The 57,671-nt window shown below is 38.8% G+C and carries 51 protein-coding genes, 1 tRNA gene and 1 pseudogene (1 of these 53 running past the window's edge); 15 read left to right on the plus strand and 38 right to left on the minus strand.

The genetic code is table 11. The features are described from left to right. Positions 1–32: 32 nt before the first annotated feature. Complete coding sequence (locus tag FD16_RS03665) at positions 33–392, minus strand: hypothetical protein (protein WP_010621045.1); 360 nt, start codon at positions 390–392, stop codon at positions 33–35. A gap of 284 nt (positions 393–676) precedes the next feature. Here FD16_RS03665 and FD16_RS03670 point away from each other — a divergent pair, with 284 nt between their 5' ends. Next, on the plus strand, positions 677–1,270 hold the full coding sequence (locus FD16_RS03670; RefSeq protein WP_010621044.1) for a hypothetical protein: 594 nt from the start codon (positions 677–679) through the stop codon (positions 1,268–1,270). A 154-nt stretch (positions 1,271–1,424) separates the two neighbouring features. Here FD16_RS03670 and FD16_RS03675 read toward each other — a convergent pair. After that, positions 1,425–2,501: pseudogene (locus FD16_RS03675) on the minus strand (GntR family transcriptional regulator). Between the two features lie 163 nt (positions 2,502–2,664). Between FD16_RS03675 and FD16_RS03680 the strand changes: the two are divergent. After that, positions 2,665–3,834 carry a DUF2075 domain-containing protein gene (locus FD16_RS03680; RefSeq protein ID WP_010621043.1) on the plus strand — a complete coding sequence of 390 codons (1,170 nt, stop codon included), beginning with the start codon at positions 2,665–2,667 and terminating at the stop codon, positions 3,832–3,834. A gap of 52 nt (positions 3,835–3,886) precedes the next feature. Here the strand turns inward: FD16_RS03680 and FD16_RS03685 are convergent, their stop codons facing one another. Then, positions 3,887–4,330, minus strand: coding sequence for a MerR family transcriptional regulator (locus tag FD16_RS03685; RefSeq protein WP_056938526.1), 444 nt, complete (start codon positions 4,328–4,330; stop codon positions 3,887–3,889). Positions 4,331–4,508: 178 nt separating this feature from the next. On the opposite strand from FD16_RS03685, the gene FD16_RS03690 reads away from it, so the two are divergent. Continuing rightward, positions 4,509–5,972 carry an MDR family MFS transporter gene (locus FD16_RS03690; RefSeq protein ID WP_010621041.1) on the plus strand — a complete coding sequence of 488 codons (1,464 nt, stop codon included), beginning with the start codon at positions 4,509–4,511 and terminating at the stop codon, positions 5,970–5,972. Positions 5,973–6,011: 39 nt separating this feature from the next. Here FD16_RS03690 and FD16_RS03695 read toward each other — a convergent pair whose 3' ends face one another. The 7 genes from FD16_RS03695 to FD16_RS03725 all read right to left on the minus strand — a co-directional run bounded on the left by FD16_RS03695 (position 6,012) and on the right by FD16_RS03725 (position 13,972). After that, complete coding sequence (locus FD16_RS03695) at positions 6,012–6,866, minus strand: CPBP family intramembrane glutamic endopeptidase (protein ID WP_010621040.1); 855 nt, start codon at positions 6,864–6,866, stop codon at positions 6,012–6,014. Positions 6,867–7,069: 203 nt separating this feature from the next. After that, positions 7,070–7,753 carry a ribose-5-phosphate isomerase RpiA gene (gene rpiA / locus FD16_RS03700; RefSeq protein ID WP_010621039.1) on the minus strand — a complete coding sequence of 228 codons (684 nt, stop codon included), beginning with the start codon at positions 7,751–7,753 and terminating at the stop codon, positions 7,070–7,072. Between the two features lie 181 nt (positions 7,754–7,934). Beyond that, complete coding sequence (ptsP, locus tag FD16_RS03705) at positions 7,935–9,662, minus strand: phosphoenolpyruvate--protein phosphotransferase (RefSeq protein WP_010621038.1); 1,728 nt, start codon at positions 9,660–9,662, stop codon at positions 7,935–7,937. A 31-nt stretch (positions 9,663–9,693) separates the two neighbouring features. Continuing rightward, positions 9,694–11,700: a transketolase gene (tkt, locus tag FD16_RS03710; protein ID WP_010621037.1), complete on the minus strand. Its 2,007-nt coding sequence runs from the start codon at positions 11,698–11,700 to the stop codon at positions 9,694–9,696. Between the two features lie 116 nt (positions 11,701–11,816). After that, complete coding sequence (locus FD16_RS03715; RefSeq protein WP_010621036.1) at positions 11,817–13,181, minus strand: PTS ascorbate transporter subunit IIC; 1,365 nt, start codon at positions 13,179–13,181, stop codon at positions 11,817–11,819. 34 nt (positions 13,182–13,215) lie between these two features. Continuing rightward, complete coding sequence (locus FD16_RS03720; RefSeq protein WP_010621035.1) at positions 13,216–13,512, minus strand: PTS sugar transporter subunit IIB; 297 nt, start codon at positions 13,510–13,512, stop codon at positions 13,216–13,218. Positions 13,513–13,528: 16 nt separating this feature from the next. After that, on the minus strand, positions 13,529–13,972 hold the full coding sequence (locus tag FD16_RS03725; RefSeq protein WP_010621034.1) for a PTS sugar transporter subunit IIA: 444 nt from the start codon (positions 13,970–13,972) through the stop codon (positions 13,529–13,531). Between the two features lie 120 nt (positions 13,973–14,092). Here FD16_RS03725 and FD16_RS03730 point away from each other — a divergent pair, with 120 nt between their 5' ends. Beyond that, positions 14,093–16,144, plus strand: a complete 2,052-nt coding sequence (locus FD16_RS03730) for a BglG family transcription antiterminator (RefSeq protein ID WP_010621033.1) — start codon at positions 14,093–14,095, stop codon at positions 16,142–16,144. A gap of 124 nt (positions 16,145–16,268) precedes the next feature. Here FD16_RS03730 and FD16_RS03735 read toward each other — a convergent pair whose 3' ends face one another. The 3 genes from FD16_RS03735 to uidA form a co-directional block, all read right to left on the minus strand. Further along, positions 16,269–16,796, minus strand: a complete 528-nt coding sequence (locus FD16_RS03735; protein WP_010621032.1) for a hypothetical protein — start codon at positions 16,794–16,796, stop codon at positions 16,269–16,271. 193 nt (positions 16,797–16,989) lie between these two features. Further along, positions 16,990–18,411 carry an MFS transporter gene (locus FD16_RS03740; RefSeq protein ID WP_010621031.1) on the minus strand — a complete coding sequence of 474 codons (1,422 nt, stop codon included), beginning with the start codon at positions 18,409–18,411 and terminating at the stop codon, positions 16,990–16,992. Positions 18,412–18,427: 16 nt separating this feature from the next. After that, a complete protein-coding gene (uidA, locus tag FD16_RS03745) occupies positions 18,428–20,242 on the minus strand; it encodes a beta-glucuronidase (RefSeq protein ID WP_010621030.1) in 1,815 nt (604 codons plus the stop codon). Positions 20,243–20,430: 188 nt separating this feature from the next. Here uidA and FD16_RS03750 point away from each other — a divergent pair, with 188 nt between their 5' ends. Continuing rightward, positions 20,431–21,498 carry a helix-turn-helix transcriptional regulator gene (locus tag FD16_RS03750; protein WP_010621029.1) on the plus strand — a complete coding sequence of 356 codons (1,068 nt, stop codon included), beginning with the start codon at positions 20,431–20,433 and terminating at the stop codon, positions 21,496–21,498. 221 nt (positions 21,499–21,719) lie between these two features. Then, the gene (locus FD16_RS03755; RefSeq protein WP_010621028.1) at positions 21,720–21,905 is read left to right on the plus strand and encodes a DUF6440 family protein; all 186 of its coding nucleotides are present in this window, start codon (positions 21,720–21,722) and stop codon (positions 21,903–21,905) included. Positions 21,906–21,966: 61 nt separating this feature from the next. Here FD16_RS03755 and FD16_RS03760 read toward each other — a convergent pair whose 3' ends face one another. After that, positions 21,967–22,287, minus strand: coding sequence for a thiamine-binding protein (locus tag FD16_RS03760; protein ID WP_010621027.1), 321 nt, complete (start codon positions 22,285–22,287; stop codon positions 21,967–21,969). 125 nt (positions 22,288–22,412) lie between these two features. Beyond that, the gene (locus FD16_RS03765) at positions 22,413–22,787 is read right to left on the minus strand and encodes a hypothetical protein (RefSeq protein ID WP_010621026.1); all 375 of its coding nucleotides are present in this window, start codon (positions 22,785–22,787) and stop codon (positions 22,413–22,415) included. 250 nt (positions 22,788–23,037) lie between these two features. Here FD16_RS03765 and FD16_RS03770 point away from each other — a divergent pair, with 250 nt between their 5' ends. After that, positions 23,038–23,478: an OsmC family protein gene (locus FD16_RS03770; protein ID WP_010621025.1), complete on the plus strand. Its 441-nt coding sequence runs from the start codon at positions 23,038–23,040 to the stop codon at positions 23,476–23,478. Between the two features lie 133 nt (positions 23,479–23,611). Here FD16_RS03770 and FD16_RS03775 read toward each other — a convergent pair whose 3' ends face one another. The 4 genes from FD16_RS03775 to FD16_RS03790 all read right to left on the minus strand — a co-directional run bounded on the left by FD16_RS03775 (position 23,612) and on the right by FD16_RS03790 (position 29,417). Then, positions 23,612–24,097, minus strand: coding sequence for a hypothetical protein (locus tag FD16_RS03775; protein WP_010621024.1), 486 nt, complete (start codon positions 24,095–24,097; stop codon positions 23,612–23,614). Positions 24,098–24,424: 327 nt separating this feature from the next. Further along, positions 24,425–25,699: a gluconate:H+ symporter gene (locus FD16_RS03780; RefSeq protein WP_010621023.1), complete on the minus strand. Its 1,275-nt coding sequence runs from the start codon at positions 25,697–25,699 to the stop codon at positions 24,425–24,427. A 401-nt stretch (positions 25,700–26,100) separates the two neighbouring features. Continuing rightward, positions 26,101–28,155 carry a glycoside hydrolase family 31 protein gene (locus FD16_RS03785; protein ID WP_010621022.1) on the minus strand — a complete coding sequence of 685 codons (2,055 nt, stop codon included), beginning with the start codon at positions 28,153–28,155 and terminating at the stop codon, positions 26,101–26,103. Positions 28,156–28,196: 41 nt separating this feature from the next. Further along, the gene (locus FD16_RS03790) at positions 28,197–29,417 is read right to left on the minus strand and encodes an MFS transporter (RefSeq protein ID WP_010621021.1); all 1,221 of its coding nucleotides are present in this window, start codon (positions 29,415–29,417) and stop codon (positions 28,197–28,199) included. A 189-nt stretch (positions 29,418–29,606) separates the two neighbouring features. Between FD16_RS03790 and FD16_RS03795 the strand changes: the two genes are divergently transcribed. After that, entirely contained in the window at positions 29,607–30,524 is a 918-nt protein-coding gene (locus FD16_RS03795) for a helix-turn-helix domain-containing protein (RefSeq protein WP_010621020.1), read from the plus strand. 106 nt (positions 30,525–30,630) lie between these two features. Here the strand turns inward: FD16_RS03795 and rlmH are convergent, their stop codons facing one another. The 7 genes from rlmH to yycF all read right to left on the minus strand — a co-directional run bounded on the left by rlmH (position 30,631) and on the right by yycF (position 39,014). Next, positions 30,631–31,110 carry a 23S rRNA (pseudouridine(1915)-N(3))-methyltransferase RlmH gene (rlmH, locus tag FD16_RS03800; RefSeq protein WP_010621019.1) on the minus strand — a complete coding sequence of 160 codons (480 nt, stop codon included), beginning with the start codon at positions 31,108–31,110 and terminating at the stop codon, positions 30,631–30,633. 967 nt (positions 31,111–32,077) lie between these two features. Continuing rightward, positions 32,078–33,370, minus strand: a complete 1,293-nt coding sequence (locus tag FD16_RS03805) for a S1C family serine protease (protein WP_010621018.1) — start codon at positions 33,368–33,370, stop codon at positions 32,078–32,080. Between the two features lie 82 nt (positions 33,371–33,452). After that, a complete protein-coding gene (locus tag FD16_RS03810) occupies positions 33,453–34,262 on the minus strand; it encodes an MBL fold metallo-hydrolase (RefSeq protein ID WP_010621017.1) in 810 nt (269 codons plus the stop codon). 28 nt (positions 34,263–34,290) lie between these two features. Next, positions 34,291–35,121 carry a two-component system regulatory protein YycI gene (locus tag FD16_RS03815; protein WP_010621016.1) on the minus strand — a complete coding sequence of 277 codons (831 nt, stop codon included), beginning with the start codon at positions 35,119–35,121 and terminating at the stop codon, positions 34,291–34,293. A gap of 20 nt (positions 35,122–35,141) precedes the next feature. Next, entirely contained in the window at positions 35,142–36,449 is a 1,308-nt protein-coding gene (locus FD16_RS03820; RefSeq protein WP_010621015.1) for a YycH family regulatory protein, read from the minus strand. After that, positions 36,427–38,298, minus strand: coding sequence for a cell wall metabolism sensor histidine kinase WalK (gene walK / locus FD16_RS03825; RefSeq protein ID WP_010621014.1), 1,872 nt, complete (start codon positions 38,296–38,298; stop codon positions 36,427–36,429). Before walK ends, FD16_RS03820 begins: the two co-directional genes overlap by 23 nt. Positions 38,299–38,312: 14 nt before the next feature. Then, complete coding sequence (yycF, locus tag FD16_RS03830; RefSeq protein ID WP_010621013.1) at positions 38,313–39,014, minus strand: response regulator YycF; 702 nt, start codon at positions 39,012–39,014, stop codon at positions 38,313–38,315. Between the two features lie 228 nt (positions 39,015–39,242). Here yycF and FD16_RS03835 point away from each other — a divergent pair. The 3 genes from FD16_RS03835 to FD16_RS03850 all read left to right on the plus strand — a co-directional run bounded on the left by FD16_RS03835 (position 39,243) and on the right by FD16_RS03850 (position 43,340). Further along, positions 39,243–39,315 (plus strand) — tRNA-Lys (locus FD16_RS03835). Positions 39,316–40,260: 945 nt separating this feature from the next. Beyond that, on the plus strand, positions 40,261–41,277 hold the full coding sequence (locus FD16_RS03845) for a virulence RhuM family protein (protein ID WP_010621011.1): 1,017 nt from the start codon (positions 40,261–40,263) through the stop codon (positions 41,275–41,277). Positions 41,278–41,528: 251 nt separating this feature from the next. Beyond that, entirely contained in the window at positions 41,529–43,340 is a 1,812-nt protein-coding gene (locus FD16_RS03850) for an LPXTG cell wall anchor domain-containing protein (RefSeq protein WP_010621010.1), read from the plus strand. A 370-nt stretch (positions 43,341–43,710) separates the two neighbouring features. Here the strand turns inward: FD16_RS03850 and FD16_RS03855 are convergent, their stop codons facing one another. Both FD16_RS03855 and FD16_RS12725 read right to left on the minus strand, forming a co-directional pair. Then, on the minus strand, positions 43,711–45,450 hold the full coding sequence (locus FD16_RS03855) for an ABC transporter ATP-binding protein (protein WP_010621009.1): 1,740 nt from the start codon (positions 45,448–45,450) through the stop codon (positions 43,711–43,713). 83 nt (positions 45,451–45,533) lie between these two features. Further along, on the minus strand, positions 45,534–45,710 hold the full coding sequence (locus tag FD16_RS12725) for a hypothetical protein (RefSeq protein ID WP_155804305.1): 177 nt from the start codon (positions 45,708–45,710) through the stop codon (positions 45,534–45,536). Between the two features lie 45 nt (positions 45,711–45,755). Between FD16_RS12725 and FD16_RS12730 the strand changes: the two genes are divergently transcribed. Beyond that, positions 45,756–45,917, plus strand: a complete 162-nt coding sequence (locus FD16_RS12730; protein ID WP_155804304.1) for a hypothetical protein — start codon at positions 45,756–45,758, stop codon at positions 45,915–45,917. A 177-nt stretch (positions 45,918–46,094) separates the two neighbouring features. Here the strand turns inward: FD16_RS12730 and FD16_RS03860 are convergent, their stop codons facing one another. From FD16_RS03860 to FD16_RS03875, 4 genes are all read right to left on the minus strand, one after another. Beyond that, a complete protein-coding gene (locus FD16_RS03860) occupies positions 46,095–46,919 on the minus strand; it encodes an SDR family NAD(P)-dependent oxidoreductase (protein WP_029508277.1) in 825 nt (274 codons plus the stop codon). A gap of 131 nt (positions 46,920–47,050) precedes the next feature. Continuing rightward, positions 47,051–47,587 carry a TetR/AcrR family transcriptional regulator gene (locus tag FD16_RS03865; RefSeq protein ID WP_010621005.1) on the minus strand — a complete coding sequence of 179 codons (537 nt, stop codon included), beginning with the start codon at positions 47,585–47,587 and terminating at the stop codon, positions 47,051–47,053. A gap of 234 nt (positions 47,588–47,821) precedes the next feature. Next, on the minus strand, positions 47,822–48,565 hold the full coding sequence (locus tag FD16_RS03870) for a glucose 1-dehydrogenase (RefSeq protein WP_010621004.1): 744 nt from the start codon (positions 48,563–48,565) through the stop codon (positions 47,822–47,824). A gap of 350 nt (positions 48,566–48,915) precedes the next feature. Next, positions 48,916–49,224 (minus strand): hypothetical protein, encoded by a 309-nt coding sequence (locus tag FD16_RS03875; RefSeq protein ID WP_010621003.1) that lies wholly within the window; start codon positions 49,222–49,224, stop codon positions 48,916–48,918. Positions 49,225–49,516: 292 nt separating this feature from the next. Between FD16_RS03875 and FD16_RS03880 the strand changes: the two genes are divergently transcribed. From FD16_RS03880 to FD16_RS03890, 3 genes are all read left to right on the plus strand, one after another. Then, positions 49,517–49,708, plus strand: coding sequence for a hypothetical protein (locus tag FD16_RS03880; RefSeq protein ID WP_010621002.1), 192 nt, complete (start codon positions 49,517–49,519; stop codon positions 49,706–49,708). Between the two features lie 266 nt (positions 49,709–49,974). Next, positions 49,975–50,400 carry a hypothetical protein gene (locus tag FD16_RS03885; RefSeq protein ID WP_010621001.1) on the plus strand — a complete coding sequence of 142 codons (426 nt, stop codon included), beginning with the start codon at positions 49,975–49,977 and terminating at the stop codon, positions 50,398–50,400. 133 nt (positions 50,401–50,533) lie between these two features. Then, on the plus strand, positions 50,534–51,586 hold the full coding sequence (locus tag FD16_RS03890) for a DUF6287 domain-containing protein (protein ID WP_010621000.1): 1,053 nt from the start codon (positions 50,534–50,536) through the stop codon (positions 51,584–51,586). Between the two features lie 88 nt (positions 51,587–51,674). Here FD16_RS03890 and FD16_RS03895 read toward each other — a convergent pair whose 3' ends face one another. From FD16_RS03895 to ssb, 6 genes are all read right to left on the minus strand, one after another. Beyond that, positions 51,675–52,853 carry an MDR family MFS transporter gene (locus FD16_RS03895; protein ID WP_010620999.1) on the minus strand — a complete coding sequence of 393 codons (1,179 nt, stop codon included), beginning with the start codon at positions 52,851–52,853 and terminating at the stop codon, positions 51,675–51,677. A gap of 500 nt (positions 52,854–53,353) precedes the next feature. After that, a complete protein-coding gene (dnaB, locus tag FD16_RS03900; protein WP_010620998.1) occupies positions 53,354–54,739 on the minus strand; it encodes a replicative DNA helicase in 1,386 nt (461 codons plus the stop codon). 27 nt (positions 54,740–54,766) lie between these two features. Then, positions 54,767–55,219 carry a 50S ribosomal protein L9 gene (gene rplI / locus FD16_RS03905; RefSeq protein ID WP_010620997.1) on the minus strand — a complete coding sequence of 151 codons (453 nt, stop codon included), beginning with the start codon at positions 55,217–55,219 and terminating at the stop codon, positions 54,767–54,769. Positions 55,220–55,224: 5 nt separating this feature from the next. Beyond that, entirely contained in the window at positions 55,225–57,243 is a 2,019-nt protein-coding gene (locus FD16_RS03910) for a DHH family phosphoesterase (protein ID WP_010620996.1), read from the minus strand. Between the two features lie 115 nt (positions 57,244–57,358). Continuing rightward, positions 57,359–57,595 carry a 30S ribosomal protein S18 gene (rpsR, locus tag FD16_RS03915; RefSeq protein ID WP_010620995.1) on the minus strand — a complete coding sequence of 79 codons (237 nt, stop codon included), beginning with the start codon at positions 57,593–57,595 and terminating at the stop codon, positions 57,359–57,361. A gap of 24 nt (positions 57,596–57,619) precedes the next feature. Next, positions 57,620–57,671, minus strand: the 3' end of a protein-coding gene (gene ssb / locus FD16_RS03920) for a single-stranded DNA-binding protein (protein WP_010620994.1). Its footprint extends 503 nt past the window's final position; only the last 52 of its 555 coding nucleotides appear in the window; its start codon lies beyond the right edge, outside the window; the stop codon is at positions 57,620–57,622.

A 57,671-nucleotide genomic window follows, 5' to 3' on the forward strand; every position in this document is an offset into this window, starting at 1 on the left:
CTATCAGTACCAAATATTGTAGAACCCATCTTTTACAACTCATTCATTAATGCTTTGATTTGTTCAACTTGAGTTGCATAAGTTGAATCTTGATGATCCTCTGGTAAATGTTTGATTAAATCAATTATTTTTCTGCCAGCCATGATTAAATCTTCATTTTCTGAGCTCGAGGTGTTTAAAAATGAAATCATTAAAACTAAATCCAAAGTTTTCGATGATATTCTATCGCCTTCAATCGCTTGTTCGCCCATTCGTTTGATAGTAATCCGTAAATTTCTTAACTTACGTTTCTGCTCACGGCGTTCATTGTAGTAAGGTAAAAACAAAGCCACACAAACTGCTAAAAATTCTGAGATTGCTGCTACCCATTCGGATATTGGTCCCCATTCCATAATTCATACCACCCTTATTTTTAAATTCAATTTTTACCTGATTTATACGGTTAAGACCGGTAAACAAATTCACCAGCATTTTACCGTCTTACAACCGCTATCATAAAATTTCTTATACCACCTATTTTATCGCTGAACTATCCACAACACCAACCCATCGTGTTTACACAGTTTTACGTATGCCTTTACAATTTCTTTAGAAAAAATTTTAGCGTTGTTATTATCGAAATACGTACTACAGGCTATAATGAATTACAGTTAAAGAAATTAAAAGGATAATGAACATGAAAACAATTAAATTTTTGAATTCGGCATTGGACACATATTATCCAGTCGATCAGTTCGATCAATGGCCAAAAAAACTGAAATATCAACTTGAGCTTGGCATGTCATACGGTGAAGTCCGCGTCTACCGTTCGTTCATGAAGATTATTACAGGAGCCGATTACCTAACCAAAACGCAAATTCAACAGGCTAGAAATATTGCTCACGAATATGTCGATAAGGACATTCAATACTATAATGAGTTATTTTATGACCAATTTATTAGTGACATGAAAGAAGTTATCGACTTCGACCAAGATAACGCACTGAACCATTCGGACGATCAATTATCCGATGACGGCCATGCACCAATGGGCTACGAACCAGTTCTCGAAGCATTCAGTACGGGTTATCAATTCGGCCTTGTGCAAATGACCAAGCATGTTGTGAATGAGTACATGGACCTGAACAATACCCAGTTTTCAAATGAAACCATTCAACATATTGAAGCTAATGCGTTTGATTTTGCGGACGAGGAATGGCAAAAAATCTGGCACAATGGATTTAATCGGTTGCAGGCTCTTGAAGAAATCCTTGGAGTAGATAAAGATTAATCCAGGTTGAAACTATCCATCAAACACTAATCTAGTACTTCAATTTACCTAACCTAAACATGAAATCACCGGTCACATAAGGCTCCTAAGGTCAAAATCAAAATTGATTTTGACCTTAGGAGCCTTATGTTATGGAAACAAAGTTTTTTTCGCACTATCTCTTTGTGTTGCAAATGGCGGAATCTCGAACTTTTAGTTTCAGTGGATAAATAATTGATTTCACCGGCTCATGATTAATCATTTTCATTAATAAAGTACTAGCGTCAATGCCCATCTGGCCTTTAGGGTGCACAATGGTTGTCAGGCTCGGCTGAATATCCTTACTAAACTGGTAATCATCAAAACCGACAATTGAAACATCTTCGGGCACCCGTAAATCCAGTGATTTGATCACATCAATAATTTGAATCGCTAATTGATCGTTATAACACGTAACTGCTGTCGGCCGATCGTTGCGCCGAAATATTTCTGAAACTCGATCAAAAATATTAGCCATTTTATCACTAGATTGATACATCAGCATTTCGCTTAAATACGAAATTTTAGGATGCTTACGGTAAGCCTGAATGAATCCGTCCATTCGGTGTACCCCTTGTAAATCATCAATTTGAAAAATTCCTAACACCTTTTCGTGTCCTAGGGAAAAAAGATACTCCGTCAACTATTGTTCTGCATCCAAATCTTCAGTTTCCACGTATGGAAAATCAAAATCATTGTAATGTGCATCAATGAAAACGACTGGAATGCCAGACGCCTTGATCTTTTCGTAAATATCAACGTTAGGATTAGGTAATGCACTCTGAGTTGGTTCGACAATTAGTGCAGCCACGTTGTTTTCCAGCATATTAATCAAACTCTGTCGCTCTTTTTCATGTTCATTATGCGTGTTACTCAAAATCATTGAGTAGCCATTATCAGAAATAACATGATCAATTCCACTGATAATACTGGGGAAAATATAATCCGCAATGTGGGTGATAATTACGCCAATCATCTTGTTCTTAGTCTTGCGGACACTACCAGTTTGCCAATCATTAATATACATTCCACCACCTTGAATGCGGTAGATGTAGCGCTCATTTTCTAGTTCGCCAACTGCTCGACGAATCGTGTACCGGCTGACTTGATACTGTGCCATTAGTTCTGATTCTGTTGGCAACTTATCCCCTGTATTACCAGCAATAATTGTGGTTTTTAAGCCCTGTTTGACCGTTTCGTATTTACTTGCCAATGTATTTCACCTCACGAGTTAACCTAACTAGACTATATAACAGATCTGTTATTTTAGCACCAGGTAATTGTAAGCGTAATCATAACGCACAACATGGCATAGTTAGTATCAACTATGCTAAAATAACTATCGCGAAACGGACTAACATATTAGGAGCTATCAAATGAACGAAATTTTAAAGGAACAATTTTTTGTTGACGATCTTTCCGATGATCAAAAGGCCGTCATTACTGACATTAATGCTTATATTAAGCAAGGATTGAGCAGCGATCAGCACTCTGTGGCCATCATTCAAGGGGCTGCCGGAACCGGTAAATCAGTTGTTTTGATGGAGCTGGTGCGCCAATACATGACTGACAAACATTACAGAACCTCATTAGTAGTTAACCATCCCGAATTGTATAAGGCTTACCAAGATTTGGCTGAGTCAATTCCAAACATGCACGTCAATGCGATTCGCCGCCCCACTTCTTTGATTAACTACGCGCAAAAAAACAATAAGAAGTACGATGTTATCTTCGTTGATGAAGCACACCTGCTATATTCAAAGTCGGAACCATATGCGCACTACCGTGGTCAAAATCAACTAACTGACCTAATGAACCTAGCTAAAGTTGTCGTGGTTGTGTACGATTTTGATCAAGTTTTCCAATCCAAGATGTATTGGGACAAGGACTTACTCTTCAAAACGATCGGCAACCGTCCATACAAGACCTTTGATATGAATTTTCAGTATCGAATGGTAGCCAGTGATGAACAAGTCGCCTGGATGGATGATTTGACGGCGGAAAAACCAATGAAGGCTTTCCCTGACAACAGTGATTTTAAATTTCAGGTATTTGATACCGCTGGCGAATTATTTGAAAACATCAAAAAACGGAATAAGGAAGTCGGCATGAGCCGTGTGGTCGCCACTTCCGGTTTCCCACGAATTGATGGCCGGCATAATGTCGAAATGGATACCTTCAGCCTGCCTTGGGACGAATGGGATCCTCAACGAACTCACTGGGCCAAACGTGAAGGTTCAATTACCCAAGTTGGCACCATATATACGTTGCAAGGATTTGATTTAAATTATGTAGGAATGATCATTGGCCCCTCATTTGGCTACGACAAGAAGACCGACACCATGACCATCATCCCCGAAAAATATTCTCATAAGGAAGTCTTCAAGAAACGCAAGGACATCAAATTTACTCGTGATGAATATAAACAATTTATCGCCAACGTTTTGAATGTACTGATGAAACGTGGCAAGTATGGTTTGTATTTGACAGCATTTGACGATGATTTACGTGCTCGACTGGTTGAGCTTTATGAGACTGGTAAATAATACTGTAAAAAAATGAGTGATACCTAGAATTAACTGGGTATCACTCATTTTTTTATCTAATCTCAAAAAAGCTATCTTTATCCGTTGGCACATTCAAAAACAACTTTTTTCCCTCATCCAAACCAGCTACTGAACCTAAATCAAATTCCAATCCAGTATCATTTACAGATGCTTGATTGAACTTTTCAGAGTCGACTCGATGCAATGCCGTAGTAATCTGGTCAGCCTCTTGAGCCTTTTCAGACGCTTTAGCCACTGTAAAACCTTCATCAATAAAGTTCTTGATCATTCCAATTTTAACCATCGCTGTGATGTTATATTTCCGATTTTCACTTTGGTCGTGCACAGACTCAATATAGCCTTTCTGCTCCCAATAACGCAGTTGACGAGCCGATACACCAGTAATCTTGGAAATATCAGTCATACTTACTAAAATCGCATTACGATTCAATAAAATTTCTTTCACTTTTTGTAATTCTTCAGTTAAATTATCCATTTTAATATCCTCTTTTCAATCATGGTATCACGTTTAAAATGTAAAGTCTATTATACATAATTGTCGTGTTTACTCTACATCATTGTCATGTTTAGTTGACAATTGATTTTTTTAAGCGTATTATTCAGTCTCGAATCATCATGATGTTCTAAAAACTTTTTTTGAAGAGGGTATCAACATGGAAAAAACAAACGTCGCATTGGTGACTTCTACGACTTTTATCGCCACCTTTATGACCGCCATAGAAGGCACTATTGTTACGACGGCCATGCCAACTATTATTGGTTCACTTCATGGAATTAACTTAATGGAATGGGTTTTTGCGATCTACCTACTGGCTACAGCCATGTTTACACCAGTCTACGGCAAACTAGCAGATTCGATCGGCCGTAAACCACTATTTATGTTTGGCGCTGCTTTGTTTATTATTGGATCAACTTTATGCGGTTTTGCCAACAGCATGATTATGTTAATTATTTGTCGCTTTATTCAAGGTATCGGCGCTGGCGCCCTACAACCAATTTCATATACCTTAATTGCTGATCTATACGCGCCAGAAAAAAGAGCCACCATCATGGGATTAAACACCACTGCCTGGGGAATTGCCAGCGTCTTTGGCCCATTAATCGGTGGTGTCATTGTAGATACCATTGGCTGGCACTGGATTTTCTTTCTTAACGTGCCGTTCGGACTTGCCATTATTTTAATCATTTGGACCTCACTTCACGAAGAAGGGTATGATCATCCCAGTATTAAAGTGGATTATTTGGGCACTGTATTATTAATGCTGACGTTGATGATGTTGTTAATCGCATTGCAACTATTTGGCGATCAAGGGCTGACTATAAATGTTGTCATCACACTGGTTGTCACAATTATTGCAGGAATTGCGTTTGTTCTTACGGAAAACAGAGTTAATGATCCTATTATTTCGATGAACCTATTCAAAAACAGAATGTTTGTCGGTGCTAACATCATCACTCTATTGCTAAGTGGCTTTTTCATTGGAGTTAACGTTTACGTCCCAATGTGGTTGCAAGGTGTCTATGGACTAAGTGCAACAATTGGTGGTCTAAGTCTTGCACCCGCATCAATCTTTTGGTTTGTAGGGTCTCTCATCCTTGGACGATTAATGAAGCATTTGAATATAAAAATTATTTTTCTAATTTTTTTGGCGATCACAATCGTTGGCGGCGCATCATTACTGGTTATTTACCCTTCAACCAGTTGGGTATTCATCTTCATTCTCTCTGGTGTAATCGGCGTTGGCCTTGGTGGTGCGGTTGTACTAGGTACAATTGCAACTCAACGGTCGGTGCCAGAAAACCAGCTTGGCGTTGCAACATCATTTAACCAGTTAGTTAAAACACTGGGTTCTTCAATTATGGTGTCAATCTTCGGATTAATTTTGAACACGCAAAACAGATCTGGATTAACTCAAGCACACCTACTCAGTAAATCCTCCTTAATGAATGATTTAGTAGATGCTTCCAAAGCCAAAACGATTCCATCGGCACTAGTAGATACTATGCGTAATATTTTATTCAACAGCATTCATACAATTTTTATCGCAGGATTGGTACTTTTAGTCCTTTCGGTCATATTCTTGCCATTGATTAAAAAGCAGGAAAAAGCAGAATAAATCAAAAAAGAGGCTTTTCAGCCTCATTACTCTTTAATATTAATGATTTATCTGCCAAATTTTTGTTAAAGTATCACCATTACGTTTCACAATCACCAACACCGCAACAATAACAACAACGTAGGCAATAATATTAACCAAACTACAATCAACCCCATACTCACCACCCGTAATGAGTTGATTGTGAGTATTCAAAATGTACTGAATTGGCCAATCGTTCGTAGTGGAAATCCCAACTGCGATAATACTGCTAATACCATTGTATAACGCATGGACTGTGTAATCGGCCCACACTGAATTTTCTTTAACATACACCACTGAAAGCACCACACCCATTAGTGTGCCTGATACCACAAGTTGAATCGCACTAGACAAATTTAGCTCGCCATTAAGTAGGTGAATTGCACCAAACAACAGTGAAGAAATAACTATTCCAGTCGTGATCCCGTACCTTTTTGCAACTTGCGTCAAAATTACGACCCGAAAAACAGTTTCCTCAATCAGTGGTGCAATTAGAATTGCGCCAACGTCCGTAGCAATATTTTGTGCAAACAAATAATTGTCCATCTTAGGATAGACAAGATCACCGCCAATAATTAATATGCCAACACCACATAGTGCCATCAAACCAAGTGCATAGCCAAAGTATCTGAGACGAAATTTAGGTGGAAAAAATACTGAAGTAAACTGGTCATGAAATACACGTTTTTTGAGGAATCTAAACCCCCAGAAAAATAAAATCAACTCAATAAATGGCGCAATCAGGTAATGTAGCGGTAATGCAATTTGATTGACGTTCCACGACTTAATCCAAACGCTACTAAACATCATGCACAACACCATGAACACCAAAATAGTCAAGATATCTGCAGTTGTGCGTATCAACCGTTTCATAGGTCAACATCCCCTAAGTTCAAAGTAGTAACCTCACCTAAATTATACTGCAGCTGATTTTGTCACTAAAGGCTAACGAGAATAGGTAAGATAAAATATCTTTTCAATGGCAACAGAAGAATTAACAATATACAAAAAATACGGAATTAACAGTGGCATCAATTCCATATTTTTTCATATTCTTTGTCTGATCTTCAAAGATTCTATTTTTTATTAACAATCCTAACACCATCATTAGTACCAACAATCACTTCGTCAACAATATGAATGAATAGTCCATGTTCAACTACGCCGGTCAACCCCTTTAAGTCCTCTGCTAGTTTAATTGGATCAGTAATATTACCAATATTGAGATCAATAATATAATTACCAGAGTCTGTTTTGACTAATGCACTGGCAACATTAGTCCTAAATCGTGGATTCAAACTCATTTTCTGTAATTCTCGAAACAAATGTTTTGAGCCAAACGGAATAACCTCCACCGGCAATGGAAATTTACCAAGATGATTAACCATTTTATTCTCATCAACTATCCAAATATTGCGATTGGAATTTTTAGCAACAATTTTCTCCCACAGTAACGCTGCTCCCCCACCTTTAATACCATTAAAATCGTGATCAACTTCATCAGCACCATCAATAGTTAAATTAATTTCATCAACCTGGTCTAATTCTTTAACGGTTAATCCAAGGTTAGTAGCTTGCTTAGCGGTTTTTTTAGAAGTTGTAACACACATTAAATTCAAGTGTTCTTTTTTATTTTTCTCACCCAAAGTGTCAACCATATACTTCACAGTTGTGCCGCTCCCCAAACCAATTGTCATGCCATCTTCAACATATTTAACCGCTTCACGCCCTACTAATTGTTTTAACTTATTTTGATCCATATTATTATCCTCTTTTTTTCGTTCAGTTGTTTTTTAAAAATAAAAAGTGTAACAAATGTCACACTTTTAGCTGGCCAAATAGTATTAGTGGTGATTACTCAAGTGTACAATTTTTAAACTTACTCACATGAAGGAAGATTCTTACGGTAATCTTGCAATAAATCACTAGTTGGCCATTTTTTTATTTATTTTGTTTTTGAAAATCATTAACCAAATGAATCACTTCTTCATTCGATTCAGCTTCCAGCGCACTAGATGCCAACTTCTTGCATTCTTCTGAACTCAAATCATGCATTAAAGCCCTAGTCTGCAACATAGAAGTTGCACTCATTGAAAATTCATCTAACCCCAAGCCAATAAGAATTGGTACTGCAGTTTGATCACCTGCCATTTCACCACACATTCCAGTCCACTTTCCCTCTTTGTGAGAGGCATCAATTGTATTTTTAATCAATTTTAATAGCGATGGATTATACGGCTGATATAAATAAGAAACTCTCTCATTGCCGCGATCAGCTGCAAATGTATACTGAATTAAATCGTTAGTACCAATGCTAAAGAAATCAACGTACTTAGCTAACTTATCAGCGATCAGCGCCGCTGCTGGAATTTCCATCATCATACCAACTTCAATATTTGTACTAACTGGAACACCTTGTTCGATTAGTTTAGATTTTTCCTCTTCAAAAATTCCTTTGGCTTGTTTAAATTCATTAACCGTTGCAATCATTGGAAACATAATGGCTAATTTACCAAATTCAGAAGCACGAATTAAGGCTCTTAATTGAGTTCTGAAAATATCCTGTTTGTCCAAGCTTATTCGAATAGCTCTATATCCAAGAAATGGATTCATTTCCTCCGGGAGTGGTAAGTAATCAAGGTGCTTATCACCACCGATATCCATGGTTCGAATAACGACCTGTTTACCATTCATATTCGTAACAACTTCTTTGTATGCTTGAAATTGTTCTTCCTCTGTTGGTAGATCAGATGAATCCATGTAAAGAAATTCAGACCGCATTAACCCAACTGCCTCTCCGCCGTTATCTTGAACTGCACGAACGTCATCGGGGGTTCCAATATTCGCACCAATTGTAAAATGTTTACCATCAGCACTAATACTTGGTTCAGATTTCAACTTTTTCCAAAGTGATCGTTGTTTTTCAAAATCTATTTGTTTCTGCTTATAGTTTTCGATCTCCGTTTGACTAGGATTCACAATTGCTTCGCCATTTATTCCGTCGATTATCACCATATCACCGGTTTTAATCGTACTTGTTGCTGTTTCGCTACCAACTACAGCTGGAATTTCAAGTGTCCGAGACATGATAGCAGAATGCGATGTGCGACCTCCCACATCTGTAATGAATCCTTTAACGTACTTGCGATTCAATTGTGCCGTGTCACTGGGAGTTAAATCTCTAGCAATTACAATACTTGTCGATTCAATTAATGCCGCGTTTGGTAAATCAACTCCAAGTAAATGCCCCATAACTCTTTTTTGAATATCTGCAACGTCGGCGGCACGTTGTTTCATATAATCATTATCATCCATCGATTCAAAAACAGAAATAAAATGGTTGGTTTGGTTAGTAAGTGCCTCTTCAGCATTTACTTTGTCAGAATTTATTTCATTTTCAATAGCACCAATTAATTCAGGGTCACTCAACATAGTTATGTGGGCTTCAAATACTTCGGCCTCTTCGCTCCCCATAGTTTCCTCAACTTTATTTTTTATTGTGGTTAACTCATTCTTAGATTGTTGTAAAGCAACGTTTAATCTAGAGATTTCTTGTACTGAATTAGATACGTTCTTTTTTTCAAAGGATAGATCCGGTTCAGTCAGAGTATATGCTTGGGCAATTGCAATTCCATTGCTTGCGGCAATTCCTTTTAATTTAGTTGACATCTAGAATCACCTTCCTACAAATAATTTAATTCTATTTTTTCCAAAGATTTTCGAATATTGTCACAATTTTGTCAGGTGTAAATCCGTATTCAGATTGAACTTTAGCACCATTACCACTAGCACCAAATTTATCAACTCCGAGTGACACACCCTTTAATCCAACAAATTCACCCCAACCAAATGTACTTTCCATTTCAATAGAAATACGCCTTGTAACGTTTGAAGGTAGCACAGATTCTTTATATTCATCAGACTGTTGTTTAAATAAATCCATACTTGGCATCGAAACTACAGAGATATCATACGATTTGTCTGCCAATATTTTCTTCGCAGCTAAAGCAAGTTGAAGTTCTGAACCAGTTGCTATAAGTATTCCATCGGCCAAACCTGTTTTGGCAGGAGAGGCAACATAGGCACCTTTTTTAACCAATTCAGGTTTTGTTTGAATTAACACTGGTAACTTCTGACGTGATAAAACCATTACGCTTGGCTTACTTGTTTCCTCAGAGATATTCTGCCAGGCACCTAAAACTTCATTAGCATCAGCAGGTCTAATAACATTTACATTTGGCATTGATCTCAATGCAGCTAATTGTTCAATCGGTTCATGAGTTGGGCCGTCTTCACCCACCGCAATAGAATCGTGAGTAAACACATACGTGACGGGCACACCTTGCAACGCTGATGATCTAATTGCAGATTTCATGTAGTCTGAAAATGTAAAAAAAGTACTTCCAAACACTCTGGTACCACCGTGTAAAGCAATTCCATTTAACGCGGCTGCCATTCCAAATTCACGAACACCAAACCAAATATTTCTATTTTGTGGATTAGCTATTGAGAAGCGACCACTTCCTGATAATTGCGTTTTATTACTCGATGAAAGATCAGCAGCTCCTCCCCAAAAGTTTAAATTGTTTTCGGTAATCTGCTGCATAATCTCAGAATTAGCAACACGCGTTGCAATACTGTCACCAATTTTTTCTTTAACAACTACGTCTGTTAAATCTAATTTTGGATTGTGATCAGTAGCGAAGTATTTGGCTTGTTTGTCATCGGCTTTGAATTCATTAAATTCATTCAACCAGCTATCATACGTAGATTTACCACGAGATTGTAAATTATTTTTAAACATGTCATACACGTTCTGGTCAATTTCGAACGGTGCTAATGTATAATTTAAAGCTTTCCTAGTTTTTTCAACATTGACATCGCCAAGTGCTGCACCATGAACCTTGTTAGTACCGGCGTCTGGAGAACCGTAGCCAATGACAGTTTTAATCTCGATCAATGAAGGTTTATCGGTAGTTTTTGCTGTCTCGATTGCATCATAAATGGATGTTAGGTCCTCACCATCCTTAACAATCTGATGATCCCAGCCTGCAGCTTCAAAACGCAACTGGGCATTCTCAATTGACTCATTACTCAGTGGGCCATCTAAAGTAACATTATTGGAATCATAGAGAACAATTAATTTATTGAGCTTTTCTTTACCTGCAATATTGATTGCCTCTTGACTGATTCCTTCCATCAAATCTCCATCACCAACAATGGCATAGGTATAATGATTGATTATTTTATGATCGTGATTATAAACTGCCCCCAAATGTCTCTCCGCAATTGCCATTCCAACAGCCATCCCAATTCCTTGTCCTAGTGGACCCGTGGTAGCATCAACTCCAATGGTATGGCCATATTCTGGATGACCTGGTGTTTTCGATCCAAACTGTCTAAATTGTTTTAGTTCGCTTATTGGTAAATCATATCCACTTAGATGAATTAGGCTATATAGCAATGCTGATCCATGCCCCGCCGATAAAACAAACCGATCTCGATTAATCCAGTCCGGTCGTTCAGGGTTAATATTCATCACATAATTCCACAACACATACGCCATAGGCGCAGCATCCAGGCAAATACCAGGATGACCTGAATTAGCCTTTTCAATCATATCAACACTCAGCATTCTGAGTGCGTTAACCGCATTCTCATCTTTTTGATCAAATTTTTTTGAAGTTTTAATTGGTGTACTAATCATAAATTCTCAATCCTCCGTTAATATCAGGTGAAGCCCTAAAACTTAAAAAATTACATCAATCTTGGATTTGATTTTTATATTCCCTCCAAAATATAATGTAATTTTTCTCTAGATTACTAAGCTTTTTTACTATTGCGATCGCGTATATTTAGGAAAATGCTTAGTAAAATTACAACACCTAGAAATGCCAAAATTCCAACCACGATTGCTACTGTACCAAGGCTACCCAAGTTGCCAAGTAAAATACCTGGAATCAAGTAATCGGTATCCGCAAATGTAGATGCTGCCATTTGGAGATTACCGAGAACTGGTAAGATCAGTAATGGCAACCAACTAATCAAAATTCCATTAAATGCTGAACCAAGAACAGCTCCCCGACGACCACCATATGCATTCCCATAAATAGCTGCAGCAGCGCCACAGAAGAAGTGCCCAACTACACCAGGAATAATAACGGTTGTCTTCAATCCAATCATAATAAACATACTAATTGTACCAACGATAAAACTAACAAAGAATCCGATTAACACAGCATTAGGCGCATATGGAAAGATGATTGGAACATCCAAAGCAGGTTTCGAATTTGGCACAAGTTTTTGAGCAATGCCTTGGAATGCTGGAACAATTTCAGCTAAGATCATCCGTACACCTTGTAAAACAACAACGAATCCGGCGGCAAACGTACCGGCTTCAACCAATGAGTAGATAATATAATTTGTGCCACTACTCAATTTAGTTTCAATGAAATGAGGACCGGTAACAATAGCAAGTGCGATATAAACAATTGCCATCAATAATGTAATTGAAACTGTTGAATCCCGTAAGAAACTCAAACTCTTTGGTACTTCAATATCTTCAGTTGTTTTCTTGGGATTACCAAATAATTTACCAATTAAACCAGCTGTCGCATAACCAATATTACCGGTATGACCCATGGCAACTGAATCGCCATTAGTTATTTTACGCATAAATGGTTGACATAGTGCTGGCGTAACTGTTAACAACGTTCCTTCGAAAATACCGCCTAAAATAATAGTCTCCCATCCATCCCCTAAATGAGCTGACACAAGAATGACGGCTGTCAAACATGAAACATACAACATTGCTTGACCAGTTAAGAAAATGTACTTAAATCTAGTAAACCTAGCAAGTAAGATGTTAACAATCATTCCAACGAACATAATTAAAGCGGTTAAGGATCCGTACTTAACAAGTGCAATAGCAACAACCGCTTCATTACTTGGAACAACACCTTGTACATGTAAAGCAAATTTAAACATCTTTGCCATCGGTGCCAAAGCACCTTGTAAAATTGTTGATCCACCAATTAAAACAAGAAACCCGGTAAAGGTTTTAATTGATCCCTGAATAACTTCAGTTGCCTTCTTTTTCTGAAGAACTAGACCGAGTAGAGCGATCAAAGCAACTAAAATTGACGGCTGCGTCACAATGGAAACGAAAAAACTTAAGACATCTTTCATTTCTTTCTCCTCCAGTTTTATTAAATGAATAAAATTACTGACGTGAAATATTTTCTTTATCTAAAATATCGTTTACATCTTGTTTAATTTCGTCTTTATCAATCAAACTCTTAAGTAAAATCAACTTATCCTGTGGCAAGTTACTTAGAGTTGCAGCAAGTGTTGACTCAACAAAAAAGTAATCAGCAGAATCTGCAGTTGTACTACCAACATCAGAGTGGTCAACTTGAATATCTTCCTCCACGCCTTCGTCTTTCAAAATCTGTTGAATATTCATCTGAACCATGAAACTGCTACCTAAACCACTTTGACAAACTGCTAAAAATTTCATAATAAATTCCTCCATTTTAATTAGTTTTAATAATATTCTGTAACTCTTGAACGTTTTTTGCTTCACACATTTTGGTAACTTTAGTTTCGTCCATCAATAGTTCCATTAATTCCTGAATTACTTTTAAGTGGCTCTGACTGTCCGTTGCAGCTAACACAAACCAAAGCTGAATAGGATGGTCTTTGCTCACTAAATTCACTTCCTTATCTGTTTTTAACAGTGCAAGTGAAATTTTGTTGGCTCCTGCTTCTGGTCGAGCATGAGAAAGAGCAATATGTGGCCCAATGTTAAAATAAGGTCCTTTTTCATTAACTACTTTTTTCATTGATTCAACGTAACTAGGCTCAATAGAACCGTTGTCAATCAATGGTTGAGCTGATATTTCAATTGCTTGCTTCCAAGTAAGATTATCTAGGCTACTCACTTGTATAGTGCTACTGGTCAACAAATCACTTAACATTTTGCTACCTCCTCTCCTTTCGCTTATTTATAATACCCTTGTTGAAAACGCTAACAAGTGCAATAATGTTAACTACTAAAGTGCAATAACTTCACTGCATGTGTGAAAGGCTGATCAATTATGGAATTAGAACAAATTAAGCACGGCCAAAAAATCATCAATGAGCTTCTAAATTCTAGCCACTATCTAACAGTGGAAGAGTTACAAGAAAAATTACATATATCCAGAAGAAGTGTTTTTTACGCATTTAAAAAGATCAATATTTTCTTGGATGAACAGAATGTAGAACCTATCAATAATGTAAAGAACCTCGGATATTTTTTAACAGATAATTCAAAATCAGAATTATTAATCAATCAGGATTCGAATAAAACTCAAAAATCATATTCAAAAAATGAACGTCAAACAATTCTTATTTGGAATCTGATTAACAAAGATAAGGTTTCAATATCAAAAGCAATGAAGAAATTTAATATTTCCAACCACACTGCCATCAATGATTTTGCAATAGTAGATGATGTTTTAAAAAAAAGAGAACTGTATGTTGAACAGTCCTCAAAAGGAAAGATACTATCTGGATCTAAAATATCAGCAAGAACCTGGGTATTAGAGCAGTTGAACGACCCGCATTCAATTATCCATAATTTGATCGGCACAGACCAAGCTGAACTTAATTTCATCCAAAAAAAATTACACGATTTAGAAAAATTATCAGGCAATTATTTTAGTGATAATGCAATTTTAATTCTCAGTGAATTTATCTACTGGTTAGTAAACTTTATAAGTAATAAAAAATACGTTCTTAAATCAATTCCAGATAATTACAAAGACTTGCAATCTGTTTCAACAAATTGGTCATCTAATTTTCTGAAGCACTACCAAATTTGCAATAATTATGAAACTCAATTTTTAGCACAAATTCTATATACAAGCCAATTTTCTAGTATCAATACTTCAGATACACTAAATAAGGAAATGCATGTAGTTACACAACAAGTTATAGAAAAATTTAACATTGCATCCGGTTCTAATTTGTCCTCCTACTCTTTGGAAGTCTCTCTATCCACTCATCTATTGAGCACACTTTATAGATCATCCCTTGGAATTAAGTATAAGCACCCTGATTTGGAATCATTCATTGATAAATATCATGATTTATTTATTTTTTCAAAATATGCCGTTAAACCTTTTGAAGATTATATCGGTAAAACACTAAATGATGATGAAATATCATTAATAGCCGTCTACTTCGGTGGTCAACTACGAGATATTCACCGACGAAAGGACTGGAACACAGATGTATTACTGGTTTGTCCCAGTGGAATAGGTACTTCAGTACTTCTTAAAAATCAGCTGACAACTAGGTATCCAGACATAACGTTTTCTGAACCACTAAGCGTATTTCAATTTAACAATTGTCCATTAGATGACATTAAACTAATCATTTCGACAATTGAATTGAATGTTAAGGAAAATATACCAACCCTGCGTGTATCTCCATTGTTGACTAAAGAAGATTTAAGAAAAGTAGATTCTGTCCTTTCTGAAAACAGAGACAACGAAATCATACCTAAAGTAAATACAAATACTTTACTAGATATCATCGGAGACTATGCAAGAATTGAAGATGTTGATGGCCTTACTAACGCAATTAACAATTATTTGGATGCATATAATAGCAAATACATGCATTCGAACAACCTTTCAAATAATAAAACTGAACTAGGTAGAGTTATAAGCCTGAATAACATTACATGTCTAAATAAAGTTGTTCCATGGGAAAATGCAATTGCAGAGTCCTTTACTCAGCTAAAAAGATCTGGTTCAGTGACTCAAAAATACATTGATCGAATTATTGAGTTAACAATGACTAAAGGACCATACATGCTACTAGGCAATGGCGTATTTCTAGCCCATGCAGCCCCTCAAGACGGAGTTAGACGTCTAGGAATTTCAGTACTGGTATCTCATAAACCAATTAAAGTATCACCTCAAAATTTTGAACCGTGTGAGATAAAGTTGATCATCGCTCTTGCACCGGTCGATCAAAAAAAACATCTAAAAGTACTATCTGAACTTTTTCAAAAAATCCAAGATAAAAAATGGCTAAAAAACATTGAAGCCGCATCTGATGAAGAAGATATCTTTAACATGTTAGTTTCACCCATTTAATTTTCTTTTAAACTAAAAATACGAGACACGCAGACTATTACTCTACGCATCTCGTATTTTTTATAGTATTAAGGAATCAGATAACGTAATTTGGTTAACGTTCCAAGACTAATCCAGACACTGCTTATCTAATCGTCTCATCCACACTATCCCGCTGCGACAGAATTCCCCTAAAATCGTTGCTTTCCTTCAACAATTTAATCTTATTCTTCGCAATCTGCCCTTCATACATGTGTACTAAACCGTATGCCGTTTTTTTATTAACTTTGATCGGATGAACAGAATTATTGTACACGGCAAGGCCGTTTTGCAGATGACTTTGTAAAAAGCCCTTCACCTCACCAACATTTCTTGCGCGAATAATATAATCCTTGCCTTCAATGTTATGACACACGTAAAAATATATATGATTCGACCTTTCGTCATCTATTGATTCAGAATCATCGGACCTAACGATAGTTCGATCTAACTGATTCATCTCAACGTTCAATTCGACATACTGTTTACACAAGCTACAATCGTTTACACGACTGCCGATTACATGGTCGCCAAAGGCATCCCCATGTTGCACAAGTATATCCGCAACTGTCGCCATCAAAATTCCACGATACTTCTTCAATTTGTACTTTGTGACACTGTTTTGATTATTCATCAGATCATCCCCATCTTCTTTGCCAATGCAATCTATTATTTAGAAACACAAATGGGCATCAAAGCGGCTTGATGTCCATTTGCGGTGCTTGTTATATTGTATTTATTCATTAGGAAGTATGGTGCCCAACAGTGATTGGTATTGCACCAATTCATCACCACCACCTTTAGAGTGAAACCTTAACTGGCAACGATTATTCTGCTTGTTCATTAGCAACTTTCTTCAAGTATGCAGCGTTGTCCAACACTTTCTTCTTGTTCAATGGATAGAAGAAGAACAGGCAAGCTAGAGCAAGACCGTAACTGACAGCGGGAACACCTACGGCAACCTGATAGATATGATTAATCACTGTTTCAGACTGAACGGCTCCACCAGTTGTGGAAGCTTGATAGCCAATAAACGTTAGTATAAATCCTGCCATTCCGCCGGCAATTGCTTGTGATACTTTCCGAACAAACGAGTTCACACCGTACACAACCCCATCTTCACGAATACCGGTTTGAACTTGTTCATTATCGATAACATCGGTGATAAATGCCCAAACCATCATGTTAAACATTCCCAAACCTAAGTTAGCCAAGAATGTCACGATTAAGAACAGAACAACGTTACGGGTGTGCAAAAAGAATAGGATTGCAAACATCACAAACCCAAACGATAGGAACGCCACCGTTACTTCTTTTCTGCCAAAACGTTCATACAATTTCTTTGAAAATGGTGCCAGGATCAAGATGACAATCGTGCCACAAATCAGTGCAATTGACATCGCCGTTTTGTTTTGGAAGTAATCGTTAAACAGGTATGGGATAAAGGCGTTGTTAGAGAACAGACCAATACACATCAACAAATCAACCAACGCCAGTGCGATTAACGCTTTATCCTGACCTAACTTTTTGACAACTGTTGATAGTGGCACCTTTTCAGCTTTGTTAGTCCGAACTCGTTCAACCGACAGCCGATACAGGATAATATATGCAACAAACCCGGCAGTCGCACAGATTGCAACAATGATAAACATTCTCATGGCCGAAATCTGGTGTGAACCCTTACTGTACATGAACATTGGTACTAACAGACTAACGGTAGCGCCACCTAATCCGGCACCGATACTACGAAATGTCGAGAGACTCGTTTTTTCCGATGGACTCGATGAAATGGCCGAGGCCATTGAACCATAGGGGATGTTGACAGTTGAATATAAGATGCCCCAGACAATGTAGGTGAGAAAAATGTAGACCGTTTTAACACCCATTGGTAAGTCTTTAATCCATGGTAGGAACAATAAAATCGAAAGGAGCAGAAGTGGATATTTCATTCTTCTGATCCACGGGCGGAAACGTCCTTCTTCTAGCAATGGTCCGTTATCGACTAGTCGACCAACAGTTAGATCGGCAAACGCATCAATAATTCGTGCCACCAGAAACAATATCCCGACAATGGCGGCTGAAATGCCCAAAACGTTAGTGTAAAAAATCATTAAGAAAGATGTGACAGTGGCAAAGGTAAAGTTGTTACCAATGTCTCCAAACATGTAACCGACTTTATCTTTGGTGGTAAACGGTATGTTACTTATGGTAGTTTGTCCGTTAGCTTGTGCTTTGCTATTCGTATCCATTTTCTATCCTCCGATATTACTTCTTGTAGTTGAAGTTAGGAATACTGTTCCAGCGTTGGCTGAGCCAGATAGCTGCTGCCTTAGGTTCACGTGAACGAGTGAAGATTCCCTTCTTGTTTCCTTGAACACGTTGAATTCCAAATTTAGTTTGGAAATCGGCAAAGTTCCATAGTTGTTCACCGACAAAGTTATCGATCTTATCAAACACTTCAGCATTCATCTTGTAGTAGTTGACCTGATATTCTTCAGAGAATGGCTCGTTATAGGCGCTATGCATCCCGGCAACAGTATCTGCGCCAAATTCGGTAAACATGATTGGCTTATCCGGATACAGTTCTTGCCAAGCTCGTAATTCTGCTTCCTGGTCCTTTGCGGCGGTCTTGAGGTCACCAGTATTAATGTACCAGCCGTAATAGCGATTAAGTGCCAGAATGTCGACAAGGTCAGTACATCTGTCCTTACCCGCCGTCGATAACATGATGTTCACAAATGTGCAAGGGCGTTTTTGTGGATCAAGTTTTCTAGCTAATTCAAACATTGGAGCAAAATATTCATATGATCCATCAAGGAATGTTGCTGGTTCGTTAGCAATTGACCAAATGACAACACAAGCGTGGTTCTTATCCCGAGAAATCATTTCTTCAATCACTTGTTTATGTGCTTCTTGAGTGTCGATATCGTGCCAGAACGGGTTCTTCTTATCAGCGCTTGCCATGGCTCCAGAAATATCAAAGTTGAACGCTGGCATCAGCCCTACTGCTGGTGTTTCATCAATCACCACAATTCCTTCGCGATCACAAAGGCGCATCATTTCTTCAGAGTACGGGTAATGTGATGTTCGGAACGAGTTAGCACCCATTTGCTTAAGCAGGTTCAAATCCAAAACATTGTAAGCTTCGTTGATTCCTTTACCGTTAACGTAGGTATCCTCGTGCTTACCAAACCCCTTAAAATAAAATGGCTTACCATTGATCAAGAATTGTCCATCTTTAGCCTCAACGGTTCTGATTCCGAATGGTTCTGTGTAAGTATCAACCGTATTGCCATCCTTGATAATCGTAATTTCAGCATCGTACAGGTAAGCACCCAGTGGTTGCCACAAGTGTACATTGCTCAATGAAATGACACTGTCAGCGTCTGATGCTTCACCAACCGTTTGGCCATCTTCATCTTTAATCTTGATTTTGATCTCGTCATAGTCATCACTGACAGAAACTGCAATGTTCACGTCTGCAATTTCTTCGTCCAAATTAACATCAGGATTAATGATAATGTCGTTGATGTATGTCCAGGGAGTTGCCACTAATTCAACATTACGGTGCAAGCCAGCATAGTTGAAGAAGTCGAAGTTTTCGTCAACGTGATGCACAATATTGCCATTTTCATCTTTAGTTTCGCTGTAATTACCAACTGGCAACGTTGTTTGGTCTAAAAGATTACTTAATTTAACTGAAACACGGTTAGTACCGGCTTCAACGACATCATTAATTGGCAAATCAAACGGAGTAAAGCCACCCTTGTGATGTCCGATTAGATCACCGTTGACATAAACCCAGGCTTCATGGGTTGCAGAACCAAAATGTAGGGTTAGGCGTTGATCTGTCAAAATTGCGGGAATTTCGAATTCACGCTCATACCATACATAACCACTATGCTCACGGATATCTTCATCAACTGTTTGATCGTTGAACGAAGCCGGTACCGCCATCACCTTATCTGTACTGAGCTTTGTTTGCGGATTATTCTCACGACCAGGTTGCTGCAGGTCAAAATTCCAAATACCATTTAGACTTGTAACCGTACGTGTTGCAGTTGAAGTTGGAAATAACATCATAAATCACTCCTATAAGTTTTTTAGCCTTTATCTTGTAAACGCTTACTTGTATGTTAGTATATTTATTTGGAGCGATATTTAACTATTTTTCTGTAATTTATACTATTTTGCTTTCTTTTGCTTTTTTCGTCATTTTAATTGTCAATCGTGATGTAATACGATTTCACGGACTGGAGCGACCGTTTATGATTTCAATTTTGGACTATAAATCACTAGCCATTTCTCTTAACACAATCAGTGGTGTACCAGTTAGGCTGTGCTCTCTCCACCTCGAACCGTTGTATGAGAGTCCAGACGCCAAACAAACCGTCCCTGGCTTTCACACATTACCGTTGGATCCAGGAGATTGTTGTCGAGCACAAGACGGCTCAGGAATATACTTAGCCGTGGGTATTTGGCACGAAGATTTATTGGGTTATCTAATCGCCGGACCCTATCAGCAACTGAGCGATGCGCTTCCCCGAATCATGATTAATTTGGGTAAAACTGGTCCCGTTGAGATTCATCTTCACGACCAACAGGCATATATTCCTCAAATTGATACAAGTGATGAGATGACCGAAGAAGAAGCCGGTGAAGCCAGCCAAGTGCTTAGTATTTATGTGGCTCAAAATCAACTCATGGATGCCATTGCTAACGGTGATCAAAGCCAGTTAACCCAGATAGTTAATTCAACGATTCAAAATATGCATCCATTTCTTAATCGAATCCCTAGTCGGGAACTACGAGCTGCTAAGAATATCATTTTTGTGTACAATACCCTTTGCAGACTTGCGGCAGAACGAGGATCGGCTAGTAAATTGCTGATTGATAAGTTGTCATCAAAATATGCACTTCAAATTGAAAAGCTGGCATCAATTGATGAAGCAATTAAACTAATTAACGAAATGCCGTTTCGCTACTGTGACCTGGTCATTGCGAAAAGAAATAAACAATACAATATGCGTGTCGCTGCTGCCATTGAATATATTATGTTGAATTTTCAAGAAGAATTGCAGCTAACAGATATTGCTCAAGCAGTACACACCAGTCCCACTTACCTCTCGCACCGCTTCAAAAAAGACACCGGTGAAACATTATTTTCATTCATCAACCACTACCGCATTAAGGTGGCCCAAGCTAAGTTGCGCGATGGTGATTTTACAATTTCAGAAATCGCAATTTCATCGGGGTTCAATAACGTCACTTACTTTAATCGGATTTTTAAAAAATATACCGGCACATCGCCACGGAAATATGCGCGTTTAAACTAAAAAGTGCAACAAATTACGATTTGCTTCCAGAATATAAGGTATTCAAGGTTAAAATCACGAATTTGGATTTTGACCTTGAATACCTTATATGGCCGGGAGCAGTCACTTGTTGCACGCTTAGACTAGATAAATCTAATTATTGTTCCATCCTCTATTTACTTTTCAAGTTGACAACGACACAGTCTTCCAGTAACATTTCTCAAAAATAGCTGGAGGTTATTATGGCTAAAAAGGATAAACGTTTTGCAGTGATTGTTTCAGAAGGAACGTTGTCTAGCACTAAAATACTTGTTGATAAACAGACTGGAGTTCACTATTTATGGCACGAAGAGAGCTACAGTGGTGGGCTAACTCCTCTGTTGGATGAGGATGGTAAACCGGTTGTAGATTTAACTGATTTCGATTAATAAAATTTCAAAATTAAAAGCCTTCCAAATTATTGGGAGGCTTTTTAATAGTGCTTATTCACTATCCTTGTTGTTCTTCATTATGTGCTCGATACTTAGCTAGTTTTTCATCAGTCGTCAAAATATGTTTCTCAGGCGCATATGACAACTTAATGTAGTTACTAATTCTGGGTGCACCGCTTTTTGTGACTGAAATTTGAATCTTGTTGAGTAACTTGATGAGATCATCTAGGTCGCCTTCAACAGTTGTTTCAAATGCCCCAACTTCGTACGAAAGGTTGCTTGCATCGATCTCTGCAATTGCAACATCTACTAGTCTTAACATCTCTTTAGTTGAATCTGCTTCGGGTAAAACTTGAATTGCCATCACTGCGTTTGCCATATTAGTATCTCCTCTTGAGTCAACTTATAGTAAAATAATTAGCTTAATTGTACGTTGCTTTAGTTATTTAAACAATGAATTTTTGAAAGTTTCACGTGAAACTTTTTTGACGACAAAGGAGCCTCTCAAATTTGAGAAGCTCCCTTTTGATGAGCGCAGTAATTCTTATACAACTTATTTAAATAATCTTCATTGCCATCAGCCATTGCGTGCTTCGCGTCTTCAATACTAGTATAGTAATTGCTTGAAAATTCTGCTTCACTTGCTGATTTAATGTCTATTTTTAAATTACTGTCGAACTGATACCGATCAAATTTTTCAACTGCGTTATTGATATCTTCACCTTTGAAAAGGTCCGGCGAACTGGTATCAAATAGTTGTGGTAAGAGATCACGATTAAAGGCATGAACAGTGATATGTAAAACAAACACAATTTCTTCTCTAGAATATTCTTTATTTTCTTCAAAAACATCTTTTTCAATGTACAGTGGTTTAGCCATTTAGAATTCACTCCCAATTTCATCCTATGAACTAAATTTCGTAGTTAATAATACAGTTGTTCGTTACTTTTTATTTAGTTACTTAACTTTATCACTTAGATTTACTTTGTCTAGTTACCGTTTGAAATCAATCTTAATTTCATTCTTAACAACCACTGTTCCGACACTTTCTAAAACCGAGTGTCCATTCCAGACTTTTCAGACTAACTCTGCTACACTGTGCGTAACTAAAGGAGTAGGAGGCTTCATCATGACTGAAAAATCGCTGTATCATACGTATGTTCAGAACCATAACGGCTTAACTGGCACTAGTTTTGTTGAAGGTAACGAAGGATTAGCACTCGGGGTATCAAGCTCATTGATTGATGATCCAGGAACTAACCCAGAACAGTTCATCGCTTTTGCACTATCAACCTGTTTTAACGCCACTATTCGCATCGTTGAAAATAGAGAACACACTGCTGCAGATTCACAGCTACGGACTAGAGTAGATATTGAAAAAGATGACATCGGCTACAAGTTCGTTGTTGAGGCACAAATTCGCATGCCTGAGCATACAGAAACTGAAGCACAGGCAATCATTGACCAAGCATTGAACGAATGCCCAGTGGCTAAGTTATTGAAAGAAAACGAAAATGTATCCTTCAAGCTTGTGGACGATTTTACTGACGAACCAACTTATGGTGAATAGGATCACAACAAAAACGCATCTGATTCAGGTATCGTTATTGCAACGATGTTTGAATCAGGTGCGTTTTTTTTGATATTCAATAACTAAGATCAAGTATCTAGACGAAACTAACGCTTTACCACTAACAAAAAATCTATTTCCAATAGTACCAAACGGACCAATTTCTGAGCTGCTTATTTTTCCAATCAGCAAAACTCAGTTCCCCTTCAAGTAAATCAACCTCATGTTTTGGATAATAAACCTTGCGACATTCCATTAAATTTTTCCAAACTACATCATTTGGTGAATTCAATTCATCAATCCAACTAAGGTCTTCCTTTACCATGAGTTCCCAACGATAATTGGCTTCAACCGTGAACTTGGTTTGACCGTCATATCGTTTAATTTCCCGACGCTTTTCTTCGATCTCGCGTAATACACAAGATCTAGAACAGTAAAACGTCCAATCAGAAACATCATACTGATCGAGACCGCTCAAAAACCGATATTGATTGGGACGCAATTTAAAATTGTCAAACTTTCCCTGATTCATAAAATGGCGAAATCTACGGTTGGCAACTTTACGCATTTGACCATTATGGTCCTTTAAAAACGGGTGTTTTTGGTAACTTCGACTCATTGCTGTGTCTAGACTGAACCTGCTTAAATACGATGATTGGTTGTGTAATGTGATATTAAATCATCTAACAAATTCAGTATCCTCCTGTCACAACTTAAGTGAGTCCGCACCTAACAGGATAACGATAATCCATATAATCATTCCTTTGTCATAATTTTGACCTCAGTATAACATTTTCAGAATTAGCTCTTAAACAATATGCATTGTAGTTCACTATGATTAATTAAATAAATTTAATGTCCTTAGCCTATAATTCGTTTTTAAATCAATGTACAAATAAACTAAGGAGTAGCACCATTAATAACCCAACAAATGAGTTAACGAATTCTAGTACTCCCCAAGTCTTAAGGTGTCTTTCAAAGAAATACCAAATGATTGTTGATACAAAATAAATCCACCATCATACATAAGAGTAGTTGTGTTACTACCACAGGCACACGCAAGCATCATCAATGCTGGATTAACATGAAATGCTACAACCATTGGTGCAACGATACCAGCAGCAGTGATGGCTGAAACGGCCCCTTGACCAGTCATTAAACGAATTAAAACTGTGATAACCCATGCAAGGATAAATGGAGAAATACTTGAATGACCAACTAAGTCAACAATCTTATCACCAATACCACTATCAATAATAACTTGCTTCATAACACCACCAGCAGCAATAACCATGATGACGTTAGAAATACCTTCAATAGCACTAGTCATATGATTAGTGATTTCAGTACCATTCATACCACGACGATAACCGAATAGAATCATAGCCACAATAACAGTAACTAACATACTGATTTCAGCGCCGCCTAAAAATGTAGCAAATTTGAATAACCAAGTATTCTTTGGTGCCAAGGATTTAACAATTGCTGAACACACAATTAAAATAGCAGGCAATAATGGCACAATAATACTTGCACCAAAACTTGGCAATTCAGATTTATCCCTTTTTTGAGCTGGTTTTAGAACATCGCCTAATGGCATCTTGTCCAAACCAGGAATAAAACGTTGAATTAAAACACCTGAGCAAATAATGGTAGGAATTATTACGATAAAACCAAGAACATAGACCTGTGCCATATCTGCGTGAAATGCGGTGACTAATGCCATTGGGCCAGGTTGGGGTGGAAAAATACTGTGTCCCATAGTTGCACCAGCAATTGTAGGAATAACCAATTTCATGTACGAAATTTTTGCTTCTTTAGCAATACTTATTACTAACGGCATCAATATCAAAAAAGCAACCTCATAGAACATTGCCATCCCGAAAATCATACCAATGAGTAGCAACGCAAACGGCAAAAGTTTTCGACCCATCGCATTGACAATTGTATCGGCAATTTGTTGTGAAGCTCCAGACTCAGTCATTAACTTACCAACAATAGCACCAAATATCACAATTAAAACCAGTGATGACATAACACTGCCAACACCAGACTCAATCGTAGTACCAATTTTTGTTAACGGCATACCTTCAGCAAACGCAATGAATAATCCAGAAATTAACAGCGCAATAATGTTATGAACTTTAGTTTTAACAATTAAGAAAACTAAAAGTAAGATACCAATAAAGACCCACAAAAGGGCCAATAAATCTGCTCCCAAAAAAAGACCTCCAAAAACAATATTAGCTTGCAGAAAACTAGTATATCTGTTTGCTATTTAAAGCCTAATGTAAACGCTTTAAATAGTCAATGACAAGTCAGATAAAAATAACATTATTATGTATTTATGTTTTTTTATCAGATAAATATGTATATATAAAGAGATATTATCTTAAAAGATGTACGGACAAATTTTTTAAATTAATTGTTTAAATTGGTAATTCTAGCATATCAGTTTTAAAAATAGATATATTAATTAAAAAATCTCTCCATACATATGTACAGAGAGATTACTGCCAATAAACTGTATCGATTTAATCACATTCTAGGAAATTGAACTTACTAAATCGATTATATTACTCAGATTAGCACGGGTTCATTGGCATAACACTATTTCAAAAATTACCTAATAGCATCAAATGCATTATTTAATTGATCATATCTATCCGATCTAACAAAAATAGGAATTTGATCAAGTGGCGCACTAACACTAATATTCTGGCCTCCATTTATTACTTCACCAGTATATGCATTAGTCCATCTTGTTCCTTCTGGTAAATACACATTACGTAAATTTTCATCTTCGTATAGAATAGGTGAAATAAGAACACTGTCACCAAACATATATTCATCTTCAATATTCCAAGAATTATTATCATTACTAAAATCATAAAATAATGGTCTAATTACAGGAGTTCCCTTATCATGAGCATTTGCCATCTGTATTTTAATATAATCACGTAAATTTTCTCGAAGATGCATATATTTTGTAATTATGGCATATGCTTTTTCACCATATGCCCACGGTTCAGTTGGTGCACCAGTACCCATTTTTCCGCCCCCGTGGTCACTTAAAGGATCAGAAAACGGATCTCTGGATCCATGCATCCTCATAACTGGACAAAAAGTCGCAAATTGAGTCCATCTAACAACCAATTGCTTAAATACTGGATCATTAATGTTTCCACCAGTAAATCCACCAATATCTGTTGTCCACCAAGGAATTCCCGCAATCCCCATATTTAGCCCAATTGCTAATTGTCTCCGCATAGATTCAAAACTGGAATCAATATCGCCAGACCAGACCAGTGCACCATATTTTTGGCTACCAGCCCAGGCACTTCTGACCAGACTAATTATATTTGTTTTACCTTCAGTCTTTAAACCGTCAAATATGGTTTTAGCATACCCAACTGGATACAAATTTCCAACTTCAAGTACACTACCATTTTGATACCTATAATTATCAAAATCGTAAGCAGAATATTCAGGTTCGGCTTCATCCAGCCAAAAAAGATCGACACCCTTATCGTAATAATTTTTCTTCAATAATTTCCATACATAGTTTTGTGCATCTGGATTAGTAAAATCAACAAATCCATTATTACCCAAGAAATTCATTGTGATTTCGACTCCACGATCAGTTTTAACTAAATAACCATTATCGGCCATTTCTTTGTAATGACTGCTTGTTTCATCAACTGTAGGCCAAACTGAAACCATCAATTTAATACCCATCTTGTGCAACTCATCGGCCATTTTATTTGGATCAGGCCAATACTTTTCATCAAATTTAAACTCACCTGATTTTGGCCAATGGAAAAAATCGATCACAATAACACTTATTGGTAGATTACGTTTTTTAAACTCATGTGCCGCTTCCAATAATTCGTCTTGTGTTTGATAACGAAGCTTGCATTGCCAATAACCCATTGCATAATCTGGCATCATCGGCACAGTTCCTGCAACTTTAGCATATTGTTCTTCTATAGACGCCGGGCTGTCCCCACTGGTAATCCAAAAATCCATTTCTTTAGTTGCGTAGGATGTCCACTCAGTTATATTTTTAGCAAAACTAACTGCCCCAACCGCAGGATTATTCCACAAAAAACCATAACCTTTATTTGAAATATAAAATGGAACAGATGCCTGAGAATTTCGCAATGCCAGTTCAAGTTTAGATCCCTTTAAGTCAATGTAATCTTCCTGATATTGACCCATACCAAATATTTTTTCGTCCTTATTAGCTTCAAATCTTACGTTCAGTTTAAAATCTCCACCTGGATTTCCCTGAAGGCTACACCAATCAAGGTCCAAGGAACTTTTAAATCTTTTAGGAGCGATATCATCACTTGCAGGATCAGGATAATCCGTACGAGTCCTTTGCCAACCTTTCAGTAATGTCTCTCCATTTTCATTATAGAAAGAAAGATCACCATAATAGTTTATCTCTGCAGTTATATTGCCGTTTGTAATCTTACCAGAACGCTTGCTAGAACTTATTTCAATACTAGCATTATAGTTTTCAGCCACTGGCATTGTTAAAGCATTATTTAAATCAGTGAATTCAGAATACTTTGTATTTCTCACTCGAAAACTATTTTCTCCCCATGGTTGAATAATCATGGTTGAACCATTCTCTTTGATATAAAGAGATCCATCTTTTTTATATAACAAGTTTACGCCTCCAACTACAAGTCAATTTTCTATTGCTTAGTTTATTTGTTTTCTACTTCTTGAGAATCATCCTTGATCTGCTGTTTACGTGGTGCAAATTTCATAACAGCAAGAACCAATATCAATAACACAATACCAATTACACCAGCAGCCACCAAGGCAGCACTTGGAGATGCATTACCAGAAATCTTTGCAATACCGCTATAAATGTAAGGTGTTAAAAACACACTAACGTTAACGAAAATAAGCATGACTGAATTACAGAAATTTACTAATGACTTAGGAGCAACTTCTGCGATCTGATAGTAGAGAAATGCTGGAGCAAATGTAAATGCAGCTGTAACGATAATTAATAATATGGCAGATACCATCAAACTATTGGTAAATGACATACCAATCAGTGCAGCACTCATTGCAGCAATTGCAATTGGTAATAAGGAATTTTTAAGCACTTTAAACACAGGAGCAAAAATTATTCCGACGATCATACCTGTTATTGACATAAAGCTCATGACAAAGCTAGCACTCGTGGCACTACCAAAGCCCTTTCCAGTTATTAAAAGACCATATTTAACAATCATGCCCTCCAACATAAGTTGTAAAACTGCATAGTACGCGAAGAACAAATATACTCTCTTGCTGAGCTTACCTAATCGAGTCCAAATAGATTCATTAGAAGTATTAGAACTAATATCCATTTCAGGTAAAATAATCATAACCAGGAAGAAAATAATCAAGATGATGGAATAGCTCAAAAAGCTAGCACGCCAGCTAATTTTTAAAAGTACACCTGCTAGCATAGTCAGAAGAGTACTTGATAAACTTGAAACAGTACCAATTAGTCCAAGCATCTGTGCACGCTCATTACCAACATAGAAATAAGAAACAATACTAAATGCCATTGGGTTCAGTAACCCAATACCAGCTCCAAAAAAGAATCGACAAACTAACACCATGTAAATATTAGTGGCAAAAAACGGCATTACACCTGCAATAAATGAAATAGCCAGCCCAATTAAGGCCACTTTCTTATATCCCAATTTTCCAGTTAATAACGGACTAAGTGCAATAAAAATAAGAATAGCTAAACTTGGTAAAGTACTGATTGATTCTACCAATGATGATGGAACATTCGAAAAATCAGCTTCCACTGCTGGAATTGCACCAGAAATGATACCAGCAGCACTTGTATCAATTGAAATACATAAAATTGAGGCCTTAAACAAGAAACTAGATATGTTTCTACCAGAATTAGCAGCCATTTTGTTCTTCCTCCTAAGATACATCTATAAAATTGCCTATATTCCATAAGTACAAAAAGACAAAAATTAGTTACAAAATCACTTGTAAACGTTTACAAATACATTGTAACTAGTTCCAATCATTGACATAATGGCTATAATTATAAGAAAAGTAGCGAAAATAAACTTATGCAGAGGAGAACAAACATTTTGGAAAATAAACTATATTTGTTTAATTTATCAAAGTTACCAATGTTCTATGTCTCAGGATACCTGGATATTTCTTCAAATTGGCAACATAAACATATGTATCAACAAGGAAATTGGGAAATTATTTTTGTATTAGACGGTGTAATTTATTTAAATATTGAAGGACAAGAATACGAAATACACAAAAATAGTTATTTCCTAGTACCGCCATATAAAAACATGGAAGGATATAAAGAATCACCAGTTGGGACTAGAATGCTGTGGATTCATTTTTTCCCAAGAGAAGATGTGAAAGAAGTAGAAAATATAGATAATTCTGACTATTATTCATCATTGATACCTCAACACGGAATAATGTATGATTCAGATCCGCTGCTAGTCATTGCATATGAAATTCTAGACTCGGCTCAAAAGAAAAAGGGGTTATCAATCGATCTTCAAGTTACACAACTACTTATGCAGCTAGGAGAAGATTTTAGACAAGCTAGTATTCATAGCAGAAGCTTAGATAAATCTATTGAGAATATAGATGTTTGGATTGACGCACATTTGGATGAAATAGACACCGTTGCCGACATTGGATTAGCATTCAACTTCAATTCTGTCTATTTAAATAGACTTTTCAAAGATAAACACCATACGTCTTTGTATCAATATGTAATAACTCAAAAAATAAAGAGAGCAGAAAATCTCTTAATATCCTCAGGTATTCCAATATCAGAAGTATCAAAAAATTCATTTTTCAAAGATAAAAGAAACTTTTCACGCACTTTCAAAAAAAGGGTTGGTATTACACCAGAAAAATATCGACAGCTTTTCAAAAGTAAATTTATAAATTCACCATCATATGATCCTGAAATACCAGTACCTGAAAGAATTAAAGTAGAGCTTAAAAAAAACAATAGTAAAAGTACATAATTATTTATTTACAATGACGTCCTTTTACTTTATGGATAAAAACTTCAATAGAGTAACAAACATCTCAAATGCAACCGTAACTTAATTATCTGCGGTAAAAACCGCATCACTTATGATATGGACTACCCTCATTAATCATAAAAGCCCGATAAACTTGCTCAGTCAGCACCAATCTCATCAGCTGATGTGGCAACGTAAAACGACCAAATGAGATTTGTGTATCAGCACGTTTCAAAACTGTGGGTGTTAATCCCAATGAACCACCAATCACGAACGTGATATCAGAATGACCATAGGTAGTTAACTGTTGAAGTTCAGCCGCAAATTCTTCGGATGACCGTTCTTTACCCTTAATGGCAAGGGCATAGACATATTCACGATCTTTAATCTTGGCCAAAATTCGTTCTCCTTCTTTAGCCATCACTTCATCCATTTCGGCTTGACTCAGAGATTCCGGAGCTTTTTCATCTGGCACCTCCACAATTTCAAATTTACAAAACCGACTCAAGCGTTTTGCATATTCACTAATTCCTGCTTTAAAATACTTCTCCTTGAGTTTTCCTACGCCAATGATTTTGATGTTCATAACTACCGACCTTTCAACAAGTTATCCACAGAGTTTTCCACAGGCTGTGGGTAATTACGAACATATTTTCGCCCATTTTTTCTCCACAGCTAATTTTTGAGAAATTTATTAAATTTTTTTATCCACAGTTTTACACAGAAACATTCGTTCGATACGGCATATGTATAACGTTGATATATCAACGTTTATGCACTGTAATATTACAATCTCATAAGTTATCCACAAATTACCATCTTGCCTGTGGATAACTTTTCAACGCCAACAAACGCCCGTTTAACGGTTTTTCATCTTTACAAATTAGTATAACAAATATTATCCACCAAGTTTTCCACAATTAAAATTTTCTCACGTTACCCTTGCTTTTTCCCACATGAACTTAATCTTTTCTTAAATAGCTATTTGTTCGTAAATTATCCTACTATTACCTTTTAAATCGAATTAAACCCGAACGTTGAAAACGAAGGTTCGTTTTTTCAATAAACTAACATCATTTTATGCATCCAGAATAAATTAACGTTTATACATAGACCGTCTATCTCACTCATAGATTCCCCATATTTAAAAAAATGACCAAACAAAAAAGCCCAGAACCATCATTAGCATTCTGAACTATCTCTTTTGTCAGCTGTTTCAACCATCCACCAACATCATCTCACCATTTTGGTTTAACTATCGCCGGTACCCACACTATTGATTTATGTTGATTGGATGAATTGAAATTGCTTTTGTATGGTAATTATTATAGGAGCTGTTAGGTGGTTTGACATCGGTTATTTTGTACAAATATTGGTTGGGTTTTTGGTGATTTTTTTGCGGATGATCTTTGTATTTTTATAGCCGAAACGTGCAAAATGGGGCTGACCCCGGTCAGATAAGTCAAAAAAGCGGAATTCCTTCAAAGTTCACGAAGGATTTCCGCTTTTTCGTCTTATCTGCTGGGGTCATAACGCCCCATTTTTCACTCTATTTATTCCGAACTACTATCACTATCCAACGCCGAGGTCGATTCACTCAGCTTGATCGATCCAGTCTTCAACTGACCGTCACGATAGTACTTAACCGAAACCGTATCGCCGACCTTGTGCTTGTATAGCACGTCTTTCAGCGTTGCTTCTGACGTAATCTTCGTGCCATCCATTTCTGTGATCACATCATACTTCTTTAAACCAGCATTACCAGCGGATGATGGAGAGAGGATCTTCATGATCACAACACCCTTCGTCACACTAGTTGGTAATTTAAGAACTGATTTTTGTTGTGAAGCTGAGATATTGTCCAGACCCACTAATTCAATTCCCAATGCGGGGCGAGTGATTTTACCATTTTTAACTAGCTGGTTAATTACGCTAACCACTTCATTACTTGGAATCGAGAAGCCCATACCTTCAACGTCGGTTCCTTCATCATCACTGGATAGCTTCATTGAGTTAATTCCAACGACCTGACCAGCCATGTTGACTAATGGTCCACCCGAGTTACCAGGGTTGATAGCTGCATCCGTTTGAATAACCGTGGCATTACCAGTGGTATTGCCGCTATTGTCCTGAACTTGAACGGTCCGCTTCTTAGCCGAAATAATCCCCTTAGTCACTGAAGTAGCGTACTCAGATCCCAATGGTGAGCCAATTGCCAAAACGTCTTGCCCTGCCTCAATTTCATTTGAGTTACCAAAGCTGGCAACCGTTGTGACTTGTGATGAATTAATCTTGATTACCGCTAAATCGGTCGTTGCATCAGTACCAACGATTGAAGCATCTAGCTTCTTACCGTTGCTCAAGATAACTTCCAGTGCAGAAGAACCGGACACCACGTGATTGTTGGTCACGATATAGGCAGTGTTGCCGTCCTTCTTATAAATCACACCAGAACCTTCACTTTGAGCCTGAAGTGAGCTATTAGATGACGACGAGCTGGAGCTGTTGGTATTCGCACCATAGATACCTAATCCATCTGTACTGCTTGACTGATTAGTTAAGTTGACCACCGAGACAACTGAGGCCTTAACCGTGTTGAACGCCTTCGTTGACTGACTTGTCCCCGTCACCTTACTTTGGTTAACCTTGGTCCCGCCAGCCTTGCTGGATCCCTTTGGTACTGATGTCGAACTGGTACTACCTGCGTAACCGTTATTAATTAAATAACCGGCTCCGTATGCCAAGCCACCACCAATTAACCCAGCGATTAACGCAACAACCGCAACTTTCCACCATAAAGTAAAACGCCCATTTTTCTTGGGTTGATTCTGCTGATTATTATCCATCACACAACGCTCCCCTTGATTATTCATATATGTTAATCATACATAATTTTTGTGAAAAATTTATGAACTTACTCAATATTGATTATAGCGTATATAACTTGGTTGGTGCATCAGGTTCGGTGTCATGCAAATGAAAATCGTGATCTACCCCGAAGTCATGCTGTTCCATCATGGTTGTGACGGTTAAATGAGCCAGTGAGCGCATATTATTTTCCTGACTGCGGTGGCCGAGAAAGATTTGCTTCGTTTGATTGCCAATGACGCTCATCATGGTATTAGCGCCATCTTCATTAGATAAATGACCCTCATCACCCAAAATACGTTGTTTGAGGGGCCATGCATACGGCCCCATTCGTAGCATTTCCATGTCGTGATTGCATTCGATTAAGTAAGCATCGGCATCCTTAATAGTCTGTTCAACACGATCAGAAACATAGCCAGTATCCGTCAGATCGCAGAATGTTTTGCCATCATGGTGAACCTGGTAAAATTGTGGTTCGGCTGCATCATGTGACACCGCAAAACTTTCTACATCCATATCACCCATGCTCAGCGTTTTACCAGGCTCGAGAATGTGTTGTTGTTCAACTGGCACCTTGCCGATTTTGCTACTCATAGCGTCCCATGTGCCATGGTTAGCATACACATTCATGCCATATTTGCGCGCCAAAACACCGACACCCTTGATATGGTCGGTATGTTCATGCGTCACAAAGAGTGCATCGACATCGGTCAACGAACGCCCAATCTTTTCCATTAATCCCTGGATCTTTTTGCCACTTAATCCGGCATCAATCAAAATTTTGTGTTCAGGCGTCTCTAAATAAGTCACGTTGCCCGTACTACCACTGGCTAAAATACTGTAATGTAATTGATCATCTATCGTTTGCAAAATAATTTCCTCTCGCCTGTTGTTTCTCTTAATTAGAAGAAGATTCATTCAATAAATTAGAATTGGCCTTGATCAACGTTCCAGTAAACGCGTTAATCTGTCGAATTTGAGTACTATCTGTATTCTTCGTCTGAATGCCGATTACCCAAGTTGGAATATACACGTTATTGCCCTTAGATGAAAGTAGTTTGACGTACCCGAGCTTCGCCCACTTAATCTTTGAGTTGTTTGGAATCTCATTGTGTTGGTATAACCAGAAGACCGCCTTCTTTTGACTAATGGTCGTCTCCTCTTCACGAAGGATTTGAATATTACTCATGTATGTCTGAGTGTAGCCCGTAACGGTATCCTTATTGCGTACTTTAAAACGCAATTGGCCGTCATCTGACAGCACATGTAAATCTGGTCCCTTTTGAACGTAGACAATCATACCATCTTTTTCAGCGCTCAAGCGAGCATCGTAAACATAGTGGGTACCAAACAGAACCTTGCTTTGATCTTTAATCACCTTATTCAAAACCTTTTGTGGGTGAGCTGGATCAATCTTGATCGTTGACTCGAAAGTACTGTTCAATTCATTATCGCTATAACTGGCAACTTGGTTTTTCAGCTTTGAAACGTTATTTTGCAACGCATTATCATTTTCATCGCTGGAAATGTAATACCCTGACGAAAGCTTATTTGATAGCTTGCCAATTGTGATTGAATCATTCTTCATTTCCTTGATGATCGCAGATTCTTGACTAGTTGATTTGCTGGTCACCGTAAATGGTTTATCAGACGTCAACGACAAGCCAAGAAAAATATCAATCGCGATAAATGCAATCAAGAAGATCCATTGAATTCGGCGAAAGTTCATGGTTTGGCCCCCTTTCTTTGTTATTTGTTGTTAATTAGTGTCTCGTAGTTAGACCACTTACCTTGATACTTAACGTAGTACGCTGGTTTTAGGTTAATTACTGAATTAGACTTACGACTATTGCCCCACTCATACTCGATACGCATATCTTGGATATCGGCCGTTTTAATCCCAGCATTATTCAAAGACGAAAGCACGTCCTCAGTTGATGGAATGCTTTGCTTTGAGTTGTTAGGAATTGGAACTTCCAAGCTGTACAAAGAGAAGTGATACGTTTGTTTACCACTCTTCGAATACTTAAAGTTAACAGTTCCATAGCCGCGATCATTATAAATAGGGAAATCCTCAACATAAGTCCGGTAGGTAACTTCCCGATTTTTCGTACTCATTTCGTCATATCGAATATTTTCTAGCGAAATACCAATTTTAGATAGCTGCTTAAAGCTCTTGGTTAAGAATTGGTTTTCGGCAACTTGGTCAGTTCTACTGAGGAAATTCTCATATGTTGCCTTGCCATTTTTGCTATTGATAGTCATGCGTTTATCGCTACCGTCAGTATATGTCGTCACGCTGCCCTTTTTATGAACGGAAACGCTACTAGAACTACTTGTATCAAGAAGAGCATTGGTAAAACTGCTGTCACTCGTCTTAGTCATCATATAACTGTAGACCGGTACTGAGGTCTTCTTTGGAAAGGCAATGATGACACGCTTGTTGAGTAATTGTTCATCCACCTTAATTCTCTCAGTGCTCTTTTTAGCAACTTGTTTGATCTTATCGTAATCCGGTTTGCCCTTAATCCTAACTCGATAAACAGTCAGACTACCATCCTTAAGCAAATAAACTTCATGACTGCCGTTAGTTGGAATGACAATTTGATCGATTTCACTAATCTTTTTCTGATTAACGGATTGTTTAAACGTCTCGTTAAAAATCGACGTTGTAATGCTGCTAGGATAGTTCAATACCAGAGCATCTTTCTGATTTAAAACTGCCAAAAATCGCTGGTCATCACCGTTCGAAATTTTAGTGATATGACCAAATGCCATTTTTTCAACCTGTGCTTGAACTGTACTAGATAAATTACTCTTTTTTGCGTACAGCAAAGATTGGCCACCAGTTTTGCCGTTACGCACCACTTGATTTGGCAAAAAAGTGTCAGCAATCGTCTTGCTGGTCAGCTGGCTAGTACTACTAGAACTGCTACTATCGTGTTCCTTGCCAAAACGGGATGGATTGGTCCAAATCAAAAATGATAGTCCTAAACTGACCAAGATAGCAATCGTTAAAACGATCGGTAGCCAATTACTTCGAATTTTGCGAATCATCGTCCCATTCATCTCCCTCATACGGTACATATGGCAATGAAATGTAGAAGGTCGAGCCACGGCCTTCAACACTATCGACCCAGATTTGACCGCCCAGCATATTAATAACTTCCTTAGAGATGGCGAGTCCTAGTCCAGTCCCACCCTGCTTTCTTGAGCGGGCCTTGTCAACACGGAAGAAGCGATCAAAGACATGCGGAATATCGGCGCGTGGAATTCCCAAACCTTGATCAGAAATACTTAAAATCACATGGTTGTGGGTTTCCAGCAGACGGGCAGTAATTACCCCACCATCCGGCGAATACTTAACAGCGTTATTCATCAAGTTATCAACGACTTGGGTGAACTTGTCAGTATCAACCTCTACCCAAAGGTCCTTCTTGGTGAAGACACGATCAATCGAGTATTTTTTACTTGATTCGTCTTCATTTTCATTTTTCAAAATCATATCAAAGCGATTCAAAATATAATTGAATAGCTCATTCAAGTTGACGTACTCCAAATCAAGCTTTGAAGTACCGGAATCCATTCGAGACAGGCTGAGCAGATCATTAATCATACGAATCATGCGATCTGTTTCATCCTGGACAACTTTCAGGAAGCCTGGTGCAACGTCTGGATCTTCCCAAGCACCGTCGGTTAATGCTTCAACATAACTACGCACACTGGTTAATGGTGTCCGCAATTCGTGTGACACGTTAGAAACAAATTGTTTCCGATCTCGATCAACTTTTTGCTGCTCGGTAATATCATGTAGCACACAGACTAAGCCACTAATGAACCCGGATTCTCGCTGAATTAGTGAGAAGTAGGCGTGTAAGATCAATTCACGATTACCACTGGACAAATCAATGATAACTTCGTCCTGATTATCTAGTAGTTCACGAATTGTGTAGTCTTTACGGATATCAAGAACGTCTAGAATGGATTTACTACGGACTTCATCAGGTGTCGTTGACAATAGATCAGCCGCTGTTTCGTTAATAATTGTCACGTTTCCACGACGATCAGTAGCGAGAACTCCATCAGACATGTGCGTTAGCACTCCGTCCAATCTCCGTCGTTCGGCTTCAGTAGAGTCTTGAGCCTCTTCAACACGCACTGACAAGTTATTAACTGCACCTGCCAGTTGACCCAATTCGTCATTTCCATAAACGTGCACTTGACCAGAAAAGTCCCCACGAGCGATTCGGATAGTCTGTTTCTTCATTTCATCGATCGGCCGGGTTATTGCCCGGGAAATAACTATTGCCATGAATAATCCTAAGATGATCGCAACTAGCGCGGCTGACAGATAAATCAACGTGATACTGTTAATATTCGCGTACACGCTTTCTAGGTTAGCCTTAATGTAGAGCACACCAACCACGTTATTATTACTGCTGGACGTGTTCAGCAACGGAACCGCCGAAACATAGTAGCGGGTATTGTTGGAATCATCGTACACATTTTGATTGTATGAACGGTTATTATAGATGGCATTCTTAACGTTCTCATCGGTCGTCTTTTCACCGACAATCGACTGATTGTTAACGTTACTGGTACCACGAATGACGCCTTTACTGTCAAAGACACGAATTTCGGTGATGTTCGAATTGTTAACATCAGATAAAATCTGAGAAATTTGCTTATTTGCAGACTTCGTATTCGTCCGTACTAGCTGTTCAGACAAAGAGTTATCGACATATGATGGTAATTCAATTTGTTGTTTAAATGTACTGAGATTTTGACGTTCCAATTGACGCACAAAAACCGCCCCAACGACTTCCAGCGTTAATATCAGCATTAGCGCAAAAACGAGAGCGATTTTAAAGTGAATCGATTGAAAGAATTTAATCTTGCTGTTCAAGATATGTGGTACTCCTAGTCATTTTCAGGATTGTTCAAGTAATATCCAACCCCCCGACGCGTGATTAACCACGTTGGGTGGCTTGGATTATCCTCAATTTTTTCACGAAGACGACGGACAGTCACATCGACAGTCCGCACATCACCGAAATAGTCATAGCCCCATACGGTTTGGAGCAAATGTTCACGTGTCATTACTTGGCCAATGTGTTGGGCTAAGTAGTGCAATAATTCGAACTCACGGTGAGTCAATTCAATATTTTCACCACGCTTAGAAACAGTGTATGCTTCCGGATGGATCGTTAAATCGCCAACAGTAATGTCGGCATTCTCATCTGGTTCAGCAGATTCGACCGTCTCCTGACGACGCAGGTTAGCTTTAACCCGCGCAACCAGTTCACGGTTAGAAAATGGTTTAGTGACATAGTCATCAGCACCTAGTTCGAGGCCCAAAACCTTGTCCAGTTCTGAATCTTTAGCTGTCACCATGATAATTGGTGTCGTATGATTAGCCCGTACTCGTTTGGCAACTTCGAGGCCATCAACCTTTGGTAACATTAAATCCAAAACAATCAGATCAGGGTTTTCGCTTTCAACCTTTTCCAGGGCTTCCTCACCATCGTACGCAACGACGACGTCAAAACCCTCCTTCGCTAGATTGAACTTAATGATGTCAGAAATTGGTTTTTCATCATCAACCACTAAAACTTTCTTCATATGATAAGTTCCTCCACAATTAATTCACTCAATTTATTATTACTAGTCATTTTGTTTTCTTCATATCTTCACAAGTAGTTTTATTATACCACATGACAAATATTGCGCATTATAGGTAGTTCTTCTTCAAAAAGTTAGAATTCTCTCATTTTACATTTTTTTCAAAAAACAGTGTTGACGTACGTCTGTCTAAAATGATATTATATTCTAGTCGATAAGATATGACATGGGCAGTTAGCTCAGCTGGCAGAGCAACGGACTCTTAATCCGTGGGTCCAGGGTTCGATCCCCTGACTGCCCATCAATCAACAATTAGCTTGTTATTACGCCGTGGTAAAACACCGTAGTGACAAGCTTTTTTCTTGCATAGATTTTATACCAAACGAATAAAAAATGATACTTATTTTTTCATTTAATTGGTGCACAGTCAGTGGGCTGTGTACATTTTTTCAATCTACTTAGATAATCACGTCAAAAAAACAGCATTATATCTGCCATCCAGGTAGTTATAATACTGTTTTTTGATATCTATTTATTTTCTTCAACTAAACCTTTCTTATTTATCACCGTTTAATTCAACCAATATTTGTTCACGTCTGCCAATTGAAGCACCTACAATATATCTACCACAATTATTACAGAAACATGCATCATCATTTTTAAATCCACATTTTGGACATTTTTCATAAGTTAGCCTCTCTTCATCTGTTTTATTTTTCGTACTGCAATTTGATATACTGAAAGAGCACAAAAGAGTTTAATAAATGATATCTGGTATTTTAGAAACTGAAACGCTTGAAATTTGCTAGTCAAGCAAAAAAATTGGCATTTAACCACTCGAAAATTCTTCAGAATATGCAAAATAAACATAATCATTTTTTCAATATCTCCAAACAACAAAAGCAAGATAATCAATGAAAAAAAGTACGGATGAAGACGCACAGAATGCTGTGCCGTGATTTCAGAGAACAAACAAAGATGCAAAACAAGCGTTAAAGTATTAGCTTCTGGCACTGCTACCCTATCAAGTAGCATCGTTTCAGTTAATAATGTCGTTCATCACCTAAACCACTCATTCCCAGTTACAGGCTTTCATGTCGATAATCACACATATTACATTGGAGAACAGGATTTCAGCAGACAAACATCATGAATTACATCAAACGAGCACAACGACTACGTAAATAAAAAAGGCTATCCACTGAGCAGATAGTCGAAACACTCTTAAAGGAGATAACACACAACTATGGATAAACAGGCAAAATTTTTACTGTATAAAACAGAGCGCGGAAATGTAGGCATCAACGTGATTATTTCTGACAATACGATATGGACAACTCAAAAATCTATTTCACAGCTATTTGATGTAAGTATTCCAACAATTAGCCGCCATTTTAAAACTATTTTTGATAGTGGTGAATTAGATGAAAAAGTGGTTGTTACAAAAAATGTAATAACCACTCAACATGGAGCATTAAAAGGAAAAACGCAATCCAGGGAAACAAATTTTTATAATCTTGACGCTATTATCTCAGTAGGTTACCGTGTCAATTCTTTACAAGCTACCCGCTTTCGGCAATGGGCTACTCAAACACTAAAAGAGTACATGATAAAGGGCTTTGTACTTGATGATGAACGTTTAAAACAAGGTTCTAACCTATTAGACAAAGATTACTTTGATGAATTACTTGAACGAGTTCGCTCTATCAGAGCTAGCGAACGCCGTATTTGGTTAAAAGTTACTGATATTTTTGCTGAAATTAGTTCTGACTATGATAAAGATAGTCCAGTAGCAAAACAGTTTTATGCTACCGTTCAAAATAAGTTTCATTACGCCATCACTGGTCACACCGCCGCTGAAATTATCAACGAGCAAGCAGATCACACTAAACCACATATGGGACTGACTACTTGGAAAAATTCACCAAATGGCCGTGTATTAAAAAGCGATTCTCAAGTTGCTAAAAATTACCTCGACAAAAAGCAGATTACAGCCTTAGAACGTAACGTATCAAGCTACTTTGACTATATCGAGGATTTAATTGAACGTCGTAACGCATTTACCATGTCTGAATTTGCTGATAGCATCGATCGGTTTCTAACGTTCCGTGAATATAAAGTACTACCCAATAACGGATCTGTATCAATGAAAACTGCCAAAAGTAAAGCTTCTGCTGAATACGATGAATTCAACAAAACACAGAAAATCAATTCTGATTTTGATAAACAGGTAAAAAAAATGATTGATTCTGATAAAGAATAAATACCTAGTCCAAAGCCAGCAAATTAATAATCATTTTTTTAATAATCTAAGACACACATCATAGAAACAGCATTATATCTGCCATCCAGGTAGTTATAATACTGTTTTTTGATATCTATTTATTTTTTTCAACTAAACTTTTCTTATTTATCACCATTTAATTTAAACAATGTTTGTCAACGTATGGTAACCGTACCCCCCCATTATATAATCGGGGTAAGCAATGGTTAAAAATGAATTGGGGGATAACAATGGAGAAGAATAATAAGTATTTATCAGTAAAAAGTGCAATGTTATTGGCAAGTTTTGGTATTTTCGGCTACACCGCGGCAAACGCAAATCACACGGTCCACGCCGATGTAGTTCCCACCGCTGCACAATCTTCAAGCGCGGCGGCTGCAAGCAGTAATGTTGATAGTGCTCAGGCAGCGGTGTCAAGTGCAGCCGATACTTTAAGTACTGCTTCTGCTGCGTATTCCACCGCTAGTGCTGCTGCCAGCTCTGCAAACGATGCGTTGGCTGCAGCATCTAGTGCCGGTGTTGAAGCAACACCTGAACATATTCAACAAGTTCAAAGCGAAGTCAACAGCCAATCTGATGTTACCAGTAGTGCTAATGATCGAGTTGCGGCCGATCGGACTAACGTAACAAACCAAGAAAGTGCTGTAAACTCAGCTCAAGCGGCTAAAACAACGGCAGATAATGCGGTTACCGCTCAACAGACAGTAGTTGATCAGGCTCAAAGTGCCGTCACTAGCGATTCAAATTCAATCGACGCCATGAACCCAACTTTAATTGCTAAAAATTTAACAGACGCACAAAATAATTTGTCAGCAGATACAGCCGCTGAGAGTGCTGCGTCCGACGCAGTAACATCAGCCAGCGCTGCTGCCGCATCCGACGCAGCTGTCTACAGTGCAGCTCAGGCAACCGAAGATTCAGCTAGCGATACAATGAACTCTTTAATTGCCATTGAAAACACAGCTAAAGCAGCCTACAGCGACGCATTGGCAGCCGAAACTGGTGCTTTTGATGAAACAATGATCGCGGCCATTAATGCACAGGCGGCAGCGGCTACAGCTACCAAAAATGCAGTTGATGCTGCAACGGTCTTTATGAACGCACAAATAGCAGCTAACAGTGCCCTTGCAACTTCTCAAAGTTCACAAGCAGCCTTAACCGCTGCACAAGATACACTAGCTACCGCACAACAAAAAGTTCAAGATGATCAAGTTGCTTTGCTTGAGGCAGAACAATCCATGGCAGTACTGCTAGCGGCTGAGCAACAACTAGCCGATGATCAGGCTACTTTAACGTCAGAGCAAGCAACGTTAACTGATCTGCAAACCACGGCGGCAGACCGAGCCACTGATCTGGCTAACGCACAAACTGCACTTGATGAAGCTGAAAACCAGTTAGTTTCAGACGGTAACACTGCAGCAACGGATCAACAAGAATTGACCACTCTTCAACGTCAATTGGCAACATTAACACAACTTGCACAAAATTTAGCTGATGCCCAAACCGCAGCAGACGCTGCCAATGCAGCACTTGATCAAGCAACCTCAGCATATGCTAGCGCTCAAGCAGCGTACGATGAAGCACTACAAAATTACCACGTAGCTGTAGCAATTGACGACGCTATCCAACAACAAGAAAACAACAACGGTAACACTGACAATGGTGGTACTACCGATAATAATGCGTCAACTGGTGATGATAGTAATTCTGATACTAACGGTAATGGCTCGACTGATAGTAACAATACAACCGGCGTTACTACTGGTAACGATGAATCAACGGGCACATCACAAGGTTCATCAGTAACACAAGTAACAAATTCAAATAATATCGTTAAACCAGCTAAAGTTGAACAAGCTGTAGCCACTAAAGTAACTGCAACTCCCGTTAAGAAGATGACCACAAACAAAAAGGCTTCTTCCAATGCATTACCGCAAACTGGTGACGCTAATAACAATGAAGTTGCGGCTTTAGGACTAGGAATGTTAACGTTGACTACTCTGTTAGGAATGTTTGGACTACGTAAAAAATATACTAATTAGAAGACTCAAACTACCTCAGTAAATAAAAGTTCCATGATCAATTATCGGTCATGGAACTTTTTATATGCAATTCTGTAAAGTAAAATACCAAACTCGCAAATTTAACACATAACTGGCCGAATTTAGACCAAACTGGTACAAAAATACCACTTTTAACATCAAAATAGGTTAAATTTGACTACTTTTGGTAAATGTTTACCAATAATCAGGCGAATTTTCAAAATTCTTGTATGTCAATTCCACAAATCTTCAATTTCTATGCAAAACTGATTGAACTTCAATCTAATTTCCTCAAAAATCGCTCAATATTGACCTATTTTGGCAAAAATTGGGATATATTCGGCCATCTTTGTCGTTTATAAATAAGCAATTACTCAAACTGCGCCTTATACAACCGCGCATAAGCCCCATTCTTATCCATCAACGACTGATGATCACCAGTTTCAACGACTTTACCGCTATCTAGGACAATAATCTGATCAGCATTTTGAATCGTCGAAAGACGGTGCGCAATTACCAATGAAGTCCGTTCCTGCAACAAGTTATCCAGTGCGTGCTGAATGGCCTTTTCTGATTCATTATCCAGACTAGCGGTTGCTTCGTCCAAAATAATCAGCGGTGCATCTTTTAACAGTGCCCTGGCAATCGCTACCCGTTGTTTTTGACCACCAGATAATTTCATCCCCCGTTCACCAACCTGTGTATCAAGCTGATCAGGTAAAGATTCAACAAATGATTTCAAATCTGCAAGGTCCAACACCCGCCAAATATCGTCATAACTAGCACCTTGACGACCATACACAACGTTGTCGCGAATACTGCCGTCAATCATGTAAATATCTTGCGACACAATGGCCACATTTTCACGTAACGAACTCATTTTCATATCACGAATTGACACACCATCATACTTGATATCGCCGCTATCGAGATCGTACAGTCTCACCAACATTCGCGTAATGGTTGTCTTACCGGAACCAGAGCGACCAACTAGCGCAGTCGTCTTTCCTGCTGGAATATCAAAGCTCACATCGTTTAAAATTGGCTGGTTATTATACGAAAAGTTAATGTGATCCACGCTCACACCCTCATGAATGCCAGGAAAATCAACTGCATCTGGCGCATCGTTAACTTGTGGTTCATAACTTGAAACTTGCTCAATTCGTCCATAGGATACCAGAGCTTGTTGCAGTTGATTCAGTAACCGTGATAATGATTGAATTGGTGATTGAACCATCGCCACATAACTAATATAGGCTACCAGTTGTCCAACCGTTAATTGGCCCTTCATGATGAATAACGCACCCAGTAGCAGGATAATAGCGACTCCTAGGTAGTTGATTGTATCAATGGAAGGACTAAAAATGGCCTGGTTATAGCCGGCACTGATCATATTCTTACGGTTCTTATCGGCAATCTTGCCAAATCGATCCATCTCGTAAGGTTCACTCGTGTAACTCTTGATTAGATCAATTTGGGTCAACGTCTCTTGCATGCGATCAGACATTTGTCCTTGCGTTGCCCGAGCTGCCCGGAAGGCTTGATGAATCCGCGTCCGAAACACTCGATATACTAAAAACATTAGTGGAAAAGTCAGACTAACGGCCAGAGCCATTTCCCAGTTAATCCAAAAGATTAATATGAGAACGCCGACAAAGGTAAACATATTACCAATCACACTCAACATATTAGAAGAAATCAAACTCTGCAAATTGTTGATGTCACTGGTCAGCCTTGTCATCAGATCACCAGTCTTACGATCCTCAAAAAAGGCCGTATCCTGCTTCAAAATGTCATCGTATAAATTATTTCTCAGTTCCGTGATCGCGTTTTGACTCATCACGCTCATATAATAGGTCGACAAGAAATTGAATGCAGCCAGTACCAACGCCGAAACAATTAAAATGCCAATTACGGCCAACAAGCGTGCCACGCTCTTATCCGGGATCACTTTATCGATAATGTACTGTTCGATCTGTGGTACTACAAATTGAAGCAGCGTAATAATTGTTAGTGCAATGACATTCAACACTAGTAACCAGCGCTTTTTTAGCACAGTACCAAAGACAAACTTAAACATACTCCCCATTATTGGTGTTTGTTCATCCATTACTTTCACCTTCTTAATTTTTTAATAAATGCGCCCGCAACTTTTTTAAAATAACCGATATTGGTACACTGGCCGTTGAAAAACTACTCAGCCATTTTTTTTACGAAGTTCGTAATCAAATTTTGAGGGTCAGATAGCCCTTTTTCAACTTCCGTATGACCAGCATTCGTTAACTGAATCAGCCCATGGATAAAGGCAAAAACCATTGCCTGGTTGATCCCATCCGAACTAAATTGATGTAACATCTCAAACGTTCGCATGGCATTACCATGTAAATCTTCGTTTCCGGCGGTATTTCAACCGATTTGAACAAACATCAAAGTGGAATCATGATGCGGACCGTAGAAGAAGGCGGTGGCTCGATCGCTAAGACCATGATGGATCACCAGAATCATCAAGGTAAAATCATCTTCCGTCTAGGCGTCACCCAAATTGCGCGCAACTTACTTTCAAGACGCAACAAATAATTAAGTCAAATACTAATTGCAACCACATATAATAGTCATCTGGATCCATAAATTCAAATAATCTGTTTTAGTCGAAAACTTGCTTTGCTACCGACACATAAAGCCTCCAAAACTAAGGTCCTATAATTCACAGGATTTTAGTCTTGGAGGCTTTATGTGTTAAAGATCAATCACCTTTTATTTATCTAGTTTATTGATTGCGTAAGTCATAACACCCTTAAATAGGTGCTGATGAACTCGCGCAATGTGACCGACAAGGTGATCGCCAATAGAATGGTAATAACGATATTTCGGCTTTGGGTCAGTGGCTGCTTTATAAAAGACTTCTGCCAAATCATCGGATGTTGCGTTTGAGCTGTTCCCCATGCGAGTAAATAACCTGGTTGTGTTATCAACTATCTTGGCATACGGCGAATCCTCTTTCAGATTCTTTTTGGCATTTGCCATGGCAATCTCCATCCAGGACGATTGGGTGCCACCTGGTTCAACAATGACTGATCGAATACCAAACTGACTTACTTCAGTATCCAACGTATCAGACCAAACATTCAAAGCATGCTTAGTTACGTAATACCAACCGCCCAGGGGTGAATACATTTCACCACCAATTGATGAAATATTAACGATGCGTCCAGCCTGTTGACTACGCATTGTTGGCAGGACTAATTTAGTTATCTCAGCTGCACCAAATAAGTTGGTATCAACCTGTTTGTGTGCATTTTCCATACTAACTTCTTCAAGTGGTCCGTATTCACCATAACCGGCATTATTAATTAACACATCAATACCGTTAGCATCTTCTAGTGCGTCGTGTGTAAATTTTTTAATTGACTCACTGCTAGTAACGTCCAATGACATCGCATGAATTGTGTCACCCGTTGGAATTTTTTCTACCCGCCGTGCACCGGCATACACTTCCCAACCACGTTCGGCAAATAATTCAGTTGCTGCATAACCCATACCGCTTGATGCACCAGTGATAAATACTACTCTTCTAGCCATTTGAACCGCCCCTTTATTTAATAATCGTTGCATGTCGAATTAAACACCTGTTGTTAATGATTCTCTGTATGGTGCGATACTACCCGGCCGGCTAATTTAAGTCAACCGATCTATCATGCGCAAATGGGTAATTACGTCAGCATCCCCATTGCGCTCTTAACCATCGGCTTCACAACTTTTGCCAGCTCGCCGTACTTAACTTCTGGCATGCTCTTAAACCATTCGGCCATCATCCCCAGAATTCCGCTCGCCACATACTTCATGACTAGGCGATTATGGACGTTATGCTGATTATTCAACACTACCTGACACAAGCTCTGATAAAAGGCGTCCACAAAATTATCAACCAATCGTAAGTGGCGCTGATCGGTGAAAATCAGTCTCAGGCCAGTGTAATTTTCGGTAACTAGCCGATCAAACGCACTGAGTAATTCATTGACGTCCGCATACTGTGCAGACAAAGTCTGGCGAGCCTGTTCATTTAGGTAATCGCTATAGCTATCGAAAACCGCTGGAACATTGCTGAACGTGCGGTAAAAGGTGCGCCTGGTAATGTCTGCCATACTGCACAACTCAGTGACAGTAATATCATCAATATTCTTAGTTGCCAGAATGGTAAATAAAGCCGTCCACAATTTCCGTTGAGTTTTAACGATCCGTTTATCCATAATGGCCCCCACCTTTGACTAATCTGTTATTAATCATCAGTATAACCATTTAAAAAAAGAGTGCAAAAACCGGCGTTTTGCTCCCAGAACATAAGGCTCCAAAGGCTAAAATCCCGAATTAGGATTTTGGCCTTTGGAGCCTTATGTGACCGGGGGCAGCCGGCTTTTACACGTTTAGACTATATAAGTTAAAGCATTAAACAATGAACCTTGGTACCATCTACAGACTATCAATTACCGAGCACTAAACCCACCATCAACAACAAACTCAGCCCCAGTAGCGAATGCCGATGCATCTGAAGCGAGATAAACACAGATATTGCCGATATCTTCCGGCTTGCCCGTGTGTCCCTGAGGAGTTAACTTACTCATAGCTTGATCAACTTCATCTGGAATCATGTTAGTTTTCACGAAGCCGGGATGCACAGAGTTAACCCGAATATTGTCTCCATTAGTCGTTGCGTCTAAGGCAGCTGACTTAGTGAGCAAACGAGAACCACCCTTGCTGGCATTATAAGCCGCCGCATTAGGTTCACCAACGATTCCTTCCACAGACGAAATATTGATAATTGAACCACCGTTTCCCCGTTTCATAGCCTTCATACCATGTTTGATGCCCAGAAAGGTCCCGGTTAGGTTAATGCCCATGACCCGGTTCCAATCCTCTAAGGTTTCTTCATCAATCGAAACAGGATTTGGAAATACCCCTGCATTATTAACCAGAACGTCTAGATGACCATAACTAGCAACCACGTCCTTCGTAACGGATGCCCAATTATCTTCATCAGTAACTTCTAACTCTTTAAACTCTGCGACATCATGGTTTTGAGCTAGAAATGTTTGCGTTTCATCATGCAGGCTGTGACCCGTAATAATCACCTTGGCGCCCTGAGCTACAAAACATTGTGCAATTCCCAGTCCAATGCCAGTTGTTGATCCAGAAATTAATGCGACTTTTCCTTCAAGTTGTTTAGTCATAATCGACCCTCCAAATATTCGTTTTGTTTTTACAATTAATCACGATATCACGATTAACCGGCAACAAACCGAATATCAACAGTACCGATACAATCTAGTCCAACCTTGTATCTTATCTAGTTAAAAAACCATTCACTCGCATCACCATATAATTTAGCAACCGTCTCTGGCTGATCCTCACCAGGTAAATCCTGACTGCTGGTCAAGCCGGTACGTGCCATTACGTAGCAAAGGCCTTGATAGCTGTCTCTATATGATGCTATTTCGTCTATGTCAATCTTAATTGGTGCTCCCGGTAGTACTGGTACCAGTTCATCACGTTCATAAATGCAATCACCATCTAAAATCTTTCAGACGCCATTTTGTTTTGTCAGTCTGGTTAAAATCCGCGCAAAAGAATGAAGATCCACTTTTTGACTGTCTAGTTCGATGCGTGGTGACAACATCATGACTGCCATTTCGCCAATTCCGTCATAGTGCCGATAGAATGTTTGGCGAGCAACCCCTGCATTCTGGCACAGTTTGGTAACCTGCAACGTGTTAAAGTCATTACCCGTTTCATAGTATGCTTGCAACGCCGCAAACAGTTTATCCTGGGTTGCTCGCAATCGTTTGTCTGGTTTGTGGTAATAAGCAACTGGAATTTTAGCTTGGCTCATCTAGATCTCCTCTTATCTGAACACTACTGATGAACATCAACTTTGATAATTTGCGCCTTGTCCATCAGGCGGATACTTTCTTGCAAGTGGTGAATTAATGCTAGTTGATCCAAGAAGATCATGTTGCTCAAAAAGATTTGGCTTCTCGATTGCACATTACTGCTCAATCGACAGCATAATTTGTCCGCAAGCTTGAAAAAAAGGCCTCGTTCAGAGAGAAAAATCAACAACAGACCGTCGAATCACCATTGTCAGTTTAACAGACAGTGATCGTCATGAAGCTAGTAAAGTAATGCAAGAAATTCCCGGATTTTTAGAAGTTCTAAACGATGAAGAGCTGGATCAGTTCAGTGATATTTTGTCTAAAATTATTGATGGTATGTACCAAGAAATCAAGGCTGCTGATCCAACTTGGTTCAACAAAATGCATCAAATTCAATCACACTATCTTTCAAAAATGTTCCATGACGGTGAAAAAGAGTAATATATGCACATTTAACGATCAGTTATCTAATATAAAGACAATAATATTGCCATTTTGAACGTTTTCGTATACGATATTCTTGCTAGCAAATATTTAGCGCTCTCCAATGCGCAATTATTTAGTTAGTACAATTGAGTTTGTCCCCTGAACCATCACTTCAGGGGGCTTTTTTTATTTCACAAGGCGTTTGAATTTTATCCACGAATTTCAGATAGTATACTGACATTATCGATAGTCGTATGCACATTTTCCAAGGAAGTGACGTCGTGAGTAAAAATAAACCGCGTGGATTGGAACCACTTGTAAAAATGCGAATCCTTGATCTTTATTTCGGTGGTAAATCTACTAAAGATATTAGTAATTACCTTGATATTCCTGCTATGGCCATTAACCGTTTTATCAAACACTTCAATGAATATAATGATACATTTACCGTGCCACTCACCGTTAGCCGTGCTCGCTTAATTCATCGATCACTGCGATACTACATGAGACATGAATTGGCAGAATTTGGTAACTTTGATAGTTACACTGATTATATCCCTGCTATTTGGCAGCATATTAGAGACATTTCAACGGAACACGATGCTAAATCTGAGGAAATCCGCCAATCATACTTTGAAAAAATGAAATTATGTGAGCAATGGAAGGCATTGGATTTTCAAATGATGCAGGCAATATACAAAAAATGACAGTCAAAGTGGCTGTCATTTTTTGTCCTCAAGCTATGGTTTAGACGTCGTTTTTCAATTAAACTGACTATAAGATATAAATTAACACATGATTATGTAAGATCAACAACATCAATTCTTGGGGGAATCGTAAATGAAAAAACAGGTATCTATGTTGCTGGCAACGACCATTGTCTTGCTTGGGGCAGCAGGCTGTGGCAATTCAAGCCAAAAAAGCAGCAGTTCGAGTAGCAAATCTAGTGCTGCAACTAGCTCAAAGTCAGTATCAAGTTCTACAAGCGCCAACAAAATGAATTTCGACCAAATTACTAATGGCGACTACACCACTTTGCAGGGTAACTGGAAAGAAGTTGGCTACGCCGCTAAAGGCAGTGATGAGAATCAATTAACGGCGGGTAGTTCAGATTCGCTAACAGTTTCAGCAGATCAAATTAAGAACGGTGACATGAGTGTTGAGGGTAATAAATTAACTGATACTAATGGCAGTCACGGACTAAAATTTAGCACTAAAGATAATATCCTCACAGCGGAACTAAGGGACGCTGACACAGCTTCAATTAACTGGACTGTAACGTTTTATCCAAAAGGCACCTTCAATAAATTTACCACCGACAATGGATCAGTTGGTAATAAACAAAATCTGATTGTTATTTGGACCAGCAATAACTCTTACGAAGAAGTTTTTGCAGAAGATTCGACTAGCAACAGTAGCGCTTCGTCCAGCAGTACATCCCAAAATTCAACTAATAAATCAGCTACCAGTTCAACTAAGACATCATCAAGCGCGGATATCGATTTAACTCAGCTGACCAGCAATAATTTTGCTAGCCTGGTCGGTACTTGGAAAAATCCGTCAGACGGTCAAACCATCGTTGTCACTTCTAAGACTACTACACCACCCGCAGGCAGTAGCTATGCCGCTTCTGTTGGTGCTGTGATCAGTGGACAAGATCAGGATGGCTATCCCACTGTAATCACCTCAGGTAGTACCCAAGATGGTTATATGATGGGGTCTTATGGAACATTTAACCCGGATGTTTCTGAAGGATCAGGACTACAACCGATCAGTATCATCCCCAAAGGTGTCAAAGCTGGCAGCACTGATGATTCAGACTCCAGCAAAGCACGCTTAATCATGGGTGGTGGTCAAAGCGGCTATCAATCTCAAGCTTACTACAAAGAATAAATAGTGCTAATTAAAAAAAAGGCTCATCTCCGACCGGTTGACGGTCAGTGATGAGCTTTTTTATTCGGCAATATTTCAAATTTGCACATTATTTATAATATTCAGTTTGCCTGTGTTTGAAACGAACCACAATGAAAATTGTCAAATCGACAATTATAATTGCTGCGGCGCAAACTCCAAACAACGCATGATATGAAATGCTTTCAATAATTAGCCCGCCAAATAGCGGTCCCAACGCTTTACCAGCTGAAGAGAACGCATTAGTCAAGCCTTGATACTTACCCTTCACTTCAACCGGCGATAGGTCGTTCACAATTGCCGGAATGGTTGGAAATGCCGTCGCCTCACCGACCGTCAAAATAATCATCGCAATCACAAAATCAACGTATCTGTGCGCCCAAAGTAAGACTATGAAAGATGCGGCACAGAAACAAATCCCGATATACACTGGCAGATAAATGTTCTTAATTCGATGACTTAACCAGCCCATTAATACTTGCAGGGCAACAATTAATGCGGCGTTCATCGTCCACAGCAAACTGTATAATGGCATTGAAATTCCCTGACCAGTAATGTACACAGACATGTTGCTGACCCACTGCTCGTACATAATCCAAATTACACCCAGTGAAATAAAGAATGTCCACATAATCGTTAAGTTGGCTCGAGGCAACTTAATAGTCGGTGTCTTTTTTTCCATTTTAGTCTTAGGAGCTTGTCGTTTGACGCGGTAAAATCGAAGTACCACAAATAGAAATACTACATACAAACATGAGGTCACGATAAACATTGGTGCCACACTGCCATGGTACATGAAACCAACAACTGAAGTCCCCAACACGATACCTAAATTAATCGCAAAATAGATCATGTTAAATACATAGCGACCGTCCCTGCCGCGAATTAGCGTTCCTAAGGAATTGACCAGTGTTGTCAACCAACCATTGAAGAACCCCACCACTGCTAGTAGTAACGGATAAACTGGCCACCCGTTCAAAAATACTAGGCTCACCATCGCTGCAATATCAATCAGTAAACCGATCGTCATTAATATTTGCGGATTAGTTTTGTCAAATAAAATACCGCTTAAGTAGCTACCAACCACGTTCGTGCCTGAGTACATCAATAACACGACACCGATTGTTGTGAGTGTTTGATGCAACTCATTATGCAAATAAATTGTCGTTAGTGGCCAAATAAAACTTGTTCCGATACTGCTAAGAAACGCACCAACGATTAACCATCGCAGCTTCAGTGAGTGTTGCACTGGGCATCCTCCTTTTTACTTTTGGTTATGATTACCTGATGATAAAAATAGAGGTGATTTTCACCTTTGGATTGGTGGAAAAGACCTCTTGGTTTTGTTTTTTTAATACAGGATTGTTGAAACGTGCTGCAATAGCCCTGAGGCCCATGGATAGTGACCTTTTAACCATCAATCGCAAAGACCACGATCAATGATTAAAAGCCCACTATCCACCAGCCTCAACCCGGGCTTTTCCGCACTCTATTTGAAACGTGCTGCTTGAGCCCAGATCACTCCGCTTAACACAATAAATCAAATTATTCCAAAATCGGGAATAATTAGATTTATCATGTTAATGCTCATGATCTAACCGGGCTCTTCCGCACTCTATTTGAAACATGCTCCACCAAGCAGGCATCCATGATATAACGGAAAAAATAATCAATCATTCAAAGTACGAACGCTTAATCATTTTTCCCGTTATATCAAAATGCCTAAGCGCTTGGTTCCGCACTCTATTTCTACTGATCCGGCACATAAGCAATCGATGAAAACTTGTTATATGACTTCACAAATAATAACTTCACCGTACCACGCGGACCCGATCTGTTCTTTTCAATAATGACTTCAACTTCGCCGACATTTTCATCCTCATTATCTCGTGGATCTGACGGGTTATCTTCATTATCATTATCTCGTTCGTAATAATCATCACGATACAGAAACGCAACGATATCGGCATCTTGTTCAATTGAACCTGATTCACGAATATCTGATAATACCGGTCGCTTGTCCTGACGTTGTTCCACGCCACGTGATAATTGTGACAGTGCAATGACAGGTACACCTAACTCCTTGGCTAACTTTTTTAACTGACGCGAAATATCAGAAACTTCTTGTTGGCGGTTTTCGTGGTTCGTGCCTTCAATCAATTGCAGGTAATCAACTAAAATTAAGCCTAAATTACCTTTTTCTTTAGCCAATCGACGACATTTAGCCCGAATTTCCGCAATCTTAATGCCGGCAGTGTCATCAATATAGATACTAGTCTTAGACAAGCTACCCATCGCAACAACTAATTTATTCCATTCGTCTTCATCCAATTGACCAGTCCGCAAGTGATTGGCATCAATACCACCCTCTGCACACAACATCCGGTTAACCAACGACTCCGCACTCATTTCCAAACTAAACAGAGCCACCGTCTTATCAGTCTTGGTACCAACATTTTGCGCAATGTTTAACGCAAACGCGGTTTTCCCCACGGCCGGGCGAGCAGCAATAATGACCAATTCATCAGAATGTAACCCAGTCGTCATCTTATCTAATTCAGGATAGCCAGTCGATAAACCAGTCACAGTTGATTCCTGCTGTGATAACCGGTCAATTTCTTCGAAGGTGCCCTTTAAGACGTCCTTAATATCCTTGAACCCTTCCTGATTTTGCGACTCGGAAACGTTCATTATGGACCGCTCAGCGTCATCCAGCAGGTCGGTAACCTCTTCATCACCTTGGTAACTCTTGGTAACAATGTCAGTTGCCGTCTTAATTAGACGCCGCGTAATTGCCTTTTCACGCACAATTTTAGCGTAGTATGCCACGTTAGCGGCAGTTGGCACGGCCTTAGCAAGCTCAACAATGTAAGTCATGCCGCCAATGTCGTCCATTTGGTTATCTTTTTGTAGTTCTTCACTCATCGTTAACGGATCAATCGGTTGATCACGGTCGTTAATGGCGATCATCTTTTCAAAGATAATCTGATGAGCACGCCGGTAAAAATCATCCGGCGTTATATATTCCATCGACTCCACCAACGCATCGCCAGACAAAAAGATGGCCCCTAAGACCGCCTTTTCGGCTTCGATGTTTTGAGGTGGTGTCTGATCACTTAAGACATCATTATTCATGTTGGTTTTGTCCTCTTTACTAGTTAATTACTTTTCGGCAACATGCACGCGGATCTTTGCCGTCACCTGTGGGTAAAGCTTGACAGGTACATTGGTGTAACCGAGCACGCGAATTGGTTCGTTCAATTCAATTTTGCGCTTATCCAGCTTTACATTGTACTGTTGATTAAGAGCTTGTGCAATCTGTTTGCTTGGAATTGAACCGAAGAGTCGACCGTCAGTACCAGCCTTGGCCTTTAATTCAACAACCGTCTCATCTTTTTCTAGCATTTCTTTTAATTTATTGGCGTCTTCAAGTAATTCAGCCTGCTTCTTTTCTTCAGCACGTTGCTGACCCTTCAGCTGGCTCATGGCTTGATTAGTAGCTGCCTTAGCCTTACCTTTTTTGATCAAGAAGTTTTGAGCGTAGCCATCTGGAACTTCCTTAACCTCGCCGCGCTTGCCGCGTCCCTTAACATCTTCAATAAAAATAACCTTCATGCTAATCACTCCTCATCATTTTGTTTATCTTCATCATCACCATGGAGAATGGCAATTAAATCATTTTGAACCTCGGACACTGTCTTATCGGCAATTTGTGTTGCTGCATTGGACAAATGACCACCGCCACCCATCTTCTCCATGATCACTTGTACGTTGAAATCACCCATAGAACGAGCGGAAATGCCGACAGAATGGTCAGAACGCAACGTAATTACAAACGATGCATCAATTCCTTCCATTTGCAGCAACGAATCAGCCGTTTGCGCGGTTGTCACAGATCCGTAAACCTGATCGTCTTCGCCAGCACAAAATGCAAACTTGCCGTCCATAATTGAAACCATGGAAATCAAATGATTCCGTTGCAGGTAACTATCAACATTTTCCTTCATGAACTCTTGAATCAGCAAGCCGTCAGCCCCTGCTGACCTTAAATAACTAGCCGCGTCAAAAGTTCGCGTCCCAGAACGGGCAGTAAACGACTTTGTATCAACTTGAATCCCCGTCAACATAGCCGTTGCTTCCAGTTTATTGAGTGATTCACTTTCACGTGGTTGATATTCCAGCATTTCGGTAATCAATTCACACGTCGATGATGCGTAAGGTTCAATATACACCAAAATTGGGTTTTCTGGGAACTCCTCTCCTCGTCGGTGATGATCGATAATCATGACCCGATTTTGGAGACGGTTAAATACTTGTTCAGACATTGAAATACTTGGTTTCGAATGGTCAACCATCACTAGCAAGCTCTGGTCTGTGGCCCGTTCTTCGGCCTCTTTAATTGAAATAATGTGATCTTTAATATCTTGATAGCCGTCAATTTCATGTAGTAGTCGTTTAATGTCGGCATGAATGTGATTATCATCAAGGACAATCCAACATTCCTTACCGTTCATTTTAGCAATCCGTCGAATACCCAAACAAGCGCCAATGGAATCCATATCAGGAGCCCGATGGCCCTGAACAAAGATCTGGTCTGATTCAGACATTAATTCCTGCAGTGCCTGACTGATCATCCGTGCCCGCACTCTCGTCCGCTTCTCCATTGGATTAGTCTTACCACCGTAGAAACGAGCTTGCTGGCCATCAGCTTTAACCACCACTTGGTCACCACCACGCCCGAGTGCTAAATCAAGATTACTTTGCGCCAAATCTGCGAGTTTATTCAAGTCATCATCGCCATAAGCAATACCCACACTTAATGTAATTGGTGAATTTTGCTTAGAGGTATTTTCACGAATTGTATCCAAAATACCAAATTTATTATCCTCAATGGTCTGCAGTGTATGCTGATGACCAATAATCAGATAATCATCAACGTCAATCACCTTCATGTATAGACCATATTTCTTCGCCCACGAATTTAGTTCAGACGTCACATAGTTGCGCAAGTTAGACACTTCGGAGTCATTCATCCCCTGCGTCACTTCAGCATAGTTATCAAGATAGATGTTACCCAAAACAACCTGCTGATTTTCGTAATGTTCTTCAATCTTGGCGTAGCGTGTAATTTCCATCATGTAAATGGCATGCAATGCGGGTTCCACCAGCATAGTAAAGCGTCGATCGCCCCATTTAATGGTGACTGGATGATCATCTTTTTCATGTTTAGCAACCTGTTTATCAAGTTGTTCATCCACATCACCTAGCTTCTTGCCAATTACATCACTCTGATCAAAATACTTAACCATGTATGGGTTAATCCACTCAATGCCATGGTTTTCATTGAAGATAATGAGGCCGATTGGCATTTCTAAGAATGCATCTTGCTGACCTCGTCGAATATGATAGGCTAGATCCGTTAAATATTTATTAGTATCTAACATTAGCCGATGCAGGGCTTCCATGACAAAGTACAAACCGACCAGAACCAAAATCAACACTATAATGCCAAGAATGATATTAATAATAAATGAAAAAATGACTCCCGTAGCCGAAACGGCAAACAGGAATAGCGCAATCCAGCTTACTTGAGAATTGCGCAGAAAAAACGGTAAATTTTCACGTTCAAAGAATTTCATATAGATACTCCTAGACTTTCGTACGTTATTCCTATTTTATCACACTTCAAGTCCTGATTTTGAGTATATAAAAAGCTATTCAAGTATATGCTTGAATAGCTTTTTGAATTACTAATTAGTCTTCGGCAACGAATGGTAGAAGACCCATGATCCGTGAACGCTTGATTGCAATAGTCAAACGACGTTGGTTCTTGGCACTAGTACCAGTTACTCGACGTGGCAAAATCTTACCGCGTTCTGAGATGAATCGCTTCAATAAATCAGTATCTTTATAATCGATGTATTCGATATGGTTTGCGGCGATGAAGTCAACCTTACGGCGACGACGTCCGCCTCTTCTTTGTTGAGCCATTGAATTTTCCTCCTCGTTTAGAGATTAAAACGGTAGATCATCATCGGAAATATCAATTGATTCGCCATTGCTTGCA

The organism is Paucilactobacillus suebicus DSM 5007 = KCTC 3549 (assembly GCF_001434475.1).
Taxonomy (GTDB): Bacteria; Bacillota; Bacilli; order Lactobacillales; family Lactobacillaceae; genus Paucilactobacillus; species Paucilactobacillus suebicus.

Coding starts and splice junctions, on each gene's coding strand:
- FD16_RS03665 (WP_010621045.1), bottom strand. CDS start 392: ATGGAATGGGGACCAATATCCGAATGGGTAGCAGCAATCTCAGAATTT.
- FD16_RS03670 (WP_010621044.1), top strand. CDS start 677: ATGAAAACAATTAAATTTTTGAATTCGGCATTGGACACATATTATCCA.
- FD16_RS03680 (WP_010621043.1), top strand. CDS start 2,665: ATGAACGAAATTTTAAAGGAACAATTTTTTGTTGACGATCTTTCCGAT.
- FD16_RS03685 (WP_056938526.1), bottom strand. CDS start 4,330: ATGGATAATTTAACTGAAGAATTACAAAAAGTGAAAGAAATTTTATTG.
- FD16_RS03690 (WP_010621041.1), top strand. CDS start 4,509: ATGGAAAAAACAAACGTCGCATTGGTGACTTCTACGACTTTTATCGCC.
- FD16_RS03695 (WP_010621040.1), bottom strand. CDS start 6,866: ATGAAACGGTTGATACGCACAACTGCAGATATCTTGACTATTTTGGTG.
- rpiA (WP_010621039.1), bottom strand. CDS start 7,753: ATGGATCAAAATAAGTTAAAACAATTAGTAGGGCGTGAAGCGGTTAAA.
- ptsP (WP_010621038.1), bottom strand. CDS start 9,662: ATGTCAACTAAATTAAAAGGAATTGCCGCAAGCAATGGAATTGCAATT.
- tkt (WP_010621037.1), bottom strand. CDS start 11,700: ATGATTAGTACACCAATTAAAACTTCAAAAAAATTTGATCAAAAAGAT.
- FD16_RS03715 (WP_010621036.1), bottom strand. CDS start 13,181: ATGAAAGATGTCTTAAGTTTTTTCGTTTCCATTGTGACGCAGCCGTCA.
- FD16_RS03720 (WP_010621035.1), bottom strand. CDS start 13,512: ATGAAATTTTTAGCAGTTTGTCAAAGTGGTTTAGGTAGCAGTTTCATG.
- FD16_RS03725 (WP_010621034.1), bottom strand. CDS start 13,972: ATGTTAAGTGATTTGTTGACCAGTAGCACTATACAAGTGAGTAGCCTA.
- FD16_RS03730 (WP_010621033.1), top strand. CDS start 14,093: ATGGAATTAGAACAAATTAAGCACGGCCAAAAAATCATCAATGAGCTT.
- FD16_RS03735 (WP_010621032.1), bottom strand. CDS start 16,796: ATGAATAATCAAAACAGTGTCACAAAGTACAAATTGAAGAAGTATCGT.
- FD16_RS03740 (WP_010621031.1), bottom strand. CDS start 18,411: ATGGATACGAATAGCAAAGCACAAGCTAACGGACAAACTACCATAAGT.
- uidA (WP_010621030.1), bottom strand. CDS start 20,242: ATGTTATTTCCAACTTCAACTGCAACACGTACGGTTACAAGTCTAAAT.
- FD16_RS03750 (WP_010621029.1), top strand. CDS start 20,431: ATGATTTCAATTTTGGACTATAAATCACTAGCCATTTCTCTTAACACA.
- FD16_RS03755 (WP_010621028.1), top strand. CDS start 21,720: ATGGCTAAAAAGGATAAACGTTTTGCAGTGATTGTTTCAGAAGGAACG.
- FD16_RS03760 (WP_010621027.1), bottom strand. CDS start 22,287: ATGGCAAACGCAGTGATGGCAATTCAAGTTTTACCCGAAGCAGATTCA.
- FD16_RS03765 (WP_010621026.1), bottom strand. CDS start 22,787: ATGGCTAAACCACTGTACATTGAAAAAGATGTTTTTGAAGAAAATAAA.
- FD16_RS03770 (WP_010621025.1), top strand. CDS start 23,038: ATGACTGAAAAATCGCTGTATCATACGTATGTTCAGAACCATAACGGC.
- FD16_RS03775 (WP_010621024.1), bottom strand. CDS start 24,097: ATGAGTCGAAGTTACCAAAAACACCCGTTTTTAAAGGACCATAATGGT.
- FD16_RS03790 (WP_010621021.1), bottom strand. CDS start 29,417: ATGGCTGCTAATTCTGGTAGAAACATATCTAGTTTCTTGTTTAAGGCC.
- rlmH (WP_010621019.1), bottom strand. CDS start 31,110: ATGAACATCAAAATCATTGGCGTAGGAAAACTCAAGGAGAAGTATTTT.
- FD16_RS03805 (WP_010621018.1), bottom strand. CDS start 33,370: ATGGATAATAATCAGCAGAATCAACCCAAGAAAAATGGGCGTTTTACT.
- FD16_RS03815 (WP_010621016.1), bottom strand. CDS start 35,121: ATGAACTTTCGCCGAATTCAATGGATCTTCTTGATTGCATTTATCGCG.
- FD16_RS03820 (WP_010621015.1), bottom strand. CDS start 36,449: ATGATTCGCAAAATTCGAAGTAATTGGCTACCGATCGTTTTAACGATT.
- yycF (WP_010621013.1), bottom strand. CDS start 39,014: ATGAAGAAAGTTTTAGTGGTTGATGATGAAAAACCAATTTCTGACATC.
- FD16_RS03845 (WP_010621011.1), top strand. CDS start 40,261: ATGGATAAACAGGCAAAATTTTTACTGTATAAAACAGAGCGCGGAAAT.
- FD16_RS03850 (WP_010621010.1), top strand. CDS start 41,529: ATGGAGAAGAATAATAAGTATTTATCAGTAAAAAGTGCAATGTTATTG.
- FD16_RS03855 (WP_010621009.1), bottom strand. CDS start 45,450: ATGGATGAACAAACACCAATAATGGGGAGTATGTTTAAGTTTGTCTTT.
- FD16_RS12725 (WP_155804305.1), bottom strand. CDS start 45,710: ATGCGAACGTTTGAGATGTTACATCAATTTAGTTCGGATGGGATCAAC.
- FD16_RS03860 (WP_029508277.1), bottom strand. CDS start 46,919: ATGGCTAGAAGAGTAGTATTTATCACTGGTGCATCAAGCGGTATGGGT.
- FD16_RS03865 (WP_010621005.1), bottom strand. CDS start 47,587: ATGGATAAACGGATCGTTAAAACTCAACGGAAATTGTGGACGGCTTTA.
- FD16_RS03870 (WP_010621004.1), bottom strand. CDS start 48,565: ATGACTAAACAACTTGAAGGAAAAGTCGCATTAATTTCTGGATCAACA.
- FD16_RS03875 (WP_010621003.1), bottom strand. CDS start 49,224: ATGAGCCAAGCTAAAATTCCAGTTGCTTATTACCACAAACCAGACAAA.
- FD16_RS03880 (WP_010621002.1), top strand. CDS start 49,517: ATGCAAGAAATTCCCGGATTTTTAGAAGTTCTAAACGATGAAGAGCTG.
- FD16_RS03890 (WP_010621000.1), top strand. CDS start 50,534: ATGAAAAAACAGGTATCTATGTTGCTGGCAACGACCATTGTCTTGCTT.
- dnaB (WP_010620998.1), bottom strand. CDS start 54,739: ATGAATAATGATGTCTTAAGTGATCAGACACCACCTCAAAACATCGAA.
- rplI (WP_010620997.1), bottom strand. CDS start 55,219: ATGAAGGTTATTTTTATTGAAGATGTTAAGGGACGCGGCAAGCGCGGC.
- FD16_RS03910 (WP_010620996.1), bottom strand. CDS start 57,243: ATGAAATTCTTTGAACGTGAAAATTTACCGTTTTTTCTGCGCAATTCT.
- rpsR (WP_010620995.1), bottom strand. CDS start 57,595: ATGGCTCAACAAAGAAGAGGCGGACGTCGTCGCCGTAAGGTTGACTTC.